We start from the raw sequence: 56152 nt of genomic DNA on the forward strand, positions 1-56152 counted from the left end.
CGCATCCAGGCGTTCCGTCCGGCAAAGGCGATCTCGTCGCCCGACCAGTCGGCGGCCGTCATCGCGCCGGCCGCACCGCGGTCGTGCTCGTCGTCCCACATCGAGAGGTGCACCCGGCGCGGGTCCTCGCCCGGCCAGGGGCACGCCTCCAGCAGGTCGGCGAGTTCGGCGGCGGTGCGCACGACGACCGGGATGTCCAGCCCGGTGTCGTCGTCGATCAGTTCTCGGATCACTGACGCGAGCTCCGGCGTGGGCGCGGCGACCACGAGGTTGCCGGATTGCAGGTGGTGACGGACCGGCGCGCCGGTGGCCTCCGCGAGTCGTTCGGCGAGCGCACGCTGCGGGACCTTGTTGCGTGGTCCGAGGTTGACGCCGCGCAGGAACGCCACCGCCGCCTGGGTCACCGCACCACCCTAGGTGAGCGAGGCCTGGTAGATCGCCTCGACGGCGGAGTCCAGGGCGTGGTTGAACTGGTCGTCGGTCTGGTCGTGGCGCAGGTCCTGGACCAGGGCTCGGGAGAAGCTCGCGATCAGCCCACGGTTGCGGGTCAGCAGGTCGTCCGCCTCCGACCGGCCGTAGCCGCCGGAGAGGGCCACCACGCGCAGCACCCGGGGGTGCCCGATCAGGTCGGCGTAGAAGTCGTCGACCGACGGGAGGGAGAGCTTCAGCATCACCTGGCGGCCGGCCGGCAGGTTCGCGAGCCGGTCCAGGATGCCCTGTTTGAGGAGTATGTCGGACTCGAGCTTCGTGGAGCTGTGGATGTCCACCTCCGGTTCGAGGATCGGCACCAGGCCGGCGTCGAGGATCCGGTCGGCGTACGTGAACTGCTGGTCGACGACGGCGTTGATGCCGGCGCGCGACGCCGAGGCGACGAACGAGCGCATCTTCGTCCCGAAGACCCGCCGGGAGACGGCCCGCTCGAGCAGACCGTCGAGCCTGGTGAACGGCTTCATCAGGCGTACACCGTCCGCCTCATCGGCCAGGCCCTCGTCGACCTTAACGAAGGGCACGACGTTCTTTCGCTCCCACAGGTACCGCGGCGACGGGACGCCGGAGATGGCGCGGTCCATCGTCTGCTCGAACAGGATCGCGCCGAGGACGCGCGTGCCGTCGAACGAGGGCGAGGTGATGATCCGGGCACGGAACTCATGCATCAGATCGAACATCTCGCCCTCGTCGGCGAACGAGTCCACGCCGTACCGGGCGAGGGCCTGGGGTGTGCTTCCGCCGCTCTGGTCCAGGGCGGCGAAGAAGCCGGTGCCGTGCGCGATCCTCGACCGCTGCTGCTGATCCATGCCCGCACCCCGCAGGAGAAGGAACCGGTCAGTGCCAGGACAGCCGCGCCACCCGGCCTTGTTCGCCGGAGGCCCAGCAGGAACCGTCCCCGGCGCACAGCACGGCGTCGAAACTGCCCGTGTCGAAGCTCTTCCAGGTCCGGCCGCCGTCGACGCTCAGGTCGCTCCCGGTCGGCCCGACGGCCAGCGCCACCGGCCCGCGGCCGACCCAGGCCGCACCCGAGCGGTACTCCCCAGGAACCGTCCGGGCCACCGTCCAGGTGTGCCCGTGCAGATAGGCCGCCCCGGACGGCGCCGAGCCGGGCATCGTGTAGTCACCGCCCACGGCCAGGCCGTGCGCCGGGTCCCGGTACGCCAGGCTGTAGATCCCCGCGCTGGCACCGGACGGGATCGGTGTGGACGTCACCGACCAGCGATAGCCGCCGTCGGACGAGGAGAACACCCGGGACGACGACCCGCCGCCGGATCCGAAGAACGCCTTCCCGCCCGCGGACACCAGGCACGTACCGCTGGCCGCGAACGCGAATTCGCCGTCGAGTGCGGCCGGCATTCCCGCGGTCGGCCGGACCGCCCAGGAGCGGCCGCCGTCGCCGGTGGCGAGGATGCGGAACGTGCCGTCGACCGGGTCGGAGAGCGCCAGCCCGTGCCGCCGGTCGAGGAAGGTCATGCAGTCGTAGAACGCGTTCGCGTCCTGGTTGACGAACGCCGTCGTCCAGCTGCGACCGCCGTCCGACGTCGCGTAGATCCGGGAGTCGGTGCCGTTGCCGATGGTGAGGGCCACCGCGGTGCGGGCGTCGAACGCCTCGATGTCGCGAAACTGCAACGCCGCGGCGTCGGCCGGCCCGACCGAGTCCCAGTTCCGGCCGCCGTCGACGGTCCGCAGGATCGTCCCCTCGGCGCCGGCGACCCAGGCGACCTGGCCGCTGACCGGGGCGAGCCCGCGGAACCGGACGGTCACGCCGGTGTCGGTGAGCTGCCAGTGCGGCCCGTGTCCGGTGAAGCCGGCGGTGGCGGCGAGCACGGCCACCCCGGCGATCGCGATCGACAACTTTCGGTGCGACGTCATTCCCGGAAACTACGCCTGTCGATCGAGCAGGGCACGCAGTCGTACGGTGTCGGCGGCGGTCCAGCCCGGCGGCGAGGCGATCGCGGCCCAGCCGTCGACCGTCCCGGACTTGTAGGTGTGCCCGTGCCCGACCGGCGCCTTGTTCGCGAAGATCAGGTCGACCGTGGTCTGCCAGAACGTGATCCCGGGGTACCAGTGCATCGCCGGGGTGACATCCGGCCCGCGCCGGCCGCGCAGCCAGTCCGGCCGGTGCCAGAGCAGGCTCACGCCGGCCCAGACCACCGGGTCGGACGAGTTCTGCATGTAGACCACCTTGGGTGGCGGGCCGGTCAGCTCGCGCAGCTCCGATGCCCGGCTCGCGAACTCGATCGGCAGCGCCGGGTAGGACGGGTCCCAGACCGGGCTGCCGGGCGCGCGGTCCTCGGTGAGCTGCTCGTGGATCGGGTTCGCGAAGGTCGGGCCCTCCAGCAGGATGCCGTCGGCGCCGGCCACCATCTTCTCGGCCGAGCCGAAGGTCTTCTCCGTCCCGTACGTGCCGAGGCTCTCTCCGAAGATCAGCAGCTTGGGCCGCCGGTCCGGCGGCATCGCCGCCCAGCGGTCGTGCACCGCGGTGATCAGCGCCGACGCGGCCTCGACGACCTGGGAGCGGCCGAACAGGAAGGAGAGCGCGCTGGGCAGGTACGAGTACTGCATCGACACCAGCGCGGTGTTCCCGCCGTACATGTACTCCAGCGAGGTGGTCACGTCGTTGTCCACCCAGCCGGTGCCGGTGGGGGTGAAGACCGCGACCACCGCCCGGCCGAACGCGCCGGTCCGGTCCATCTCGCGGACCAGCAGCTCGGCCCGCTGCCGCACGTCGCCGTTCGACTCGAGCCCGGCGTACAACCGGATCGGCTCGGTCGACGGCTCGCCGGTGAACGCGGTGATCTGCTGCGGGCTCGGCGCCTTGGTGACGAAGTTGCGGCCCTGCCGGCCGAGCGACTCCCAGCTCACCAGCGAGCCCGGCCCGCCGGAGCGCAACGCGGACATCGGCCGCACCACCCCGCGCCCGGTCCCGCTGTCGGTGATGGCGGCGGACCGGTCGGCGGTGGTGTACAGGTTGTCGACCAGGATGCCGTCGAACGCGCCGTAGCTGAGCAGGGTGATCACCAGGAAGCCCGCGCAGTACGCGGCCGACTCGGGGACCACCCGGGTCAGCAGGCGGGCGATGCCGTGCGCGCCGAGCCGCAGCAGCCGGGCGGTGAGCAGCAGCAGGCCGAAGGTGAGCAGGCTGACCCCGACGGTGCGCAGCGCGTCGTACTCCTGCTGCGGTTCCATTCCCAGGCGTACGCGCAGATCCCGCTGCCATCGGGTGCCCAGCCAGAGGAACACCACGATCAGGATCGGGACCAGCAGGAACAGCAGGCCCCAGGCGATCCGCTCGATGCGCCGGCGGGTCCAGCCACCCTCGGCCCGGCCGGCGGCGGCGGGCCGCCACCACACCCGCACCGTCGCACCGATCGCGGTGCCGGCCGCGTACCCCATCGCGGCGGTCAGCCCGGCGACCACGCCCTGCAGGAGCCAGGGCCGGGGGAGCAGCGAGGGGGTGAAGGAGAGGCAGTAGAAGACGGCCGACAGACCGAAGCCGGTCACGCTGAGGCCGCGGCGCATCACCCGGGGGCGTGGCGGCGGGGCGCTGGTGACCGGGTCGTCGTTCTCGCGACTGCGCCGCGGTGCAGGAAGCCAACTGCGCCGCGGCGCGTGCGTCTCCGGTAGCGCCGTCACCACCAGCCTGCGCATAGGCGCTCCCCCAAGCCGCTCGTCGGTGCCGCCCGGCCCATCCGGATCGAAGAATCGTCCGATCCCGGTGACGCCGCAACCGCGTTCCGGCGTCACTCCTCCATCTTGTGCCACATGCGCTCGCGCCGCACGGCCATAAATCGCCCATAGCGGGACATCTGCGGGCTTGACCGGGGAAGACGGGGGATCTCCCCTAGGGACGGCATTTTCATTCAGTCGCCCGCCGCGGTGCCGATGTCAACCGGAGGAAGGGGGAGCCATGCGGCTGCGCAACTGGATTGCCGTGGTGGTCAGCGTGCTATTGCTGGCCGCCGCAGGCACCATCGGCATTCTCGTGAACCGTTCGGCGCTTCGCACCGCCGACGCGGTTCACCGAGCCGACACGCAGACGCTCGCCGTCAACAACGGCAGCCTCATCGGCAAGCTCCAGCTGATGTCCGCGGCCGAGCTGCTGGACTTCACCAAGAGCCATGTGCTGCAGCTCAGCAAGAACAGCGCACCGGACCGCCTGGTGCTCAACACGCTCGTGGCCAAGAGCACGACCTTCGGGTACGGGGCCCTGCTCACCGACCTCGCCGGCAACGTGCTCACCAGCAGCCGCTCCACCGGGCTCCCGTCGAGCACCGACGCCGGCTGGGCGCCGATGCGCGCCGCGCTCAAGGCCAAGCAGGCCGGCTTCTCCGGGGTGATGCGGGTGGACGGCGTCGACCGCTCGACCGGCAAACGTCGCGACGTCTTCCTGCAGGCGGTGGCCGTGCCGGTCGTCGTGGGCGGCGCCCCGGCCGGCGTGCTGATCGGCCTGGACGAGGTGGCCAGCACCACGCTGCAGAAATACCTGGCGACGCTGAAGGACAAGACCCACACGGCCAGCGTGGTGGACGCGAACGGCGTGATCGGTGCCGCCGACGACGCCAAGAACGTCGGCCGGAAGATCGACCCGGAGATTCGCGCGGACATCGCTGCGACCTCTCGCACGGGCAACTTCGTCGAGTACAGCAACGGCAGTACCCAGATGATCGCGGTGGTGGTCGGCCAGCTGCCCGGCGGTTGGGCGTACGTGCGGGCGCAGAGCAAGTCGTCGTTCGACGGCGCGGTGCACTCGAAGAGCCAGACGCTGAACATGACGCTGCTGGCGATCATCCTGATCGGCATCACCGCGATCTCGGCCCTCGGCTACCGTACGGCGCTCCAGCGCCGCCGCGGCGACGCCCGCTTCCAGGCCCTCTTCCAGCACGCCCCCGACCTGGTGACCGTGCTCGACGGGCGCGGGAAGATCGCCTACTCGAGCCCGAGCTCGACCTCGGTCCTCGGTTTCGAGGCCGGCCGCCTGACCGGCACCACCGTCTTCGACATCGTCCACCCCGACGACCGGCCGTACATGATGCACCATTTCTCGGCGCTGGTGACCCAGCGGGACGCCGTGGTGCGCCTGCAGTGCCGGGTCCGGCCGGCGCACGGGGAGTGGCGCTGGTTCGAGTTCACCGCGTCCAACCAGATGCACAACCCGGCGCTGAACGGCGTGGTGATCAACGCTCGGGACGTCTCCGAGACCCGCGCCTTCCAGGAGCGGCTGGCTCACGAGGCGTCGCACGACGCGCTGACCGGCCTGCCCAACCGGCGCCGCATGCAGGACGCGCTGGACGCGTCGCTGCGCGAGGACGCGGTGGCCGTGCTCTTCGTCGACCTGGACGGCTTCAAGCCGGTCAACGACGCGCACGGCCACGAGGCCGGCGACGAGCTCCTGCGCCAGGTGGCCCAGCGGCTGTCCGAGTGTGTACGCGAGAACGACGTGCTGGCCCGGGTCGGCGGCGACGAGTTCGTGGTGCTCATGCCCGGCATCCACGACCCGTCCGACACCGACGCCATGGGCGACCGGATCCGGGCCGCGGTCGAGGCCGCGTTCCTGATCGACGGTCACGAGGTGACCATCGGCGCCAGCGTCGGCGTGCACCTGGCCCCGCTCTCCTGCGACCCGGACGAGGCCCTGCGCGCGGCCGACCACGCCATGTACTCGATCAAGAAGGGCCGGGAGCCGCTCGCGCTGGCCGGTGCCCCGAAGCCCGGCAGGCACCGCGCCGAGCCCTGAGACGGCACACTGGAGGTCACCAGTACCGACTCGCGAACGGCGGTGACCGCGTGTCCCGGCTCCTCTCCCGGCGTGACCTCGACTTTCTTCTCTACGAGTGGCTCGACGTCGAGGCGCTGACCGCGCGCGAGCGGTTCGCCGAGCACTCGCGGGAGACGTTCGACGCGTTTCTCGATCTCTCCGCGCGGATCGCCGAGCGGGACTTCGCCCCGCACAACCGCCGCAACGACCTCGAGGAGCCGAGCTTCGACGGCGAGCGGGTGCACATCATCCCCGAGGTGGCCGCGGCGCTGAAGGCGTTCAACGAGTCCGGGCTGCTCTCCGCCACGATGGACGAGGAGCTCGGCGGCATGCAGCTGCCGATCGTGGTGGCGCGGGCCTGCTTCCTGTGGTTCCAGGCGGCGAACGTGGGCACCTCGTCGTACCCGATGCTGACCATGGCGAACGCCCACCTGCTCAGCACCCACGGGACGCCCGAACAGGTCGAGACGTACGTGAAGCCGATGCTCGCCGGCCGGTTCACCGGCACGATGTGCCTGTCCGAGCCGCAGGCCGGCTCGTCACTGAGCGACGTGCTCACCCGGGCGACCCCGGCCGGCGACGGAACGTACCGGGTGACCGGCAGCAAGATGTGGATCTCCGGCGGCGACCACGAGCTGAGCGAGACCATCGTGCACCTGGTGCTGGCCCGGGTGGCCGGCGCACCGCCCGGGGTGAAGGGCCTGTCGCTGTTCATCGTGCCGAAGCATCTGGTCGGTCCGGACGGCACGGTCGGCGTGCGCAACGGCGTGGCCCTGGCCGGGCTCAACCACAAGATGGGCTACCGCGGTACCACCAACGCCGTGCTCTCCTTCGAGGACGCGACCGGCTACCTGGTCGGCGAGGAGGGCAAGGGCCTCGCCTACATGTTCCTGATGATGAACGAGGCACGGATCGGGGTGGGCGCCGGCGCGGTGGCGCTGGGCTACACCGGCTACCTGCACGCCCTCGACTACGCCCGCGAGCGCGTGCAGGGCCGGCCGGTGGCGGCCAAGGACCCGGCGGCGCCACCGGTGCCGATCGTCGACCACCCGGACGTGCGTCGCATGTTGCTGGCTTCCAAGGCGTACGTGGAAGGCGGTCTTGCTCTGGTGCTCTTCGCGGCGAAGCTGCTGGACCAGCCGTCGGCGGAGAACGACCTGCTGCTCGACGTGCTCACGCCGATCGTGAAGGCCTGGCCGTCGCAGTGGTGCCGGCTCGCCGACGATCACGCCATCCAGATCCACGGCGGGTACGGCTACACCCGCGAGTACCCGGTCGAGCAGTTCTACCGGGACAACCGGCTCAACTCGATCCATGAGGGTACCGACGGCATCCAGGCGCTCGACCTGCTCGGCCGTAAGGTCGTCATGCGCGACGGCGCGGGTCTCGCGCTCCTGCTGTCTCGCATCCGGGAAACGGCGGCCGCTGCACCGGTGGATCTCGGCGAGCCGGTGCTGGCCGCGGCCGACCGGCTGGCCCGCACCACCGCCAAGCTGTGGGCGGACGGCGACCCGACGGTCGCGCTGGCCAATGCCACGGCCTATCTCGACGCCGCCGGACACCTGGTGATCGCCTGGATGTGGCTGTCGCAGCTGGCCGCCGTGGGGGACGAGTCGGGCGACTTCTACGAGGGCAAGCGGGTCGCCGCGCGGTACTTCATCACCCACGAGCTGCCTCGGACCGGGCCGCTCTTCGATCTGCTGGACTCCCGGGACACCCTGTTGGTCGATCTCCAGGACGCCTGGCTGGGCTAAGGTTCCGAGCCTGACGGCTCGGATCCGCTTTATGGTTGGGCTTTCACCCGGCGATGCACGGCCTAGGGTTGGCCCATGGCGGCATCGAGCGAGGCGGTCTTAACCCAAGTCGGTGACTATCAAGTCCGCGTCTCCAACCCGGGGCGGATCTACTTCCCCGACCTCGGCCTGACCAAGCTCGACCTGGTCAACTACTACCTCGCGGTCGGCGACGGGATCGTCCGGGCGCTGCGCGAGCGCCCGTGCATGCTGCACCGTTTCCCGGACGGGCTGGCCGGCGAGAAGGTGCACCAGAAACGGGTGCCGCACGGCGCGCCGCCGTGGCTGGAGACGGTCCGGGTGAAGTTCCCGCGGTACAACCGGCACGCCGACGAGCTGTGTGTCACCAAGCTCGCGGACGTGATCTGGGCGGTGCAGATGTCGACCGTCGAGTTCCACCCGTGGAACTCACGGCGGGCGAATACCGAGCAGCCCGACGAGTGGCGGATCGACCTCGATCCGATGCCGGACTGCCCGTTCGATCGGGTGCGCCGGGTCGCCGCGGTGGCCCGCGAGGTGCTCGACGAGCTGGGCATCACCGGCTACCCGAAGACGTCTGGCGGCCGTGGCCTGCACATCTACGTGCGCATCCGGCCGGACTGGCCGTTCGGCGAGGTGCGCCGGGCGGCGCTGGCCTTCGCCCGGGAGGTCGAGCGGCGCGCGCCGGACGACGTGACCACGACCTGGTGGCGCAAGGACCGCGACCCGGTGAAGCTGTTCGTCGACTACAACCAGAACGCCCGCGACCACACCATCGCCAGCGCGTACTCGGTGCGCGGCGTGCCGGCCGCGACCGTCTCCACCCCGATCGACTGGTCCGAGGTCGCCGACGTCGACCCGCGCGACTTCACGATCAAGACGGTTCCGGACCGCTTCGCCCGGCTGGGGGACCTGCACGCCACCATCGACGACCGGGCGTTCTCGCTCGAGACTCTGCTGGAGTGGGCCGACCGGGACGGTCTCGACCTCGCCGAGGAGGACGCCTGAGGGGCCGCGCTGGAGTGGGCCGACCGGGACGGCCTCGACCTCGCCGAGGAGGACGCCTGAGGGGCCGCTATTTCCGGCGGAACGCGATCTCCGGGTTCAGCAGGCGCACCCAGTCGGGCCGCCAGTCCCGGCCGCGGGCGTCCATCTCCTCCTGGAGGTTGGTGCGCCACGGCCCGGAAACGCCGTCGTCGGCCCACCAGTCCGGCCACGAGTCGTACCGGCGCTCGATCATGATGCCGGACGCCGTGGTCTCCACCCGCAGGAACAGCCAGCGCCCGTAGCGCGGGTCGGCCTCGGCCCGGCGCAGCCGCCGGACCAGCTCGGTGAGCTCGTGCGACGGCCGGTACCGATCCCCGCCGTCCCGGCCGGTCGGCGGGTGCTCGCCCGGCTGCACGCTCGTGCTCGACGCGTCCGCGTACGCCAGGACGGTGCAGCGCGCGTCCCGGCCCGGCGCCCGCTCCCGCATCCAGCCGGCCAGCGCGTCCAGTTCGCCGGTGGCCGGCGGCGCGGGCCGGCGCAGCTCCTCGGCCTCGCGCATGGCGCCCCACACCAGCCGGTCGTGCTCGCCCTGGCTGAGCCGGCGCACCCGGCGCATCGGCGGGCGCTCGCCCGGCGCTATCCGCGGCGGCCGGGTGCCGGCGGTGATGCCGCCCCGCCCGGCCGCGAACAGCGCGGTCCGCAGGTCGAGCTCCGGCTCGATCAACCGGCCCAGCAGCCGCTCGAACGCGCCGGCGTCGACCTCGCCGCGCACCGCCGCCGCGAGCAGCCGCTCGGATGCGTTCCGCACGTCGTCGCGCTCGGCCGGGGTGGGCAGCTCGTGCTGCCCCCACTCCTCGACGATCTCGGCGAGCTCGCGCAACGTGTTCTCGTGGCTGAGCACCGCGCCGACGTTGTCGGCCAGCCCGTCGCCGACACCGGCCCGGTAGCGGACCCGGGACCAGCGCCCCTCGGCGTGCCAGACCACGAAGCCGAGCCGGTCGGCCTCGGCGAGCGGGACCAGATCGTCCCAGGGCAGCCAGTCCGGCGCGCCGGTGAGCAGATCGAGCGGCGGATCGGCCTCCGCGGTGGAGCTGTGATCCCGGTCATACCCGTACAGGACGGCCCGGGCGCCGTCGACCAGAGCCAGCCGCGCCCATGAGCCGCCGTGGTCGTCGTGGTGCGCGCCCCGCTCGTCGACGTACCAGACGTCGGCGTAGCCGATACCGGTCAGCGTGGCGGCGAGCGTCGCCCACCTGGTCCACAGCAACCCGGGCGCGGGGAGGTCCACGTCGGTCAGCATCCGTCCACTGTGCCAAAGGTTTCGCCCCCGATGTCACCCCCTCGGTGGGTTGCTTACCCGTTGCGAACGGTTGCACCCCGGTAGCTTCCGGCCCGAATCGGTAAGCCCGAGGGCGGTCCCGGCGATGGGACATCCGGCCCTGCAGTCGACCGGAATCGGATCATGCTTACCCACACCCTCGGCTGCCTCGGCGCCGCGCTGTCCATGACCCTGCCCTGGCCCCAGGTCCTCAAGGCCTGCGTACAGCGGCGCACGAGCGGCCTTTCGGCCACCGGGAGCGCCCTCGGAGCGGCATTGCCGATCGGCTGGATCACCTACGGCTGGCTGAGCGGCGTGCACCTGCAGATCGTGACGAACGTGGTGACCGGCACGGCGGGTCTGGCGATCATGGTGGCGTTGCTGGCGACTCAGCCGTCGATGCGCTCCGGCCGCACGTTGCGCCTGACTGCCGCCGCCGCGGCGCTGGTGGTCGCGCCGGTCCTGCTGAGCGGTCTGGCGACAGCCGTTCCGGGGGTACGCCCGAGCCATGTCGCGTCGCTGCTGGGGCTGGTGCTGGCCGGAGTGTCGGTGATCGCCGCGGTCCCGCAGCCGCTCTCCCTGCTGCGCAACCCACGCCAGGAGTTGTCCGGCCTGTCGCCGGCGCGCTGGTGGATGACGGTCGGCGCGACCGTCTCCTGGTTGCTCTACGGCCTGGGCACCGGGCAGCCCGCGGTCTGGGCCTCGGCGACCGTCGGCCTGGTCAGCGCCCTGATCGTCTGCACCGTCCTGCACCTGCGCCGCGAGCGGTCGTCGGTGGCCATCGCGGCCGGCGCCCCCCGCTGGCGCGACTCGGTCACCACCCGCCCGATCGCCATGGCCGGCCTCTGAGGCGGTCCGCCCGGCGGAACTCGTTTGGGCGAAGGTGAACTTTTCCCGAGACCTCTCGACCCGCCGCGCGTCAGACCCTAGCCTTTACGCCCGGGAAACCTGCGGGTAACGGAAGGTGAATCGATGGCGACCAGGCAGGTCGAGGTCACCGTCAATACGGATGGCGCCGTCGTCATCCGGCCGCACGGCCGCGTCGACGCCGGCGTCACCGTGGAGTTGCGCCATGCGCTGGTGGAGGTCATCCGGCACACCCGCCCGCCGCGCCTGATCCTCGACCTCGCCGACGTCGAGGAGCTCGATCCGCTGAACCTCGGCGTGCTGGCCGCGGCCTGCCTGCTCGGGGACGATCAGCGGGTGGCGGTGTTCGTCGATCACTGCTCGACCGCGCTCGCCGACGAGCTGATCGCGGCCGGGGTGTCCCGGCTCCGGCTGCGGCACGTGCACGGTCCGTCGCTCGTGCGGGATGCGCGACGCCTGGCCCAGCTGCTGCTCGCCGGGCTGCCGGAGCGATGGCGGCACACGGTCGGCGTGGCCACGCGGGCCGAGGGGATCGTCGACACGCTGCCGGCCGAGGCGGATGCGGGCGCGCTGGTCGCGGCGGCCTGGCTGCACGACATCGGCTACGCCCCGCAGGTGCGCGACACCGGCTTCCATCCGCTGGACGGCGGGCTGCACCTGCGCGGCATCGGCTGGCCGGATCGCGTCGCGTGCCTGGTCGCCCATCACTCCGAGGCGATGTGCATCGCGGAGGTCTGGGGGCTGGCCGACCGGCTCGCCGAGTTTCCGCGCGAGGACACCGCGGTCGCCGACGCGCTGACCTACGCCGATCAGACGGTCGGCCCGAACGGGCGCGTGATGGAGCTGGACGAGCGGCTGGCCGACATGCTGCGGCGGCACGGCCCGGAGTCGCCCAACGCCAAGGCGCATCCGGGCCGCGCGCCGCGGCTGCGGGAGGCCGTGCGCCGCGTCGAGTCACGTCAGTGCACGGCCGCCTGACCTGTCAGCGCGGGCAGTCACGGCAACGCACGGCCGCCTGACCGGTCAACGCGGGCAGTCACGGCAACGCACGGCCGCCTGACCGGTCAACGCGGGCAGTCACGGCAACGCACGGCCGCCTGACCCGTCAGCAGGAGCCGTTGCAGGCCAGCACCTTGAGGCGGTCGAGGGCGCCGTGCCACTGGTTGGAGTCGCCGGCGAACGGGCCGGAGGACGAGTACTGCCAGAACGACCAGGTCGGGGCCCCGGCCGGCAGCGTCCCCGGCGCGCTCGCGTAGCGGGCCAGCCACAGCGGCGAGTTCGCCCAGAAGCCGGTGTAGTTGCCGGTGCAGGAGATCCACCAGTCGGTGGTGGTGTAGATGACCGCCCAGCGACCGGTGCGGTCGTGGTAGCGGGTCAGGAACGCCGAGATCCATGAGCGCATGCTCGCCTGGGACAGGCCGTAGCAGGTGGCGCCGTACGGGTTGTATTCGATGTCCAGCGCGCCGGGCAGCGTCTTGCCGTCGGCCGACCAGCCGCCGCCGTGCGCGATGAAGTAGTCGGCCTGGGCCGAGGCGCTCGCGCCGTTCGGGATCGCGAAGTGGTACGCCCCGCGGATCATCCCGACGTTGTACGAGCCGTTGTACTGCTGGGCGAAGTACGAGTTGGTGTAGTAATTGCCCTCGGTCGCCTTGATGTAGGCGAACCGTGAGCCGGCGCTCCACTGTGCCGCCCAGTTGACGTTGCCCTGGTAGCTGGAGACGTCCTGCCCGTATGTGACGGTGGCGGCCTCGGCGGGGGAGGCGATCGCCAGTCCCGCAATCAGGGCCGCCACGACGACAAGAACGCGTTTTGCACGGTATGTCACGACCAAACCTCCGTTAAGGAAAGAGTCCGGTCGATTTATTCATAGAGATGTGTAGATATCAAGTGTTGTGGCGGAACCCGCCGTCGGTGGGTTTCCAGTCGGCGCTGTCGCGCGAGTCCACGACCTTGCCGGCCATCGATGCGAGGGTGATGAGCAGGAAGAAGACCAAAATTCCGAATGCCATGACGGCAAGTCTTCGCTCTCTGCTCCACGGGCGACAGTGGCAGAGATGCCATACACCTTCAAAATCCTGCCAACCGGCGGTAGGCTGCGTCACATGCTCCGCAACGTGGCCGTGATCGCCCTCCCCGAGGTGGCGGTCTTCGAGCTGGGCGTGCTCTGCGAGCTGTTCGGCTACGACCGCAGCGACGAGGGCCTGCCCGGCTACGACTTCGCCGTCTGCTCGCGCGACGGGCGCCCGGTGCCCACCCATGCCGGCTTCGATCTCAGCGTCAAGCACGACCTGTCCCGGGTGGAGGCGGCCGACCTGGTCGCCGTCGCGCCGTATCACTACCACCACGGCTACGCGGTGGACCCCGAGGTCAGCGACGCGCTGCGCCGGGCGCACGAGCGGGGCGCCTGGGTGATGAGCGTGTGTACCGGCGCGTTCGCGCTGGGCGAGGCCGGCCTGCTCGACGGCCGCCGCTGCACCACGCACTGGCTGCATACCGACGAGCTCGCGCTGCGGCACCCGGCCGCCAAGGTCGACCCGGATGTGCTCTACGTCCAGGACGGCAAGATCCTGACCAGCGCGGGCACGGCCGCGAGCGTGGATGCCGGGCTCCATCTCGTACGCCAGGAGCACGGCACCGCAATCGCCACCGCCCTCGCCCGGCGGATGGTCGTGCCGCCGCACCGCGACGGCGGTCAGGCGCAGTTCATCGAGACCCCGCTGCAGTCGCTGCAGTGCGAGACCCTGCAGCCGGTGCTCACCCAGGTGCTCGGCACGCTGGACCGGCCGCACAGCGTCGACACGATGGCCGAGCTGGCGCACATGGCGCCGCGCACCTTCGCCCGCAAGTTCCGCAACGAGACCGGTGCGACCCCGCACGACTGGCTCACCCACCAGCGGCTGCTGCTGGCCCGCCGGCTGCTCGAGGACTCCGACCTCGGCGTGGACACGATCGCCGAGCGGGCCGGCTTCGGCAGCGCGGCCACCCTGCGGCACCACTTCGCCCAGCGGCTGAGTACCACCCCACAGGCGTACCGCGGAACGTTCCGGTCACACTCGGTGTGAGCTGCCCCGGCCGGGGGGAAACTGGCGGGCATGACCGTGTTCGTGCTCTTCGGCGCCACCGGCGATCTGGCTGCCAGGTTGGTGCTGCCGGCGTTCTGGACCCTCGCGAACGAGGGACTGCTCCCCTCCGACTGGATCCTGGTCGGCAACGGCCGGGGCGACGTCTCTCATGAAAACTTCCGAGCGCACGTACGGGACGTCGTCGGGCCGCCGAAGAACGGGTCCTGGGACGACTTCGCGAAGCGGCTGCGGTTCGCCGGCGGCGGCTTCGACTCCGAGTCGCCCGGCAGCCTGCTCGACGTGATCGAGGAGGCCCGCCAGGAGGTCGGCCGGGACGCGCAGCTGGTGCACTACCTGGCGATCCCGCCGGTGGCGTTCCCCGAGATCACCAAGGCGCTCGGCGTGCACGGGCTGGCCAAGGGGGCCCGGGTGGTCTACGAGAAACCGTTCGGCACGTCGCCGTCGAGCTTTCGCACCCTCAGCCGGCAGGTGCACGCGGTGCTGGACGAGTCGCAGGTGTACCGGATCGATCACTTCCTGGGCAAGGAGGCGACCCAGCAGCTGCACGCGATGCGCTTCGCGAACCAGGCGTTCGCCGCGATCTGGAGCCGCGAGCACGTGGAGAGCGTGCAGATCGACGTGCCGGAGAAGCTCGACGTGGCGAACCGGGCGGTGTTCTACGACGCCACCGGCGCGGTGCTCGACATGCTGGTCACCCACCTGTTCCAGGTGGCCGCCGAGGTGGCGATGGAGCCGCCGCCCTCGCTCGGCGCGGCCGACCTGCAGGCCGCGCGGGAGACGGTGATCCGCCGGTTCCGCCCGATCGACCCGGCCGAGGCCGTGCTCGGCCAGTTCGCCGGCTACCGGGAGATCAAGGGTGTGGCCAAGGGGTCGCGCACCGACACCTACGTGGCGGCCAAGCTCTGGATCGACACGCCGCGCTGGCGCGGCGTGCCCTTCCTGCTGCGCACGGGCAAGCGTCTGGCCGCCGCCGAGCAGCGGGTCAGCCTCGTCCTGCGTACGCCCGAGCGTCCGTTCCGCAAGCTTCCCCCGCAGGCGAACGTGCTCTCGTTCTCGCTGGCCGGGGACGGTGAGGTCGATCTGGCGCTGCTCGCGAAGAAGCCCGGCATCGCGGAGAACCTGGAGCCGGCCTCGGTGGCACTGCCGCTGGCGCAACTCCCCGATGCGGACCCACTCCCGGCGTACTCCCGGTTGATCCACGACGTGCTGGCGGGTGACCGCGCGCTCTTCACCCGCCCGGACGGCTTGTCGGCCGCGTGGAAGGCGGTCACCCCGCTGCTGGAGAGGCCGCCGCGGCCGATCACCTACGAGCCGGGCTCATGGGGGCCGGCCAAGGCCCGCAAGCTCGCCGCGCCGCACCGGTGGCTGCTCGGGCAGTGATTCGTCAGGCAAAACTCGCCACCAAGACCTTCGATCGGCGCCTGATCGTCCCGCTGGTCCTCGGCGCCGTCCTCAACCCGGTCAACTCGTCGATGCTGGCCGTCGCGCTGGTGCCGATCGGGCTCACCTTCCACGCGGTCCCGGCCCGGACCGCCTGGCTGGTGTCGGCGCTCTACCTGGCCACCGCCACCGGCCAGCCGGTCGTCGGCCGGTTGATCGACCGGTACGGTGCCCGCCGGCTCTACCTGGCCGGCGCCGCCCTGGTCGGCGTCGCCGGGGTGATCGGCGCGCTCGCCCCCTCGCTCGGCTTCCTGGTCCTGTCCCGGGTGCTGCTCGGCTTCGGCACCTGCGCCGGCTACCCGGCCGCGATGTACCTGATCCGCCGCTCCGGCGTGGCGAAGCCGGGCGGCCTGCTCACCGCGCTCGCGGTCTCGGCGCAGACCATCGTGGTGATCGGCCCGACCGTCGGCGGCCTGCTGATCGGCGCGGCCGGCTGGCGGTCGCTGTTCGCGGTGAACGTCCCGCTCGCGCTGGTCTGCCTGGTGCTCGGCGCGATCCTGCTGCCCAGGGCGGAGGGCATCGAGGAGTTCGAGCACCGGCTCGACCATCTGGGCATCGGCCTGTTCGCCGGCACCCTGACCAGCCTGATGCTGTTCCTGATGAGCCCCTCGCCCGGCCACCTCTGGCTGCCGGCGCTCACCGTGGTCCTCGGGGCCGGCTTCGTCCGCCGCGAGCTGCGCTACCCCGACCCCTTCCTGGACGTACGAGTGTTCGGCGGGAACGCACCGCTGATCGCCACGTACGCCCGGACCCTGCTCGCGCAGACCGTCGCGTACGCGTACCTCTACGGCTTCACCCAGTGGCTGGAGGCGGGCCGCGGGCTCAGCGCCTCGCACGCCGGCCTGATCCTGCTGCCGATGTCGCTGGTCTCGATCGGCGTCTCCACCGTCACCGGCCGGCGCGCCGAGTTCCGCGGCAAGCTCCTGGTCGGCGCGGTCAGCCAGGTGGTCGCGTGCGCGCTGATGCTCCTGCTCGACTCGGCGAGCCCGCTCTGGCTCCCGGTCCTCATCTCGGTCATCTGCGGCCTGCCGCAGGGCCTGAACAGCCTGGCCAACCAGAATGCCGTCTACTTCCAGGCCGACCCGGACCGGATGGGCGCCTCGGCCGGCCTGCTGCGCACCTTCGCCTACCTGGGCGCGATGGTCTCCGCCGCGGCGACCGGCGCGTTCTTCGGGCACGGCGCCGACACGGCCGGCCTGCACGAGCTGGCCGTCTTCCTGATCGTGGTCGCGGTGCTGCTGCTCGCGCTGGTGCTGGCCGATCGCTCCCTGCGCCGCCTCGGCACACCGGCGCCGAGCTGATCTTCAGGTGTGCAGCCAGGCGACGGCTTCCTCGACCGAGGTGGCGGTCGCGGCGGCGGCCGGGAGAGCCGGCCGGTCGATCAGCACCACCGGGATTCCCCGCTCGCGGGCGGCGACCAGCTTGGCATCGGCGCCACCGCTGTCCTTGCTGACCAGCACGTCGATGCGGTGCTCGCGGAGCAGGCGGAGTTCGCCGTCGACGGTGAACGGGCCTCGATCCAGCAGGACTTCGAGGTGCAGGGGCACGGGCGGGGTCGGGGGCTCGACCGAGCGGGCCAGAAACCAGCACTCGGGGGTATCGGCGAAGGCGGCGATGCCCTGTCGGCCGGTGGTCAGGAAAACCCGTCGGCCGAGGCGGGGGAGCAGGGCGGCGGCGGCTTCGAGGGTCGGCACCCGGTGCCAGTCGTCGCCGGGTCGTTCGATCCAGCCGGGTCGTCGCAGCACCAGCAACGGCCGGCCGGTGACCGCGGCGGCCGCGGCCGCATTGGCGCTGATCTGCGCGGCGAACGGGTGTGTCGCGTCGACCAGGACATCGACCCGTTGCGCCCGGAGGTAGTCGGCCAGGCCGTCGACGCCGCCGAAGCCTCCGATCCGCACCTCGCCCGCGGGCAGCAGCGGCTCCCGGGTTCGTCCGGCCAGCGAACTGATCACTCGGAACCGCGGAAGCGCCGCCGCCAGCGCACGCCCCTCGCCGGTGCCGCCGAGGATCAGGACGGTCCGGGGCGGCATCGGGTGGTGGAGTAGAGGTGGCTGTCGGGGAACTGGGCCGCGGTCAGGGCCGGGCCGACCACGATGACCGCGGTGCGGCGGATGCCGGCCTCCTTCACCTGGACGGCGATGTCCGCGAGGGTGCCCCGGAGGATCACCTCGTCGGGGCGGGACGCGAACGCGACCACCGCCACCGGACAGTCCGGACCGTAGGACGGGATCAGGTCGGCGACCACCGCCTCGATCCGCTGGACCGCCAGGTGCAGCACCATCGTGGACCGGCTGGCCGAGAGCGTCGCCAGGTCCTCGCCCGGCGGCATCGCCGTGGCCCGCTCGGCCGTGCGGGTGAGAATCACCGTCTGGGCCACCCCGGGGACGGTCAGCTCGCGCGCCAGCGACGCCGCGGCCGCCGCGAAGGCCGGCACGCCCGGCACCACCTCGTACGGGATGGCCAGGGAATCCAGGCGGCGCATCTGCTCGGCCACCGCGCTGAAGACCGACGGGTCGCCGGAGTGCAGGCGGGCCACGTCCAGGCCCTCGGCGTGCGCCGCGGCCAGCAGCGCGATGATCTCGTCGAGGTCGAGCCGGGCGGTGTCGACCTTGCGGCAGCCGGGCGGGCACTCGTCGAGCAGCTCGACCGGGACCAGGCTGCCCGCGTACAGGCAGACGGGCGACGCGGCGATCAGGCGCTGGCCCCGCAGGGTGATGAGATCGGCGGCGCCCGGCCCGGCACCGATGAAGTGGACCGTCACGTGGTTACCGCCCAGATCGTCACCGGCATCATCGTTCGCCACCCCGTGAAGCCGCCGACCGGCGACCCGCGACTGACCGTGAGGCGGGTCAGGTCCCCGCCGAGCTTCGCGTACGCCGCCGCGACCACGGCCTCGGACTCGACGGTCACCGCGTTCGCCACCAGCCGGCCGCCCGGGCGCAGGGCCGCCAGGCAGGCGTCGAGCACGCCGTCCGCGGTCAGCCCGCCGCCGATGAAGACCGCGTCGGGGGTGGCCAGGCCGGTCAGGGCGCCGGGCGCCCGCCCCTCGACGACCGACAGGCCGGGAACGCCGAGCAGCGCGGCGTTGGCGCGGATCGTCGCGCATCGGGCCGGCGAGGCCTCGACCGTGACGGCGCGGCACGAGGGATGAGCGCGCATCCACTCGATGCCGATGCTGCCCGAGCCGCCGCCCACGTCCCACAGCAGGGCGCCGGGGGTCGGCGCGAGCGCGGCCAAGGTCACCGCGCGCACCTCCCGTTTGGTGAGTTGACCATCCGACTCGTACGCCGAGTCCGGCAGCCCGGGTACGACGGCCGTCGCGGGACCGTCCCCGCACTCGACCGCGATGACGTTGAGCGGATCGCCGGCCGGGTGCGACCACTCGGCCGCCCGGCCCCGCGTGATCCGCTCGTCCGGGCCGCCCAACTGTGCCAGGACGGTCAACCGGGCGGCGTCGTAGCCGGCCCCGACCAGCACGCCCGCCACCAGGGCGGGCGTCGCCGTGTCCCGGGACAGCACCAGGAACCGCCGCCCCGGATTGATCAGCCGCCGGACGGCGTCGACCGGCGCGGTGACCAGGCTGACGACCTCGGTGTCGGCCAGTGGCCACCCCATCCGGCAGGCGGCGAGCGAGGCCGAGGAGGGGTGCGGCTCCACCCGTACGCGATCGGCGCCCAGCAGCCGCACGAGCGTCGCGCCGATCCCGTGGAACATCGGATCGCCGCTGGCCAGCACGCAGATCCGGCGTCCGCGATGGGCGTCGAGCAGGCCGGCGAGCGCCGGGAGCAGCGGCGTCGGCCAGGGCAGCCGCTCGGCGGCCACCGACGCCGGGACCAGGTCCAACTGCCGGGCGCTGCCCATCAGGACGTCGGCGGCGGCGACCGTGCTCTGTCCCGTACGGGAAAGATCTGGCCACCCGCCGGCGCCGATGCCGACCACCGTGACCAGGTCGGGGTTGTCGGGACGCATGGCGCGACGGTATCGCGACGGCCGCGGCCGAGAATTTCCGGATCCCGTTGAGCGATGCTCGTGCCCGCTGCGTATCTCAACCAGACGGCCCCCCCGAGACCGGGTCGTCACGCCGGACACAGGGGGTGACCGGCGCCGCGGGACTACTGCTGGACGGGTGAAGGACGATGGCGCAAGGACCGCCGATGTTCCAGACCTCTCGTGATCAGCGCCATGCGCCGGACGAGGACGCGCAGTACTTCGCCGACCTGCGCGGGACGCCGGACGACGACCGGGACTTCTTCCAGGCGCTGCGCCCGGAGTCGCGCGACGCCGCACCGATCGAACAGCATTCCCGGTACGAGCAGGACCGGTACGAGCAGGACGCGCGTCATTCGCGGTTGTCGGAGCCGCGGATGCCCGAGCCCGTCGACCCGTGGACGGACGACTACGACGAGCGCGCCTCGGACGTGCGCGAGGTCCCCGAGGTCGACGATCGGCGCCCGCCGACCTGGGACTCATACATCGACGATCCGCAGCCCCGGCAGCAGCCGGACCGCGAGGACCCCTACCGGCGCAGCGACATCCTGATCGAGTCGCAGACCGACCCGACCGGCTGGAAGGCCACCGGCCCGGCGCAGCCGCCGATCCCGGACGACCGCCCGCCGGCCGAGGCGGTCAGCGGCAACCGCCTGCTCACCATCCTGCTGTTCTTCTCCGGGCTGGCCACCAGCCTCTCGCTCTGGCTGTTCGACACGCAGGCCGGCGCGATCAACGACACCGCCACCGCGATGCTCGCGGCCGGCCGGGTAACCGGGCTGGTCGGCGGCTACATCTTGTTCATCCAGCTGCTGATGATGAGCCGGGTCTCCTGGCTCGAGGAGTGGGTCGGGGCGCGGGACCTGCTGCGCTGGCACCGCTGGCTGGGCACCACGCTGGTGATCGCGGTGCTCGCGCACATCGTCCTCATCACGTACGGCTACGCGCTCACCGCCAAGGCGCCGGTGGTCGACCAGGCGTGGACGATCGTCAGCACGTTCCCGGACATGCTCAAGGCGGTAGCCGCGACGGTCATCCTCGTCGTGATCAGCCTCATCTCGATCCGGGCCGCGCGCAACAAGCTCCCGTACGAGCTTTGGCACCTGATCCACCTCACCGGTTACCTGGTCCTGCTGCTCGGCTACGGCCATCAGGTCGCCACCGGCGCCGACCTGAGCGGCAAGTTCGCCTCGGTGTTCTGGCCGGCGCTGACCGCCCTGGTGATCTCGGCGCTGGTCTGGGGCCGGCTGGTCGAGCCGCTCTGGCTGAACACCCGGCACCGCTTCGAGGTCGCCGAGGTCGTCGCCGAGGGCGCCACCAACACGTTCTCCATCTACATCGACGGGAAGAAACTGCAGAAGCTCCCGGCCCAGGCCGGCCAGTTCATGCGGTGGCGCTTCCTGACCCGCAACGGCTGGTGGCAGTCGCACCCGTTCTCGCTGTCCGCGGCACCGAACTCGGAGTGGCTGCGGCTGACCGTGACCGCGGTCGGCGGGCACACCTCGCGGCTGGGCCTGATGAAGCCGGGCACGCCGGTCTGGGCCGAGGGCCCGTTCGGGGTGTTCACGGCCCAGCGGCGTACTCGCCGGAGGGCCTTGCTGATCGCCGGCGGCAGCGGCATCGCGCCGATCCGCGCGCTGCTCGAGGACATGCCGCCGGACACGATCGTCATCTACCGGGCGTCGCGGCCGGACGAGCTGGTGTTCCGCGGCGAGCTGGAGGAGCTGGCCGAGCGCCGGGACGCGTGGGTCCGCTACATCGTCGGGTCGCGCAACGACCCCGGGCCGCGGCGGCTGTTCACCCCGAACGGCCTGCTCGGCCTGGTGCCGGACGTGTCCCGGCGGGACGTCTACCTCTGCGGCCCGCCCGGGCTCGTCGAGGCGGCCGTGGGCACCCTGCGCGAGCTCGACGTCCCCGACAGCCAGCTGCACCTCGACCCGTTCGAGTTCTGACCATTCCGATCTTCGGCCTTCGGAGGAGAGATGCGACGTAGTACCGCAGCGGCAGTCGGCACGCTGACCGGCGCCGCCCTGATCGTGGGCGTGCGCCTGAGCGTCCAGCCGCCGGCGGCACCCCCTGCCGCGTCATCCTCGGTCGACCTGGCGGCCAACCCGACGCCCGAGGCTACGTCCAAGAAGCCGGGTACCGCCGGCGCCGCCGGCAAGAAGACGACCGCGCCCGCGAAGAACAAGAGCGGCCTCAAGGACGGCACGTTCAAGGGCAAGGGCGCGACCAACCCGTACGGGACGGTCCAGGTCACCGTGAAGATCGCGGACGGCAAGATCACCGCGGTCGACGCGACGTACCCGACCACCGGCAACAGCGCGACGATCAACCCGGTCGCGGTCCCGAAGCTCAAGCAGGAGACCCTGCAGGCGCAGAGCGCGAAGGTCGCGGCGATCTCCGGCGCCACCTACACCAGCCAGTCTTACCAGGAGTCGTTGCAGGCGGCATTGGACTCCGCCAAGGCGTAGGGTCCTGTTCGTGCGCCACGTCGAGCAGGTCATGGGTACGGCCGTCAGCATCGAGTTGGCCGACGACCTCCCTTCGCCGAGACTGGGCGAGTTGATCGACGAGGTGTGCCGCTGGCTGCACGAGGTGGACCGGCGCTTCTCGACGTACAAGCCGGACAGCGAGGTCATGCGGCTGCGCCGGGGCGAGATCACCGCCGCCGACGCGTCGGACGACCTGCGCCACGTCCTGAACGCGTGCGCCGACCTGTGGCGAGACACCGACGGCTACTTCGACGCGTACGCCGGGGGCGCGCTGGACCCCTCCGGCTACGTGAAGGGCTGGTCGGTCGAGGTGGCCTCGGCCCGCCTGGCCGCCGCCGGTTCCGTCAACCACTACATCAACGCCGGCGGCGACATCCGCATGCGGGGCCACCACCCCGACGGCGGCCCGTGGCGGGTCGGCATCCGTCACCCGTGGGAGGCCGACAAGCTCAGCTGGGTGCTGGCCCTGACCGACGGGGCGATCGCCACCTCGGGCACCTACGAGCGGGGCGACCACATCGTCAACCCCCGCACCGGCAAACCGGCCCGGGGCCTGCGCTCGGTGACCGTGGTGGGCCCCGACCTGTCCCTGGCCGACGCGTACGCGACGGCGGCCCTGGCGATGGGCGAGCCCGGCCTGACCTGGCTGGCAAAAATGGCCACCGACGGCTACGAGTCGGCCTGCGTGACCGACGACGGCCGCGCCTTCAGCTCGGCCAACCTCCCCGCCGCGGTCTGACGTTCGCCATTGTCGCGCCGCCCGAGGTACTACATTTCGTACTACACTCTGGCCATGGACCGCATTCCCATCCGCAGCCTCAACCAAGACACGGCCGGCGTGCTTGCGCGGGTCGAGCGGGGCGAGACTGTGGAGATCACGAACCGTGGGCGTCCCATCGCCAGGATCGTTCCGATCGGCGTCGACCCCCTCGACGAACTGGTCAACACCGGCGTAATAACGCCGCCGACCGTCACGCTTCCCTTCCCGATGCCGACCGGAGTGCCCGCGACCGGCCAGGAAGCCGGCCAGTTGATCTCGGATCTGCGCGATGAGGAACGCTGGTGATCTATCTCGACACGGCGGCGCTCGTCAAGCTCGTCCGGCCCGAGGCCGAGTCGCGTGCCCTGGTCGACTGGCTGGGGTCTCGGCCCGCAGAGCGGGTCGTGGCCTCGGCGTTGGTCGAGGTTGAGCTGCCCCGTGCCCTGCACCGGAGCGCGCCCGGCGTTCTCGGCGGTGTCGCTGCGGTGCTCGCTCGTCTCTATCGCGTCGACGTCAATGCCGCGGTCCGCGCAACTGCCGGCGCATATCCCGGGCCTGGACTCCGTTCGTTGGACGCCATCCATCTGGCCACCGCGGAGTTCCTGGTCGCCAGTGGCCAACCGATCAGCGCGTTCATCACGTACGACAAGCGTTTGGCCGAGGTGGCGGAGCGGGCCGGCCTCGACGTCGTGGCGCCGAACTGACGACGATGCCCGGTCACCCGCCTGCGCGTCAGCCGTGTGCGCGCCAGGCCGCAAGTCGGTCGGCCGCCCGCTGCCCCAGCGTGATCGTGTCGCCGAGGTCGGCCGAGGCGGTCTCCCAGCCCATCACCGTCAGGAAGGCGATCGCGTTCGCCACCCGGATCGCCGCCCAGAACATGCTCTGCTCCGACCCGTCACCCAGGGGCTCGCCCATCTCGTCGGTGGCCGCCCGCCGCTGCTCGATCAGCGCCGACTCGTCGCCGGCCTCGACCGCACCGCGCAGCACGTTGACGACCCGGACCCCCACGTCGTCGGTCTGCGACGCGCACCCCGCCACGGCTGCCCGCAGCGCCGTCAAGAAGACCGTGGCCGCGTCCTCCCGGTAGACCAGGATGTCTTCGTAGACCTCGGCCTTGGGCGTCGACTCGGCGGCCGACCCCGGGCTGTTGTACAGAAGCCGGAAGGTGGCCCGCACCGCGATGCGGTCATGCTGGTCGTACGCGGCGCCGCAGAACGAGGGCAGCGGCTGCTCTCCCATCGCCAGGCGTAGCGGACTGCCCTTGATCGGTCCCGGCATGTCGCCGGGCTGGAGGAAGGCGGTGTCCGGCACGGACGTCAGGGAATTGGTCATCGATCGGCCTCCTTCGACGGTCCTCTGTCGACATCCTGCCGTCCCGCGTCCCGCAAGGGGGACCGTTCTGTCGTTTTGCCGCTTAGGCTCTGCTGGAGAACGGGGACGACGAGGGAGTCGGAGGCGTGATGGGCGTTCTGTCGGAACTGGTGTCCGGAATCAGCGCCGGGACGATCGAGGTCATCGATCTCACCGCCCCGCTGTCCAGCGAGACCCCGATCCTCAAGCTGCCGCCGCCGTTCGCCGACACGATCACGTTCGGGCTCGAGGAGATCAGCCGGTACGACGACCGTGGGCCGGCCTGGTACTGGAACAACATTCACACCGGCGAGCACACCGGCACCCACCTGGACGCGCCGATCCACTGGGTGACCGCGAAGGACGGTGACGACGTCTCGCAGATCCGCCCGCAGCGGCTGGTCGCGCCGGCCGTCGTCGTGGATCTGTCCGATCGGGTGGCGACCGATCCCGACTACCTGCTCACGGTCGACGACCTCCGCGACTGGGAGCGGTCGCACGGGCCGCTTCCGGCGGGCGGCTGGCTTTTGCTGCGTACGGGATGGGACGCGCGCTCGGCCGACCAGGAGGCCTTCCTCAACGCCGACGAGACCGGCCCGCACACCCCGGGCATCGCGGTCGAGGCCGCCAAGTGGCTGGCCGAGGAGGCCCCGGTGATCGGGGTCGGGGTCGAGACGGTCGGCACCGACGCCGGCGCCGCGCACTCGTTCGACCCGCCCTTCCCGTGCCACTCGTTCGTCCTGGGCGCCGGCAAGTACGGCCTGACCCAGCTGCAGAACCTGCGCCTGCTCCCGCCGACCGGCGCGGTCGTGATCGCCGCCCCGCTGCCGATCGTCGGCGGCTCGGGCAGCCCCACGAGAGTGCTGGCGCTGGTCGAGCGATGAACGTCGCCGAGGTCGTCGGCAGCACGCTGGCCGGTCTCGGCGCCGACCGGGTCTTCGGCGTGGTCGGCAGCGGCAACTTCCACGTGACCAACGCGCTGGTCGCGGCCGGCGCCCGCTTCATAGCCACCCGGCATGAGATGGGCGCCGCCGTCGCCGCTGATGCCTATTCACGGATCAGCGGCCGCCCCGGCATCGTCACGGTCCATCAGGGCTGCGGGCTGACCAACGCCATGACCGGGATCGCCGAGGCGGCCAAGAGCCGTACGCCGATGATTGTTCTGGCCGCCGAAGCGACCGCCCCGCGCTCGAACTTCCGGGTGGACCAGGACGCCCTGGCCGTCGCCGTGGGCGCGACCAGCCGCCGGGTCCGCAGCGCCGAGACCGCCGTCGAGGACACCGCCGGCGCCTGGCACGCGGCGGTGGCGGAACGGCGTACGGTCATCCTGAATTTGCCCTTGGAAGTGCAGGCCGCGCCCGCGTTGCCGAGCGAACCGCCGGCCCTCACCCGCCCCCGCCTGCCGGCGCCCGAGGTGGGCGCACTGGCCGCCCTGCTCGCCGAGGCCGACCGCCCGGTCTTCATCGCCGGCCGCGGCGCGCTGCACGCCGGCCCCGAGCTCACCGAGCTGGCCGCCGCCTGCGGCGCGCTCCTGGCCACGTCGGCGGTGGCCAAGGGCCTGTTCGCCGGCGATCCCTGGTCGCTCGACGTGTCCGGCGGGTTTGCCACCCCGGTCGCCGCCGAGCTGATCACCGCCGCCGACCTGGTGGTGGCCTGGGGCGCGTCGCTGAACATGTGGACCACGCGGCACGGCGCGCTGATCCGGTCGGCCGCGACGGTGGTGCAGGTGGATCTCGACGCCGACGCGCTGGGCGCCCACCACCGCATCGACCAGGGCATCGTCGCCGACACCGCCGCCTGCGCCCGGGCCGCGCTGGCCGTCCTCCCGCCGCGTGCCGGGCTCGGCTATCGGGTGCCGCCCGTGCGTTCGAGGATTGCTGCCGAGGGCCGCTGGCGCGACGTGCCGTACGCCGACGACGGCGACGACCAGCACATCGACCCGCGTACGTTCACGATCGCGCTGGACGGCCTGCTCCCGGCCGAGCGGGTGATCGCGGTGGACTCCGGCAACTTCATGGGCTACCCGTCGATGTTCCTGTCCGTCCCCGACCACCGCGGTTTCTGCTTCGCCCAGGCGTTCCAGTCGATCGGGCTGGGCCTGGCCGGCGCGCTGGGCGCCGCCCTCGCCTCGCCCGGCCGGCTCCCGGTCGCGGCCTGCGGCGACGGCGGTTTCCTGATGGCGATCGCCGAGCTGGAGACGATCCGCCGGCTCGGCCTGGGCATGCTGATCGTGGTCTACGACGACAACGCGTACGGCGCGGAGGTCCACCACTTCGGCCCCGGCGGCCACCCGCTCGACATCGTCGTCTTCCCGGAGACCGACCTGGCCGCGATCGCCCGCGGGTACGGCTGCGAGGCGGTGACGGTCCGCGACCCGGCCGACCTGGCCCCGGTCCGGAAGTGGCTGGCCGGCCCCCGATCGGTCCCGATGGTGGTGGACGCGAAGGTCGCCGCGACCCGCCCCTCGTGGTGGCTGGAGGAGGCGTTCCGCGGCCACTGAGGCGCGGTCTCAGGCGACGACGCGGTGGGCGACGATCGCGTCGGTGATGCCCTTCAACGTCACGCGGGCCGGCGTTGCCGCGCCGACCTGCTCGGCGACCCGGCCGAACGCCATCGGGCCGAGCTGCAGCTCGCCGGCCGCGGCCAGGTCGCAGAGCCGCTTGCCGATGTTGACGACCCGGCCCCACACCGCGAACCGGCCCGGCTCCCACGAGGGCGTCACCAGGACCTCGCCGCATTCGACGCCGGCGTGGACGGGCATCTCGGTCGGGATCTGGAGCGTGGCGAGCGCCGCCCGCACCGCGCTGCCCACCTCGTCGCCCGACGTGCGCAGGCCGAAGACGGCCATGAAACCGTCGCCGAGAACCTGCTGGATCTCGCCGCCGTGTCCCTGGACGACCCGGCTCAGCTCGTCCAGCACCGGCCGTACGGTCCGGTAGACCTCCTCCGGCGGAACGGATTCGACGAGCCGGGTGAAGCCGCTGATGTCGACGAACAGCACGGCGACATGCCGCCGAAAGGAACTGTCCTCGGACATTCGCTCCTCCAACGAGCGAGCCGGCCTGCGCGGGGCAGACCGGCGCCTCGACTCCGGTGGTTACGCCGACACCACGACGGTGCCGCTGCGGGCGGATGAGTAGTCGGTGTAGACGCCGGCGGTGACCTTGTACGTCGCGACCGCCTCGATCACGTCGCCCTCGTTCGCGGTCCAGCCGCCGCTTACCTTGATCCGCAGTTCCTGGTTCAGCGGGTCGGGGTTGGCAACCGGGGTGAGCACGTTCTCCAGCGACTGCTGCTGCAGCACGGTGGACTGGCTGAGGTTGACGACCGAGACGAAGAGGTTCTCCTTGGAGACGACCTCCATCAGGTCCTTGCCGATCTCGACGTTGGCGATGACGTCGAACGCGGCACCGTTGTCCACCGTGTCGGCCGTGAAGAACGAGTTCTCGTCGACGACGTACAGCAGCTTGATGTTGGCGTCCTGGTTGCCCGGCATGGCAACTCCCTTCGAGTGGGGTAGGTGCCTCTCACTCTCCGGTCGAACCGGCCGCGGGGGCTTCTGGGCTTTCCCTAACGCCGCTTCCGGGGAAACCCTTGCGGAATGCCGACAGTCGTGTTGTCCGGATCCAGCCGGGTTGGGACAGTCGGAGGCGGTATGACGATCCGGCTGGCGCTGACCCTTCCCGGTGGCGTGGCGTTGGGCGCCTTCGAGGCGGGCGCCCTGGCCGCGCTGGTCGTGGCGGTCGGTGACCTGTGCGAGGGCGACGAGCCGCAGGCCTGCGTCGACCTGATCGGCGCCTCCTCGGCCGGCTCGCTGACCAGTGTCCTCGTCGCGCGTGCGCTGCTCGACGGACTCGACCCGGTGGACCTGCTGCGGCGCGCCTGGGTCGAGGAGGCCTCGCTCCCGGCACTGTTGCACGCGGCGTCCGGTCGCGCGCCGCTCTCCGGGGAGTCGCTGGAGCGTCTCGCCGGCACCTTCCTGCACACGCCGGGCCGGCCGGCCGGTCATCGGCAGTCGGTGCCGATCGTGGTCTCGGTGGCGCTGACCAACCTGCGCGGGCTCGCCTATCGCATGCCGGCCGGCGGCGAGCCGATCGTCACGTACCTGGATTGGGGTGAGTTCAGCGCCGAGCCGGCGCCCGACGGGGTCCGCTTCCGCACGCCGCCGGGCGTGTCCCTGCTGCAGCTCGTGCTGGCCTCCGCCGCCAACCCGGTCGGGTTCCGGCCCCGGCTCGTCTCCCGCGCGGCCGAGGAGGGCAGCTATCGGGCGGCGGGCGTGCAGAACTTCCCGGCGACCGGGTCGTTCTGGTACGCGGACGGCAGCCTGCTCAAACGCAAGCCGCTCGGCCGGACGATGCGCCTGGCGCGGGCCCGGCCCGACACCGGCAGCGCGGCGGACCGGCGCGTCCACGTGGTGCTCGAGCCGCTCCCGATCGCCGTCTCCGGCGGGCGGTCCTGGGCCGACCCGGCCGCACCACCGACCTGGCTGGCGACGCTGCGCCGGAGCGCGCAGATCATGGACGCCCAGTCGATCCTCGACGACGTGCGGGAGTCCCACGAGGTCAACGAGCGGTGCCGCGCCGTCGAGGTGCTGGGCCGCCATCTGTCCGGCTGCCTGGACGACCGTGGCCGCGAGGCTTTCCGGCAGGCCCTGGCGGAACTCGACGGTGGCGTGGGCTATCCCGCCGACGACATGCTGATCTTCGAGACGCTGGCCCGGGTCGCCGGCGTCGCTTCCCGCCAGGAGGTGCCGATCGAGCTGATCTCGCCCGATCTGGTGCCCGGCGTCCGCGAGGTCGGGCCGGGGCGGGTGCTGGCCGGCGACTTCCTGTTCCGCTTCGGCGGCCTGCTCGATCCCGGCCTGCGGCAGAGCGACTTCGACCTGGGCTACGCGGCGGTGCTCGGCTGGCTCGACGGGCGCCCGCTGGAGCGGTACGGCCTGCCCGCCGACGCCGCCGACAAGGCGACTCGCGCCGCGTACGAGGCGTACCGGCCGGGCGACGGGTGGCGGCGCGCGGGCGGCTCGGGGGTGCGGTCGTTGCCGTGGCGCGGCCGGTTCGCGGTGGCGCGGCTGCTCGGCCGGATGGGCCTCGTCGCCGCCCGAGACGCCCTGGCCCGGCGATGACGACCGCCGGGCTCGTCGGGCGGGCCATCGAGTGCCGTGCCGTCCTGCACCTGCTGGAGAAGGTTCGGCAGGAGCGTCACAGCCAGGTCCTGGTCATCCGCGGCGAGCCGGGGATCGGCAAGACCTCGCTGACCCAGTTCGCCTGCCGGGAGGCGACCGGCATGCTGATCCTCTCGGTCACCGGCACGCCGACCGAGACCGACCTGCCGTTCGCCGGGCTGCACGCGCTGCTTCAACCGCTGCTGGAGTTCCTGCCGGGCATGCCCGAGGGACAGCGGGCGGCGCTCGAGGCCGCGTTGGCGCTCGCGCCGGGTGCGCCGGAGAACCGGTTCGCCACGTACGCGGCGACGTTCAGCCTGATCACCACGGCGTCGGCGCGGCAGCCGATGCTGATCTGCGTCGACGACCTGCACTGGCTCGACGTGCCGACGGTCGAGGCGCTGTCGTTCACCGCGCGGCGGTTGCAGGCCGACCCGGTCGGCCTGATCATGGCGGAGCGCTCCGCGGCACGTTCCTCTTTGGACGTACGCCCGTTCCAGGTGATCAATCTGGGCGGCCTGATCGTGGGCGACGCCGTCCGGCTGCTCGACGAGGCCGGCACGCCGGCGATCGCGCCCGTGGTCGAGCAGCTCGCCCGGCAGACCGGCGGCAACCCGCTCGCCCTGCGCGAGGTGGCGGCGCAGCTCAGCGCCGCCCAGCGGTCCGGCACCGTGCCGGTGCCCGAGCCGCTGCCGGCCGGTCTGGCGGCGGAGGAGCTGTTCGCCGAGCGGATCCGGGGGCTGGGCGACGCGGCCCGGATCGGCCTGCTGGTGGCCGCCGCCGAACCGGCCGCCGAGCTGCGGATCCTGCTGCGCGCGGCGGCCGAGCTCGGCGAGCGGGACGACCTGTTCGACCAGGCGGAGAAGGCCGGCCTGATCCGGGTCGACGGGGTTCGCGTCCAGTTCCGGCACCCGCTGATCCCGTCGACCGTGTTCGCGCTGACCACCGACGCCGAGCGCCGGGCGGCCCATCGCGCGGTGGCCGGCGCGCTGGACGGCCCCGAGGACGCCGACCGGCGGGCCTGGCATCTCGCGCACGCCGCGACCGGCCGGGACGAGCAGGCGGCGCACGCGCTGGAGACCGCGGCCGCGAACGCCCGGCGCCGCGGCGGGTACGCGGCCGCCGCTGCGGCGCTGGCCCGGGCGGCCGCGCTGACCGAGGGGGCCGAGCCGCGAGCCGCCCGGCTGCGCGGCGCCGCCGAGAACGCGCGGGTCGCCGGGCAGGTGGAGGCGGCGATGCAGTACCTCGAGGTCGCCCTCGACCTCGCCACCGAGACCCGGCTGCGGGCCGAACTGATCCACACGCTCGGCCGCATCCACCTGTTCCACGGCCGGGTACGCCAGGCGGTGACCATGCTGGCCCAGGGCTCGGAGTTGCTCGACCAGCACGCCCAGCAGGCTGCCGATGCGATCGAGGCGACCTCGCTGCTCGCCGAGTCCGCCTTCGCGGCGCTGCTGGCCGGCCGGGTGGTGGAGTCGCTGGACATGGCCCGCCGGGCCTGCGACCGGGTGCCCGAGCCGGGCAGCTCGGCCGACCTCATCTCGCAGCTGATCCTCGGCACCGCCCTCTTCCACCTGACGCCCACCTCGGAGAGCCGCCGGGTGCTGGTCAACGCGGCCGCCATCGCGGAGACCAACATCGCCACCGTCGACCCCGAGTACGCCGTCTTCGCCGCGCTGGCACTGCTGTGGACCGGCCAGGTCGAGCGGGCCGAAGCGCTGCTGCGGCACGTCGAGGAGTACGCCCGGCGCAGCGTCGCGCTCGGCCTGCTGCCCTGCGTGCTCTACGGCTGGTCGTACGTGCGCGCCCGCACCGGCCGGTTTAGCGTGGCGAGCGCGCAGGCCGCGGAGGCGGTGGCGATAGCCGACGAGACCGGCGAGCACCTGTGGCGGTACTTCAACGGCGGATGCCTGGCGTACATCGCGGCGATGCGTGGCCGGGAGGAGGAGTGCCTCGCACACCTGGCCACGGTGACCGAGACCGCCCGGCGACTGGAGATCGAATACCCGGCCACGATCCAGGACTCGCTCGGCCTGCTGGCCCTCAGCCTGGGCCGCTACCAGGAGGCGATCGACCAGCTGGAGCCGGTCAACCGGGCCGGGCTGCGCGAGACCGGGCAGATCATGCTGGGCCGGCCGACCGCGTTCGACCTGGTCGAGGCGTACCTGCGGGCCGGCCGGCCGCTCGAGCCGGACCTCGCCGAGCAGGTCGACACGCTGAGCCGGCAGGACGAGTTCCCGGCCGTGGCGGCGCTGGCGATGCGCTGCCGGGGGCTGGACGCCGCCGAGGACTACGACGAGCTGTTCGCGGCCGCGTACCGGATGCACGACGCGGCCCCGAACGCGCTGGCCCGCGCCCGCACGGCGCTCTGCCACGGTGAGCGGCTGCGCCGCTCCGGCCGCCGGATCGAGGCGCGCCGGCATCTGCGCGCCGCGTTCGACGCCTTCACCCGGATGGACGCCGGGGTCTGGATCAGCCGGGCCAAGCAGGAGCTGCGCGCCGCCGGCGAGCGGGTGGTCCCGGCGGCGGAGGGGCTGGTGGCCCAGCTGACCCCGCAGGAGCTGCAGATCGCGATGTCGGTGGCCGGCGGGCTGAGCAACCGGGAGACGGCCCGGAAGCTCTTCCTCAGCGAGAAGACCGTCGAGTTCCACCTGAGCCGGATCTACCGGAAGATCGGGGTCCGGTCGCGGACCGAGCTCGCCCGGCAGATCCTCACCCAGTGACGCGTCACCTCTCGGTGGCGCCCGAGATGATCGCCTCGGCCGACCAGTCGGCGAACGCGGCGATGGTCAGGCTCGGGTTCGGCCCGACCGCGCCCGGCATCGCGGCGCCGTCCACCACGAACAGCCCGTCCTGCCCGAAGGCCTGGCCGTGCCGGTCGACCACCCCGCGCGACGGGTCCCGGCCCATCGGCGCGCCGCCGAGCGGATGCACCGTGGTGATCCGCCGCAGGTACCGCCACTGCGGGGTGTCCCGGTAGGTCGCGCCCAGCCGATCGCTGATCTGCCGCAACGCGTCCCGCAGGCCCCGGTGGTAGGCGCGTGACGACCGCCGGTTCCAGTCGATGCCCAGGTAGTCGTTGTCGCGTCCGCGCAGGTACATCGTGCCGTCCGGCACGTCCCGGCCCATCCCGAGCAGCGGCAGCGAGCTGGAGGTCAGCGTCGCCGGGCCGATCAGGTCGGCGAAGTCGGACCCGATCGACGAGTCCGGATTGGCGAACGCCCACGCCAAGAACCTCTTGATACCGAACTTGACCGCACGCCCCGGCAGGCCGAACCCGACCCCTTCGGTGAGCCAGTCGACGAAGGCCGGGTAGCCGCCGTCCTCGATGTAGTACCCGCGTCCGCGCGGATCGCGGGGATCGAACGGCACCTCGGCGGCCCCCGTGACGACCGGGCCACGATCGGCGTCGAGCGGCAGCGACGAGCCGTCCGCTCGCTTGGCCCGCAGCGCGAGCGCCAGGAAGTCCCCGTTCCCGGAGAAGCGCGTGCCGAGCGGCCCGCCGGGCTGGGGCGGGGCGAGACCTGGCAGGTTCCCGGCACGCTGGTTGCGCAGCAGCAGGTAGGTGGAGCCGAGCGCGCCCGCGGCCAGCACCACCCGCGGCGCCCGGACCTCGTGCGGCGTCGGGGCGGCCGCGTTGTCGGGGTCGTGCCGCACGTACCGCACGACGTACCCGCCGTCCCGGTACTCGATCTCCCGGACCTCGGAGAGCACCCGGATGTCGGCCTTGTTCCGGGCCAGCGACAGGTACGTGTGATCCAGCGAGTTCTTGCTGCCGTAGTTGCAGCCGATGTCGCACTCCCCGCACAGCCGGCAGGTGAGCCGCACGGTCGGCGGCCGCCCCGGCTGGTCGTGGACGTTGCCGAAGCTGGGCGCCGCGAGCGGCTCGCCCGGGTGGGCCGTCGCGTACCCGTTGGCGAAGCTGACCGCCAGCCGCGCCGGCTCCCAGTGCAGATCCGAGGAGTTGACGGCCTGCCGGAACGCGGTCACCTTCGGAATCGCATAACCCGGATCGGCGTACGGGTAGGCCGCGACCCCCATGATCCGCTCGACGCTCAGGTAATGCGGCTGCAGCTCCCGGTAGCTGATCGGCCAGTCCTCGCCGCCGTTCGAGCTCTGCACGAACCAGTCGGGCGGCTTGCGGAGCAGAACGTTCGCATAGATCAGCGAGCCGCCGCCGAGCCCGCTGGAGACCACGGCGTCGATGCCGCGGAAGGTCCAGATGTCGAAGAGGCCGTGCCGCCCCTCGTCCGGGCTCCAGACGGCCCGGCGTAACCCGGCCGGACTGCGCTCGAACGATCCCGGCGGGTAGGCCTTGCCGCGTTCCAGCAGGCAGACCTCCTGCCCGGCCTGGCTGAGCCGGTAGGTCATCACCGAACCGCCGAACCCGGAGCCGATGACGATCGTGTCGAATGTGTCCTGGCTGTTCATGGCTGTGATACCCCCACGGTTCCCGTTTCGTCGCTGTCAAGGAACCTCGGCGCAAACCGGGGTGGCAAGGCGTGCTCCAGGGAACGAGGGATTCCCGATAAGCAGTGCGGCCGGCCCGGTCGCGCCCCGAGGGGTACGACGGAAGCGGCTCGCGCGACGATCGAAGTTTACTGAGGAGGCCGCCCCATGTAGCCGGTTCGTCCGGGAGGTGACAGGCGCGACGGCCTACGGCAGCTCTTCGCCCCAGCGCGCGAACTGGGCCCTGGCCTGCCGCTCCGCGCGCGCGAGCAGGAGCGACCGGCCACCGGGCAGCCGCCCGAGACCCTGGCTGAAGACAAGGTTCGCCGCCACCCGCGACAGCGCGTACCACGGCGGCCGGTACGGCAGCCCGAGATCGCTCATCGCCCGCGGGCCGAGCAGCCAGCCGCCCACCGACAGCGCCCGCTCCCGCTCCCAGCGCCCGCGCCGGCCGGGTAGATCGTCGTACATGTGGATCAGGGCGTGCGCGAGGCCCACGCTGTTCCGGTCGGGCGGCGGGTCATAGGCCAGGAAGTGGTACAGCAGCCGGCGCCCCCGGCGTTCGTCGTGCGGGAGCCAGGCGTCGTCCACGCCCAGCAGCCAGCCCACATAGGACCAGAGGTGCATCACGGCGTGGCCGTCGGCCCGCGTCACGCGTACCCCCAGAAGGCGCAGGTGAAGCAGGAAGCTGGTGCTGAACACGCCCAAGGTCGAGGCCTGGTCGTACTGGTTGACCGGCACGCCGCGCTCGGCCCACGCCCAGGACGGGTCGGCCTCCAACTGGGCGTTGACCAGCGCGTGCATGAACCGTACGTGCAGGGTCAGCCGGAAGCCCTCACCGCCCGGCGCCATGCCGCCCGGCGCGGTCACCGCCCGCCACCAGAGCGTCGTCTCCTTGATCCGGCGCAGCGTCTCGCTCCCGGTGAGCCGCCCGGTACGCACCAGCGGCTCAAGCGCCGCGGCCGTGCGATACCCGCCGAGGAGGGAGCCGTAGGCCAGCACGAGCCCGGCGTCCATGCCGAACGCACGGCAGGCCCGCGCCCCGCGTTCGAGCAGCCGATCATCCACCCACGAAGGCCGCTCGCCCATGCCGGCGACGAAGGCCCGCACCTCCGGCGACTCACCCCGGCGCAGCTCCTTGACCCCGACGGCCTTCAGCAGCGCGGCGACCGGCTCGTCCCGCCGGGTCAGGCCGGCCCGCAGCGCCGCCAGCTCCTGCTCGGTCGGCGCGGCATCCGGTCCCGCGACCAGCCGCAACTGCCGGGCGGCCCGCTCACTCCACACCCGGTCAGCCCCGAATCGGCTTGGCATGACCTCAACGATAGGTGAGCAGCATCGACCTCAACCCGCCTCGGCGAGGACCTCGCGAAGCATCTGGGCCAAGTCACCCAGGAACCGGGCGGCCGCCTCATCCGACGGATCGTCGAGCACCCAGTTGCCCTCCCACGCGACCATCCGCGCCAGCGCGCCCGGCGCCGGGGGTGGATCGGCCAACACGGCCTCGAAGGCCGCCAGCTCGCGCCGCAGCTTGCGGGTGCTCACCTGCGCCGTCTGCCGCAGATCCGCGCGGATCTCGTCCAGGCTCTCCGCGTCGGCGACCTTGAAGCCCAGAAAGTCCCGCACGACGTCGATCGCGGGCGCCGAGTTCTGCTCCCGCATGCGTGCGCGGAGCGGTTCGGGAAGCTCGGACACGGCTGCCACCTTCAGGATCCGGACGGAAAGGTCGTGAGAATGTCGAGCCCACGGCGTTGCCGGCGACGATCTTGCCCTCATGCTCGCCGTCGAGGGCCAGGTCGCTGCGGATGCTTTCCCAGTTGTCCCGGATGTAGCCGTTGACCGTCCGGTTCATGGTGCCCGGGTCGGTCCACCGGTACGACATGTTCTGCGCGTTGGGCCAGGGCGGATCCCCGTAGATGCGCCCCTCGACCGTCCGGTTGCCGCTCTGCGGATTTGCGTCCCGCTGCAGCGGGACGGTGTGCCCGTGCCGGTCCTCGGTGTGCGCGCCGAGAACTCCGTGGGCGGCGTCGTTCGCGGCGATGTCGAATTCGGGCGGCTGGTTGCCGAGCTTGTCATAGACGTCCATGACCCTGGCTTCCTCAGGGTCGACGGGCCGGGACGAGTGCGCCGGAGTGCCGCCGCCGGTGGAGTCGGATGATCCGCCGCCCGCACCCGGCCGCCCCGCATGAATGACCGTGGTGACCGTACCCTCGGCCTGCGCGACGCTCCCGGCGCCGCCGTGCGGCCGCGGTGCGCCACCGCTTTCGTCGTGACCACCCGGCGGCGTGCCGCCGTCATCGCCCCCGGTGCCGTGGCCATGCGCTCTCGGCCGCCCAGTCACGCCGGCAACTGCTCGTCAAGACCGTCCACAGGGGCAAACTAGCAACCGAACGCGAACCGGCCGGAAGGCTCAGAACCAGACCATGCCCTGGCCGTGCGGGCGGCACCAGGCGAGCGGGCGGCCATCCAAGGCCAGCACGTTGTACAGCGTCTCGTCCGGCGGGTTCGGGAGGTTGTCGTACTCGAAGACGGTGGGATTCTCGATCGCGATCCAATGACCGGGCAGATCGCGTACGAGATCGGCAAAGGTTTTGCGCCGCGCGTCCGGCACTTGATAGAGCACCGAGCTGTGGAAGACGACGAGCGTGGCGTCCTGGGGCGCCCGCTCGGCCAGCGCGGGGAGATCGTCGACCAGGTCGCCCTCCACGAGCAGCGGGGGATCGGCCGCGGCGATGCGGGCGGCCGCCCTCAGCCGCTCGCGCCGGTGGTCGTGCTCCGGCCAGATCAGCGACTCGAGCCAGCGCCGGTCGGCCGGGTCGGTGATGTCGCGCGGGTGCAGATCGAGGCCGGCTCGCCAGACCACCTCGGGATGTCGGGTGGGCGGCCGGCGACCGGTCAGCGCGCAGTCCAGCAACGGCTCGCCGTGGCCCAGCCGTACCTCTCCGTATTGATAGGCGTAACGATCGGGGAAGAGATTGAGGCCCGCCGAGGCGCCGACCTCGAGCAGCGCGAGCGGCTGCGGCAGCTCGGCGAGCACCGGCAGCAGCAGCGCGCAGCGGCCGACCTCGTTGGTCTGGGTGGCCCGGGCCAGCATCTCGGCCGCGACGTCCGGCCAGCGCTCGGCGGTGAAGTCGAGGAACGCGCGCGGGTCGGTGACCGGGCCGTCCAGGAACCGCACGGCCGCGAACAGCAGATTCGGCTGACGCTTGGCGGGCGGGAGGGCATCCAGGCGGGCGATCATCTCGCGGTCGCGGGACACGGCAACCGAGAGGCTTTCGTACGCGGGGGAGACGTCACGACACTCCCGGGCCGCGAACTCGGCGTAGATCATGGCGGTGGACATGCGCCCATGATGCCGTGCGCGAACTATCCGCTGGGGGTGACTCCGGCGCGGAATGCGCGTGCGACCGTGGCGAGATGGCCAAACACAAGTCGGCGGACGCCGCCCCGGAGACAGCGCAGCCACTGCCTCGGATGAAGACCAAGGAGTACGAGCACGAGCTGCGCCGGCTGCATGGCGAGCTCGTGGCCATGCAGGAGTGGGTCAAGGGGGCCGGCGCCAAGGTGTGCGTCCTGTTCGAGGGGCGGGACACGGCCGGCAAGGGCGGGACGATCAAGGCGATCACCGAGCGGGTCAGCCCGCGCACCTTCCGGGTGATCGCGTTGCCGGCGCCCACCGACCGGGAGAAGTCCCAGATGTACCTGCAGCGGTACGTGCCGCACCTGCCGGGTGCCGGCGACGTCGTGATCTTCGACCGGAGCTGGTACAACCGGGCCGGGGTCGAGCGGGTGCTGGGCTTCTGCACGCCCGAGCAGTCCGATCAGTTCCTGCGACTGGTGCCCGAGGTCGAGCGGGCGATCGTCGAGTCCGGAGTGATTCTGATCAAGTACTGGCTCGAGGTCAGCGCCGACGAGCAGACCCGGCGGCTGGAGGGCCGGATCAACGACCCGCGCAAGGTCTGGAAGCTCTCCGACATGGATCTCAAGTCCTACAGCCGCTGGTACGACTACTCGCGGGCGCGGGACGAGATGTTCCGGACCACCGATACGGCCTGGGCGCCCTGGTACGTCGCGAACACCGACGACAAGAAGCGCGGGCGGCTCAACGTGATCACCCATCTGCTGTCGCAGGTGCCGTACAAGCCGCTGCAGCGCCGAGAGGTGACGCTGCCGAAACGCCAGAAAGCGGACGGGTATCGGGAGCCGGCCCTCTCGGTTCGGCACATTCCCACGCCGTACTGACGTTCTTGCTCCTGGCCGTCCGTTCCGGACATTGTTGTCGACGCGGTACGAAGTGGACTGGATACCTTCCTCACTATTCAGCGACGCGTTAAACGTCTTGAGCCCGGCCGGTGGTTGCGGCGATCGTCGTTGGGTCGAGCCGGCCACCGGGCGTGCAGGCCGCCGTGGCGGTTGGTACTACGGGGGATCGTCCCAGCGAGGGCGCGTGCGGCGGCGGCTCGACGGGCGCGGCCGCAGCCCCCGCGGCCGCGCCCCATTTCTAGGGTTGAGCCCACTTTGTCGGAGTGGGTGACCGCGCCGTGCCCGGATAAGCTCGCACCCTTGAGCTGATCCGGAGGGGCCGACGTGCTGCGCGTCATCTTCACACCGGACGACATCGGCCGTGTCCGCATGGCCGCCGATCCGGACCCGATGTGGGAGACCGTCTACAGCGTCTTCCGGCTGATGCGGCCCGGCCAGACCCCGATCTTCGGGGCGTGGCGCGACCAGGTCGTGCGGCACACCCGCCGAGCCGACCTGGACATCCTGTTGCCGCTGGTCCGCGGGGCGTACTATCCCGACTTCCTGACGCCCGCAGAGGGCCGGCTGGGCCTGCCGTACGCGATCGAGGCGCTCCTCGCCACGCCGGCCGCCCGCCTGCGGCAGGACATGACCGAGCTCGCCCGGCTCGGCGAGCCCACGCCGTGGTGGATGCGGCGGCTGGCCGAGGGCGACCGGGCGGTGCTCGAGCGGGTGGCCGCGGCGATGCGCTCGCATCACGAGGTCGCGGTGGCCCCGTTCTGGCCGGACGCGCAGGCCCACGTCGAGGCGGACCGGGCCCGCCGCGCCCGAGCCCTGCTCGACCACGGCGTCGAGGGTTTGCTGGAGAGCTTCCGCCCGATGATGCGCTGGAGCTCGCCGGTGCTGGAGGTGGACACCCCGTTCGAGCAGACCATCGCCCTGGACGGCCGGGGCCTGGTCCTGATCCCGTCGTACTTCTCGTGGGGCGCCCCCGACGTGCTGCGCGACCCGGACCTCCCTCCCGTGCTGGTCTACCCGGTCGAGCGCGATCCGGCCCTGTTCCGAGCCGCGAGCCCGGCTACCAACGGCGGCTCGGTGGCCGCGCTGATCGGCCAGACCCGCACCTCGGTCCTGGAGTCGATCGGCGACGGCAGCACCACCTCCGAACTGGCCCGCCGCGTCGGCGTAAGCGCCGCCTCGGTCAGCCAGCACACGGCGGTCCTGCGCGAGGCCCGCCTGATCCAGACCAGCCGAGTCGGCAAGGCAGTCCTGCACACCATCACACCCCTGGGCGCCGCCTTGCTCGGCGACCGCCCGGCGGAGGACGCAGCAGCCCGCCGCCGGCCCGCCTGACCCGCACCGCCCGTATGGCCCACGCCCGCCGCGCCCAGGGCCGCCCGTCTGGCCCGCGCCCGCCTTCCCGAGGCCCGCCCGTCGGGCCCGCGCCCGCCTTGCCCAGGGCCGCCCGTCTCGCTCACGCCTGCCTTGCCCAGGCCCGCCCGTCTCGCTCACGCCTGCCTGCCCGGCCCTGCGCCTGCCTGCCCGGCCCTGCGCCTGCCTGCCCGGCCCTGCGCCTGCCTGCCCGGACCCGCGCCCGCCCGGTCTGGCCCGCCCCCGGCCGCGTTGCCCGAGCGCTGCCTTCGTCCTGTGGCCGTGCTGCCTGCGCACTCCGGTTCTCGTGCCCGTTTTGGGCGTGGCCGCCTTGCCGGGCGGGTTGGCGGCGGCCGGTTAGGCTCGCCGCATCATGAGGCTCGTTCGGCGGCGCCGCCGCCTACTCCTGGTCGCCGCCGTCGCGATCGCCGCCCTCGTCCTGGTCAGCGCGCCCTGGGCCTGGACCGTACTCGCCGCCCGCGGCCACCTCCACTCAGAAGCCGACGCGCCCACGGCCGAGGTAGCGATCGTCCTCGGCACCGAGGTGACCGTCGACGGCCGCCCCTCCCCGCGCCTGGCCGGCCGCCTGGAAACCGCGGCCGCCCTGGTCCGGGCCGGCAAGGCCCGCGTGGTCCTGGTCTCGGGCGACAGCAACGGCGGCTCCGGTGACGAGCCCGCCGCGATGGCCGCTTACCTGACCGCCCTCGGCGTGGACACCCGCCGCATCGTCACCGACCCACACGGTCTCGACACCTACGACACCTGCATCCGCGCCCGCGACGTCTACGGCGTCACCCGCGCCCTGGTCGTCACGCAGTCCTTCCATGTGGACCGCGCCGTGACCCTCTGCCGACATCTGGGCATCGACGCCGAGGGGGTCGTCGCCCGCTGCCATTGCCCGGCCACGCTGCTGGTCGAGAAGTCCGTCCGCGACTACTTCGCCAGCGGCAAGGCCGTCTGGGACACCCTGCGCAACCGGTCACCCGCGATCTCGTCGCCCCGGAACACGGCCATCCAACAAGCACTTCAGGACTGACTCATCACCTCCGCTCTCATCGCATCCGATCAGAAGTCGGCCACGAGATAGGGCATCTCGCGGGGAAACATCGTGGACAGCGTCGGGACCGCCGCCGGCGGGATCTCACCCAGACCGCGGGCGAGGACCTCCACCGGGTCGAGCACCCCGTACACAAGCCCGCTGAAGCCCGCCGCACTCAGGGTGACCGACGGTGCGTCGCCCTTGGCGACCGTCAGGGCGCCGCCGGCCGACTCCAGCCGCCAGACCCCGCCGATCAACTCGTCGTCGGGGATCTCGATCGTGATCGCGCCCGGCCCGACCGGCGTGCCGGCCAGCGCCTCCACGTCGAGCACCCGAACCATGGGGGCGTTCTTCGTCGGATTGGCGACTCGTCCCCGGGTCGACACCTGCATGTCGGTGCCCCACAGCTCGGGCACCTCGTCGGTGCTGAGCCTCACCACGACCTGGGCGACCTGATCGACGTGCCGGGCGAAGAACTGCAGGAGCAGCGCCCGCCCCAGCGACCCGGTGCAGAGCAGGTCGGATGCGATCAGGTCGCCGCCGTGCCGATCCACCCGGTAGCGCACCGCGCCCACCACCTCGCCGCCGGCCCGGGCCACCGCGACCCAGAACTTGTCCTCCCGGAACTCGGCCGACCGCACGTCGTCGAAGACGGCGAACCCGTGCCGCCGGGTGAGCAGCTGCTGCTGCAGCCCCTCCCACGCCGCGAAGCCCTCGCTCGTCGGCAGCCGCTCGACCTCGCCCGGCAGGTCGGCCCGCAGCAGGTGCGCCAACCCCTCGGGCGCGAATGCCGCCGTGCGATGCCGCGGAATCCCGACGAACCCGAACCGCGCGTAGAAACTCGGGCGGAAGGGGTACAGCGCGCTCACCGCACAGCCCTCGTCCCGCGTCTGACGCAGCAGTCGCTGCAACAGCTCACGCACCAGCCCGCGGCGCCGCGCCATCGGGTGCGACGAGACCGACGCCACACCCGCCATGTCGTGCACCAGGCCGCGAACGTTCTGCCGCATCGGGAGCGCGGCGACGCCGGCCAGGGTCTGGCCGTCCTCCTCGGCGATCAGCGTCGTGGTCGTCTCGAAATAACGCATCCGCCGGCGGTAGGCCTCCTCGTCCTCCGCCGACCACGGTGAGGGCATGAACGCGTACGCCTGCAGCGGGAACATCGTCGCGGGCCGCTCGGCCGCCGTGATCTGCCGGAAGTTCATGGAGCCATCCAACACCGCCCGGCCACCGGCGCGCTCGCAAGTTTCTCCGGCTGTGGATAACCCGGGAAGCCGCAGCTCCCCACCTGGCACGGCACGCCGACGGACACCCCGGTTTGGCAAGCCGCCCGGCGACAGGCTAAGGTTTCATCCGTCGCCGGGGAGTGCAACGCCCTCCGGGAGACACGCGGACGTAGCGCAGCTGGTAGCGCATCACCTTGCCAAGGTGAGGGTCGCGGGTTCGAATCCCGTCGTCCGCTCGGAGAGGCCTTCACAGGTTTGTGCAGGGCTGACTCGGTGGAGTGGCCGAGAGGCGAGGCAACGGCCTGCAAAGCCGTGTACACGGGTTCAAATCCCGTCTCCACCTCGGCGAAAGCCAAGGGCGATTGGCGCAGCGGGAGCGCGCTTCCTTGACACGGAAGAGGTCACTGGTTCGATCCCAGTATCGCCCACCATCTACACCTGCAGGTCAAGTGGCCCGTTACCGATCATCCGGTAACGGGCTTTCTGCTTTTCCGGTCCTTACGGTGGGAGCATCGGCCGCTCCCAGGGTGGCAACTTCCGTTTCCCGATCGGTGAGCACTTCCTGGTTCCCAACGTTGTCACGGCGAAACGGGGAGCGGTTCTGCTCCCAGCGGGTTTGCAAGCCGGCGACGAGTCGTTGCTCGACGGCGGCGCTGACGTGGCTGTAGATCTCGCGGGCCCCGGAGGCCTGTGGCCGAGCCGTTCGGCTTGGGCAACCTCGGGGGCGCCGTCCTCGATGAGCCAGGTTTGTGACTGTGGCGAAGGTCGTGGAAGTGCGGCCGCGGACGATCGCGGGGATGCCGCCCTCCGGGTTCCCCTCGACGGCGGATGCCAGTGCCGGCGGTGGAAGCTGACGCTGCAGGGCCGCGAGTTGATGCCGCAGGGCGAGGATCGCGGTCGCTACCAGGCAGCAGTCGCAGCAACACGAACGTGTTCGTGATCCCGACGTACGCCAGTCGCAGCAACACGACCCGGCGGTGGGCGGGCAGGGCACGGCGAGCCAACGCAAGATCATTACTTGCCGTCGGAGACGGCTCTGAACAGCACGGACCGCCGTGTCGCAGGCGATCGGCCGAGCCAATGCCCATCCGACACAAGCCGCACAGTGGATCTGCACCAGACCTGGAAGCGGAATGTGTCCGGTGTCACAATACTTTGGACAGTGAACCAGCAATGTGGTTCCGGTACCGAGAAGTAGTGCGAACGCCGAAAGCATCCCGTAGATTGTGCCTGCGGCACATTGGCGTCGTCGAATGGTAATACAGTGGCTCTACTTGAAGCTGAAAACTTGACGAAGGTGTTTCGGAGGGCCGACCGCCGGCCCGGCCTCCCGGCTGCAGTAAAGCACCTCGTACAGCGCCGGTTCACATATCACACCGCCGTCGACCACATCAATCTTTCCATCGAGGCCGGCGAAGCCGTCGCCTATGTCGGTCCGAACGGAGCGGGCAAGTCCACCACCGTAAAACTGTTGAGCGGTATTCTTGAGCCCACCGAGGGTAGCGTCCGGATCAATGGCCGGGTACCGCAGCGCAGCCGGCGCGCGGTGGCTCAGGAGATCGGTGTGCTGTTCGGGCAGCGTACGCAACTCTGGTGGGATCTGCCGGTCAGCGACTCCCTGTCCCTATTGCGCGACATCTATCGGGTCGACCAGCACACCTATCAGGCACGCCTGCGGAACTTGGACGACGTGCTCGGCATCGGCGAGTTCATGGGTACCGTCGCGCGCAAGCTCTCACTAGGTCAGCGGATGCGGGCGGACCTGGCCGCCGCACTGATCCACGGTCCCCGGATCATTTATCTCGATGAGCCGACGATCGGCCTCGATCTGACCGTCAAGGACCGGGTGCGAGAGTTCCTGCGCAGTCTCCGCGACGACGGCGTCATGGTCATGTTGACCAGTCATGACCTGGCCGACATCGAAGGCTTCTGTCGCCGCCTGGTGATCATCGACGATGGCCGGATCATCTTCGACGGCGCCCTGGATGCGGTGAAGGACGAGTTCGCCCGCGAGCGGGTCCTCCACATCCGAACCGCGTCCCCCGCCGACCTAGGGCCGTTGCGGGCGGCCCTTCCCAAGGCTGACGTCTCCGTCGGAGACACGGCGACGACCGTCTCCGTGCGCTTTGATCGATTCGTCTTGACTGCGGGGGAGGTCGTGGAGGCGACCGGCGCGATCGCCAATGTCGTCGACTTCAAGCTCGACGAGCCGACCATCGAGGACGTCATCCGCCGGGTCTACTCCGGCGAGCTGGTCCTGCGGACGGGAACGCCGGCGACCGCGGAAAGCAGGCCGGCGTGAAGGCTTACGCGGCCCTGGCGCGCACCTCGGCGAGAAGCGCGCTCACCTATCGTATGGCGTTCGTGCTCAGCCTTTTCGGCGTGCTGTTCCAGTTCATCTCGATGCTCGCGGTATGGCGTGTCCTGCTGACCGACTCCTCTGTGCGCGCTCTCAGCTGGGAGCAGATGCGAGGATATCTGCTGGTCGCTTTCGCATCCGGCGTCCTGATCGGCCTGTACGCCGATTTCCGGATGATGTTCCGGATCAAAGGTGGCGACGTGGCCTTGGACCTCGTCAAACCGGTCGGCTATCAGGAGGCGCGTTTCGCCGAGGTGCTCGGTGCGCTCTGGATCGAGATCCTCGTGGTTGCTCTCGTCGGCGGCGTCATGACACTGACGGCCGAGGACATGATATGGCCACGCAACGGTCAACTGGCGCTTTTCGCGATCAGCATGGTCCTGTCGGTACCGCTCAAGTTCATTATTTTGTACTCCTTCGCGCTCGGCTGTTTCTGGACACAGAACTACATGGGCATCCAATGGGCCAGGATCGCCATCGTCAATCTGTTCTCGGGCGCCTTGATTCCGCTCGCATACCTTCCGCACTCGCTCGCCGTCGTGGCCGCCTGGTCGCCCTTCGCGGGGCTCGTGTCCACTCCCGCGTTGATCCTGGTCGGCGGGGCCACCGGCCGACACGCGACCATGCTCGTCCTGGCCGAACTGTGCTGGCTGATCGTCCTCTGGTTCGGTGCCAAACTGGCCTGGCGGGTGGCTGTCCGCCAACTCACGGTGAACGGCGGATAGGCGTGACCAGGATCGTTCGCATATATTTTCGCCTGTTGACCGCCCACCTGCGGGCCATCCTCGAGTACGAGTCCGACTTCTGGGTCCTGGCCGGCGCCACTTTCCTGACGCAGGTGGTGAACCTCGTCTTCCTGTCCGCCATCTTTGCGCGCGTGCCCACGCTGCGCGGCTGGTCCTATTGGGCGGTAGTAACGATGTTCGGGCTCGTCGCCCTGACCGAGGGTGTCGGCTCCTTCTTCTTCGAAGGCACCTGGCGCGTCGCCGAAGCGATCAACAAAGGCACCCTCGACTACATGATGGTGCGGCCCTATCCGGTGGTGCTGCAGCTCACCAGCTCGGAGATCGGCATCAATGGGCTCACCAACATGCTGGCCGGGTCAATCATGATCGGTGTGGCGCTGGCCAAAGCCGATATCTCCTGGTCCGCCGAGCGGGTGCTACTCGGGCTCGTCCTCCTGATCAGCGCCATCATCATCAAGCTGGCGATCAACCTGGCCACCAACTCCGTGTCCTTCTGGTTGAACAGCCCGAGCGCGATGTTCGCGACGGCTATTCATCAAGTCGGTGAGCTGGCGAAGTTCCCGCTGACGATCTATCCGGCCGGTTTGAAGGTGGCGTTGGGCGTCATCATCCCGTTCGCCTTCATCACCACCTTCCCGGTCGGATTGCTGCTGCAAACCGGCCCCGTCTTTTGGTTGGGCCTCCTGACGCCGGTGGTCGCCGTGTACTGCCTCACCGTGGCGCTGGCGGCTTTCTTCAACGGCCTGCGTCGCTATGAGAGCGCCGGAAACTGAGAGCGCATGCGATGAAACCTCGAGAGCCGTCCTCCCTATCGGCGAGCGATCACGTAGGACACCAGCCGAGGAGTATCCGGATCATCGTGGCGGACCACCGTGATGGCGTCGGCCACCAACTCGTGCCGGCGAAGCACACTTGATATCTCGTCCAGCTCGATGCGGTGACCGTTCACCTTGACCTGGTTGTCGCGTCGGCCCAGCATGACGAACTCACCGCCGGCGTTGAGGCGGGCCACGTCGCCCGTGCGGTAGACACGCTCGCCACGCGGACCGGTGACGAAGCGCTCCTCGGTCATCGCCGGGAGTCCGTGATAGCCGAGTGCTACGCCCGCACCCCCGATGCAGAGCTCACCGGGCACGCCCAGCGGACACTCTCGCAGATTGTCGTCGAGCACCCAGACGGTGGTGTTGTCGATCGGGCGGCCGATCGGCACCACCGTGCTGTCGCTACGTGACAGCGGGGTGATCAGCGACCACACCGTCGTCTCGGTCGGTCCGTACATGTTCCACGCCTGCTCCGCCACGGTGAGCAGTTGATTGGCCAGACCTCGAGTCAGCTGTTCCCCGCCGCACAGGGCCAGGCGCAACCGCACCGGCTCACCGCTCGCCACCAACTGTTTCCAGGTGACCGGGGTGGCCTGCATGACCGTGACGCCCGCCGAGGCGATGAGCGCGGCAAGCCGGTGCGGATCGACCGCGTCCTCCGCGGACGCGATGACCACCGTGCCGCCGACCGTCAGCGGGAGAAACAGTTCCAGTACGGCGATGTCGAACGACGGGCTGGTCAAAGCCAGAACCACGTCGTCCGCGGCGCAACCGGGAGCCCGCGCCATCGACGCCAGGAAGTTGACCACGGCGCGGTGAGGCACCACGACACCCTTCGGATTCCCCGTCGAGCCGGAGGTGTAGATGAGATAGGCGGGATCCTCCGGCGCTGTCGCGGCGCGTTCGGCCGGCGGCGGCGAGGGCGGTTGCGGGGCGGACGCGGACGGACACCACCCATCCGACTCGGACGCGGACGGACACCACCCATCCGACTCGGACGCGGACGGACACCACCCGCCCGGCTCGGATGCGGCCATGATGTCGCCGATCCGCAGCACGGGCAGGGCGGGCACATTCAGCTCGTCGGCCAGATCGGCGACGTCCGTCACGATCAGACAGGCCTCGGCGTCGATCAAGACGTACTCGGTGCGCTGCCTTGGGTACAACGGGTCGATCGGCAGGTATGCGCCACCTGCCTTCCACACACCCAGCATGGCGGCGAGCATCTTCCACGAGCGGTCGAGGTGCAGCGCCACCACGGAGCCGGCCTTGGCCCCGCTCGCTCGGAACGCGCTTGCCAACCGATCGGAAAGGACATTCAGCTGCGCGTACGTCAGAGTGGTGGACCCCGCCCGTACGGCGATCGCGTCGGGCGAACGCAGGGTGGTCGCGGCGATGAGGTCGACGACACCGGCGGCGCTCGGCGGCGGCGTCGGCGGTGCGGCGGCGAGTCTCTCCAGCAGCTGTCGCTCCGCCCGGTCGAGGAGCGGCAGACGGCTCACCGGTTCGGACCGGTCGGTCACGGCCGCGCTCAGCAGCGTCCGGAAACGAGACAGCCAGCGCGGCGCCGTCGGCTCGTCGAAAAGGTCGGCATTGCACCGCACCTCGAAGCGCAGCGCTTGTTGATCTTCGCTCTCGGACACCGTGAGCGTCAGGTCCGTCTCGACGTACGGAATGTCGATCGGCACGGACGAGGTGTCCAGGCCGTCCAGCTCCAGCGTCCTCGCGGTCGCGTGATTGAGCATGGTCTGGAAGAACGGTGTCACGGCGAGACTCCGCTCCGGTTGTAGTTCCGCCACGAGCCGGGTGAGCGGAACCTGACGATTCTGCAAGGCGCCGAGCAGCGCCCGGCGAGCCTGTTTCAGCAATTGGTCGAACGAGTCCTCGCCGTCCACCTGGATGCGGACCGGCAGCACGTTCATCAACGGGCCGACGAGCCGCTGCGTCTCAGCCCGGTCGCGTCCCGAAAACGGCATGCCTATCACCAGGTCGGAACCGCCACCGTGGCGATACAGAGTCGCGGCCCACGCCGCGGCGAGCAGCATCGTCAACGACACGCGTGAGTCGCGGGCGGATGCGCGAACCGCGGTCAGGGCGGGCCCGGCCAGGGTGGCGGTGGCCACATGTGCGCGCCGGCCGGGCCGGGCGGGCCGGCTGTGGTCCGTCGGGATGCTGAGTTGCGGCGGTGCCCCGTCCAGGGCGGCCCGCCAGTAGGCGATGTTCTTGGCCCACTGGTTTCCCGCCGCCTGATCGCGCTCGCTCTCGACGTGGTCCGCGAACGTCATCGGAAGCGGAGCCGCTGTCCACGTCTCGTCGCACAACCCGGCGTACGCCGCCGTGAGGTCATCGTAGATCACGTTGATGCTGAAGCCGTCGGCGACGATGTGGTGGACCACCAGGACCAACAGGTAGTGGCCGTCGCCGATCCGGGCCACCCCGGCTCGCATGGTCTCGGCACGGCCGAGGTCAAAGGTGCGTTCGGCGAGGGTGCGTGCCCATTCCAGCGCCGCATCCAGCGAGTCCGCCTCCGTCGTCTCCCACAGCGGCGTAGCCACGTCCCGCACGGCCGCGGACAGCTCCCCGTCGATCTCGTGAAAGGCAGTTCGCAGGGGCTCGTGCCGGTCCGCGACCGCCTGCACTGCCCGTCGAAGACGCGGAACGTCAAGTGCACCGCTTATCTCGGTGGCGGCGGCGAGGTGCATCGCGGAACCACCGAGCTGTAGTTGCTCCAGCAGCCACATCCACTGCTGGGCGATGGCGATCAGCCCCTTACCCGGCATTTCGCGCCTCCCTGATGTAAGTGGCGATCGCCGAGACGGTGGGTTGCTCGAAGAGCACGCCGGCCGGAACCTTCACCTGATAGCTCTTGCGCACCTGCGCCGCCATGCGCATCAGCTGCAGCGAATGGCCGCCCAGCCGGAAGAAGTGGTCATGGATGCCGACGGAGTCGAGGCCGAGGAGATTCGCCCAGATCTCCGCCAGGCCGCGCTCCACCTCGTCGCCGGCCTCCGCGTCCCCCGCCCCGGCCGTGCCTGCGGTCGCCGGCGCGGGCAGCGCGGCTGTGTCGATCTTCTTGTTCGGCGTCAGCGGGAATTCGGTCAGCTCCACCACGGCCACCGGCACCATGTGCCGGGGCAGGTGCCGACGCAGGAATTCCAGAAGTTGCTCCTCCACGGCAGAGATCCCCTGTTCGTTCGCGGCTGACGGCGGACGGCACACACTCGGACCCGCTAAGCGGGCGTAGCCCGGTCCGGCGACGGTCTCGGAGGCGGGTCGGCCTGCTGCTCGAAGAGCTTGACCTGGTCCTCGAAAATCGGGGTCGCCAACACGTCGACCAGTTGTGGAATGGCGTGCCCGGACGACCGTAGCCCCGCGAGTAACCGCAGTGCGGATAGCGAGTCGCCGCCAAGATGAAAGAAATTCGAGTCGCCGCTGACGTCATCGACGCCGAGGATCTCGACCCAGGCGGACTTGAGGCCCTCGGTGATCGTCGGCCGCGTGGTCATCCCACCACCGCGGCCCGATGGCACCGCCCGTTTCGGTTCATGCTTTCTACCACGGCCGCGGATCGCCTCCCCCGTAATCGACGGTCGTCATCAGATCTTAGAGGAAACCGCATGTCACTGTCTGACGTAGGCGCGGGCGGTCGGCGGCCTTGCGATACATCTGGGTCGATGCGAATATAGGCGTTCGGATGCGGTCCGGTTAAATGGCATTGCACCGGCACGACCAACGGGGGATAGATGAAACTTCGCTTTGGTTGCTGTTGCCTGCGCGCCTACGCAATGCGCGCGCCGCACTACGACCAGGAATCTCACGGCGATACGGACGGATTTGCCGAGCGCGTCATCGCCCCGGGCCAGGGAAATTGCCGCAGGTCGAGCGGAGCGCGGCCGTGAGTGCCCTCAGTTGGCAGCCGCTCGGTGGAAGCGGAGACACCGTTCTGGCCATGGATTTCGCGGTTGGCCGCAAGGGCGCCGGCTTCGAGGCTGTCGCGGCGGGATTGAGCACGTCGTTCGCGGTGTTCCTGTCGACGTTTCAACCCGGCAGCCTGGAGTCGTTGAGCACGGGTCCGACGCCGGCCGCGGAGCGATTCACGCGCGACATCCGGACCTCGTGCGCAGGGCTTCCCCCGGTGCGTGCGGTCATCGGCTACTGCGCCGGCAGTGCGTTCGCCTGCCATGCCGCGGATACCCTGGCGGACGGCGGCCACCGCCCGCCGGTGGTGTTGCTCGACCCCGCGACCGCCACCCCGGCGACCATTTGGGAGCGCTACGTCGAGGCGATGAACGGGCTCAAGGAGCTGCTTCCCGCCGAGCGCATCGATCAGGAGCTCGCCCGGACGCCGCAGGACCCGGCGGCGGCACTGCCCGCTTACGCGGCCACGCTCGCCGGAACGTACCGCGCCCTCGTCACCGAAGCCTGTGACCTGCTGGGCGCCGCCGACCTTGCGGTGCAACTAGGCACACACGTCGCCGACGCGCTGCATTACCAGGCCGTCGCCGGCGCCATCGGCGGGAACCGCCGCGGCGCGGTCGTGTTCACCTCGAAGGGGTTCGTCCCAGAGCCACCGTACGCGCCCGCAGACGTCGCGTTCGACGTGGCTTATGCCGACCTGCTGCGAGACGACGCCGTGGTCCGCGCCGTGGTGGACGCCGTCAGCGCTGAGCGTGGCCCGCGATCACCCATCGGGCCGGTCGCGTGACAGCGCCGGCCACGCCCCGCGATTTCGACGTCTACACCACCTGTCCGGCCTCGGCCGACAACATGCCCGGCAAGGAATATCTGAACGCCGTCGTGGACGTCGCGCGCTGGACCGAGGAACACGGCTGCCGCGGCGCGCTGGTGTACACCGACAACACGTTGATGGATTCGTGGGCGGTGGCGCAGGCGGCTATCGCGGGAACATCCACGTTCGTGCCGCTGGTCGCCGTGCAACCGGTCTACCAGCACCCGTTCGTGGTGGCGAACACCATCGCGTCGTTGGCGAAGATGTACGAGCGTCAGGTCGACGTCAACTTCGTCGCCGGAGGTTTCCAGGGCCACCTCACCAGCCTCGGCGACACGCTCGATCACGATCAGCGGTACGAACGGTTGCGCGAGTACGCCGATATCGTGCAAAGCCTCATCAGCCAGCCGGCGACCACGCACAGCGGCCGGCACTACCAGGTGACGAGGTCCCGGACGAATCTGCGTATCGCCAAGCATCTGCGGCCGCGGTACTACGTCTCCGGGTCGTCGCCGGCCAGCGCCCGCACGGCAGACGACCTCCAGGTCGTGCAGCTCTCCTATCCCACACCGCCGGAGGAGTTCGTCGTGCGGCCGACGGCGCTGCGAGGGCGCCACGGCACCGGGGTGCGCCTGGGCATCATCGCGCGTGACACCGCCGAGGAGGCCTGGCGTGACGCGGAGCAGCGCTTCCCCGACGACGATCTGGGCCGGCAACTTCATGATCTGGCCCAGGCAACCGTCTCTTCCGTCTGGCATCACGAGCTTTCCGCCCGCGCCGACCAGCGGCTTACGCACGCCGACAACTACTGGCTTCGCCCGTTCCGCACGTACAAGACCTTCTGCCCCTATCTCGTCGGAAGCCACGAAGAAGTGTCCGCCATCCTGAGCTCCTACCTAGCGGACGGAGTGCGGACCATCATCTTGGACATCCCCGCGTCCTTCGACGACCTTGGCGAGGCGATGTCGGCGATCAGTAGGGCCGCGGCGATGGCGAATGGCTCCGACCGGGAGAAGTAAACGCGAGAGCGCCCGAGTCCCGGCCGGATAGGGTCGGCGCGTCGCTCAAGACCTCGCCGACTCCGCAATGGGGGCAGGAGGCGGATCAACTCGGGTCCCGCCACCGATGATCTGTTCCACCGCGTCGGCCACCCTGGGATCGGCAAGCAGATTCTCCCGGGCCACGGGAAAGACCGAGCTCGCGTGCCAGCCGGGGGGCAGTTGGTGCCCGGCGGAGGCGAGCACAACCGTATCCGCCGACGTGTCCGGCGGCGCGGCGACGACCTGCGCGGCCAGCACCAGATAGCTCAGGTACGAACGAAAATGAGCGGTCATCTGATCCGTCAGATCGTCCTCCACGCCGAGCAGCTCAGCAGCCCAGTGGACGACCCGTTCATACGCCGCGCCGACCGCCGACACCAGTGCGACCGGGTCACCGAGCGCCCGGTTCGCCGAGATGGCGGCGCGTGCGAGCGCGCGGGCCTCCGCCATCCGGGTAGGTTCGGTCACCTCGGCGAACGACTCGACGGCCGACTCGAAGTTCGCATACAACGCCGCACCGTCGATCAGTTGTGGATCGAACAGCACGACCGGCGGCCGGGTGCCCTGCCGCTCGGCGCAGATGTCGGCGAAGGCCGAAGCGAGCGAGCTGCCCGCACAGTATCCGAGCACACCGACCACGTGGAGATCTTGCTTTCGCAGGTCGTCCAGCCATGCGGCGACGTACTCCGCGGCCGCGTGCTCGAGCAGGTCACCGTTCCTTTGGTCGAAGACCGGCTCACGGACGGCGGGCCCGGGACCGAGCTCGCGGACGAGGTCGGCGAAGCTCGCCGCCCGTCGGCCCGGCCCGAAATCGACCGCGACGATCGTCCGATCATCGGTGCCCGTCCGCAGCTCACGCCACCGTACGCCAGTCATGATCCTCCCCCGCGAGTCGCCCGGAGTGCACGGCTTCCCAGCGAGCAGGAACTGCTCGAAAGACGCGAAGCCATTGGTTGATGCCTAGTTCGCAATGGTGAAAGCGGTCGTCCGGTTCTGGTAGCCGACGACTTTCCGCTGACGTGCATTTCTGCCCGAGCGATAAGGCGCGCGGCCGTTCCCGCCGATCTAATCGTCGATGGGCATGGGTTCCCAGCGGGTACCCTGCGGGGTGTCCACCAGCCGAACCCCGATCTCGGTGAGCTGGTTGCGAATCCGGTCGGCCTCGCCCCAGTCGCCACCCGCGCGGGCCGTGGCGCGCGCCGCGATCAGCCCTTCGATGTAATCGGGCGGCATGGCGATGTTCGTAGCGGTTGATACCTCGTCGGCCGACAGGACGCCGAGCTTGAGACCCAGCAGCCGCTCCGCGGCGGACGCCAGCAACGCCGCCTCGCCGTCCTCCAGCGAATCCAGGCGGAGGACGGCATTGAGCTCCGCGATCACCTTTGGCGTGTTGAGGTCCTCGGTGATGGCGTCGTCGATGGCGGCCAGTGCGGCCAGCGCTTCGGCGCTGCGCAGTCGTCCACGGACGACGTCGAGACCGGCCGCCTCCGGCAGGGGACCGAGCTGCGCGACCCGACCGAGCAGCCGGCGGTACCCGGCCGCGGCGGAGCGCAGACCCGCTTCGGTGAAATCGAGCTGACTGCGGTAGTGCGCGTTGAGGAGGAAGTATCGGTACACCATCGGGTGGTGGCCGGCGTTCATGAGGTCGCGCAGGATCGGCACCCGGCCGCTGGACTTCGCAATCTTGTTGCTGCCGAGCAGCACAAACTCGTTGTGCAGCCACATCGGCACCCAGTCACGGCCGTCGCCGAGGTAGGCCTCACTCTGGGCGATCTCGTTGACGTGGTGGATCTCCCGATGATCGACACCGCCGGTGTGGATGTCGAAGTGGTCGCCCAGCAGGCTCATGCTCATGACCGAGCACTCGAGATGCCACCCTGGCACACCCGGTCCCCACGGAGATTCCCAGTGCACCAGTCGTTTCTGTTCGCCGCGCTCGGCCCGCCAGACCGCGAAGTCGGCGGGCGACCGCTTACCGGCGACGGCCTCGAGGCGGTGCACATCGGTGTCCGCACTGCCCGGCCGACGAAGCGCCAGCCGGCCGTAATCCGGCATCCGGCTGGTGTCGAAATACAGGCCGGAGTCGAGCTGGTACGTGTAGCCCTTGCGTTCCAGAACCTGCGCGAACTCGATCATCTGCGGCACGTACTCACTGGCCCGCGGGTTGTGTGAGTGCGGTAGTACGTTCAGGTTGCTCAAATCGGTGAAGAACGCCTCGGTGTATTTCTTGGTCACATCCCACACCGATTGGTTCTGCGCGCGCGCGGTGACCTCCACCTTGTCTTCGCCGAGGTCGCCGTCGCCCACGGCGTGGCCGACATCGGTGATGTTGACGACCGAGGTTACGGTGACACCCTTGAACTCCAGCATGCGCCGGAGCGTGTCCGCGAAGACGTACGGGCGAAGATTCCCGAGGTGCGGGTCACCATAGACGGTCATGCCACAGGAATAGATGCCGACGTGGCCGGACGACGCCGGGGCCAGCTGCTGCATCTCGCGACCGAGGGAATTGAACAACCTCGGACGTGTTCCTTCGACCACTTCGCCGCTCCTCAGAATCATGCGCCATGCCGGCATCCAGGATGCCCCGACAGCGCCCACCAGCCTACACACTGAGTAGTGATCGACCGGCCCTCGGATCGGGCTCAGCCCACGGGCGGCGGCTGTACGTCGTACGCGCCCGAGGAGTCCCGATCCCGTCCCTCGCGCAGATAGTTCCACAGTTGAAAGCGCAGCAGCCGCTCCTTGATTTTATCGGACGGCGAGCAGCGCACGGCCATTCCCTCGTTGAGCCGGCGGGCCGCCAACTCGGCCGCCTTCGCCGGATCCGTTCGCCACGAGGGCGCCGTGGGCCGCGATACCCGGTCGAACAAAAGCTTCACCATGTATCGGGTCGTGGAACTGCGGTTGGCCGACCCGGCGTGCCAGATGTCGAAATGCGCCAGGACCACCGAGCCGGCCGGTACGGTCAAGGCGACCTGGCCACTGATGTTGCCATAGGTGGCCAGCGCGTCGGTCGGCGCATTGCGCAGGTAAGAGCCGGGAACGATGACCGTCGGGCCCATCTCGGCGGTCACGGTTTGCGGGTAGTACATGGCGAACAACCGCCAAAGCTGGTGGTGCCGCCGGTTACGGCTGTCCTGATGCCAATATTGGCTGACCGGACCGGACACGTGCAGATTGTGGTGCGCGTTCAACCGGGCGTTGACGCCGAGCAGACTGACCACCGCGCCCTGGACGGCCGGGTCGTCATAGACCGCGGCCACGGACGGAACCTTGTCCAGCACCGCGGTGCCGAAGTGCGGCTCGAGCCGGCGATAGACATCGTCATGGAACTCGTTCGGCAGGGTCGGCCGGACGACATGAAATCCGTTCACCACGAAGTCAAGCACCTGCTCGTCGCTCAGCAGATGATCGTCCGACATGGCGCTCGCGGTCGGCCCGGGCCACCTCCGGTAGGACATCGGTTCACACCAGCATCTGCAGAATGAACTGGTAACCGAGCACATCGAGCTCCTCATCGTCGAACGGCGCCCGCAATTGGGGGAACTGAACGACGTGCCAGCCGTCGACCACGGCGTCGTGCACCGTCTCGTATGGCAGATCCACGGTGGTCGGGTCGATCGCGGCGAGCCGGCCCGGCTCGGGCTCGTGCAACGCCGCGCTGATCACCCGGGAGCCGAGGAACGGACTGAGCGCGTGCAAGTAGAGCAGTCGCTGCTGGGCGGCCGGCCGCGCGAGCGCGGCGTCGAGCCGATCGAAATCGGCGAGCCGCAGGGTCCCCGACACAAACGCCTCACGCAGCGAGGCGACCTGACCCCGGACGTCAGCGGAGGCGGTCACGCACCCGCTCCGAACCGCCAATTGTGCCAGTTCCATTCCGCCACCCGCATCTTCTGTTCCTGGCTGAGTCCCTGGACCGCGTCCAGTTCGTCGGCGGTGGTAACGCGGCGCAGCTGCCGGTCGGTGAACGTGTGGTGCACCGCGGTCACGTAGGGATCGGCCGGCCACTCCGGCCACGTCCGGGCGCACTGCTCCTGCAGCTCGTCCAGCATTTCCAGGAGGCCGGCCATTCGTCGCTTCACGTCGTCCGCGTCGTGCGCCTTGACGAGGAGAAGATCGCTGTACCGGACGGCCGCGTCGGCGGGCGTCCAGGGCAGTGAGCGCAGCGAGACCACCCGCCACTTGTGCACCGGGGCGAAGCGGCCGTTGACCGCATACCAGCCCACCATGACGTTGTGCAGGACATCGTTCATCATGTCGTGGGCCGCGTGGTAGATGCCTCGATCGAGGCACTGGCGCACCATGATCTCGACCACCACCCGGCCGGAGGAGAGCAGCCGGTAGAGATGGTTCGTGAGGCCGGGCCGGGCGGCCTTGAGTTTCGCCTCCACCAGCGCGCCGATGCGCCCGGTCGGATCGTGCAGGATCTCGCCGGTGTTCTCGTACGCGTCGCACTTGCCGGCATCCCACGAGACGTGTGGCAGTTCCTCGTACTCCAACAACTGCTGGTGAATGTTGATTTCAACGGGCCAGTCGACTGGCAATGCGCCGTCCGGAACCATGAACTTGAAGTTCGGCAACCACGTCGGCAGCAGCGGCTGGGCCGCGGCGATCATCTCTGGGTAAGCCAAGCGCAGGACGTCATCGGGGAGGTCGACCG

At 70.7% G+C, this 56152-nt stretch carries 51 protein-coding genes and 3 tRNA genes (2 of these 54 only partly in view); 28 read left to right on the forward strand and 26 right to left on the reverse strand.

Annotated features, from left to right (window positions below; translation table 11 throughout):
- The 4 genes in view from ODJ79_RS19550 to ODJ79_RS19565 are tightly spaced (at most 28 nt apart) and all read right to left on the reverse strand, a layout consistent with a single transcriptional unit that may run on beyond the window.
- Positions 1-404, reverse strand: the 5' portion of a protein-coding gene (locus ODJ79_RS19550) for a DUF1697 domain-containing protein (protein ID WP_263024925.1). Its footprint begins 133 nt before the window's first position; only the first 404 of its 537 coding nucleotides appear in the window; the start codon lies at positions 402-404; its stop codon lies beyond the left edge, outside the window.
- A gap of 9 nt (positions 405-413) precedes the next feature.
- Entirely contained in the window at positions 414-1295 is an 882-nt protein-coding gene (locus ODJ79_RS19555; RefSeq protein WP_263024926.1) for a fructose bisphosphate aldolase, read from the reverse strand.
- A 28-nt stretch (positions 1296-1323) separates the two neighbouring features.
- Positions 1324-2361, reverse strand: coding sequence for a WD40/YVTN/BNR-like repeat-containing protein (locus tag ODJ79_RS19560; RefSeq protein WP_263024927.1), 1038 nt, complete (start codon positions 2359-2361; stop codon positions 1324-1326).
- A 9-nt stretch (positions 2362-2370) separates the two neighbouring features.
- Positions 2371-4140, reverse strand: a complete 1770-nt coding sequence (locus tag ODJ79_RS19565; RefSeq protein ID WP_263024928.1) for an alpha/beta hydrolase — start codon at positions 4138-4140, stop codon at positions 2371-2373.
- A 259-nt stretch (positions 4141-4399) separates the two neighbouring features.
- On the opposite strand from ODJ79_RS19565, the gene ODJ79_RS19570 reads away from it, so the two are divergent.
- The 3 genes from ODJ79_RS19570 to ligD all read left to right on the forward strand — a co-directional run bounded on the left by ODJ79_RS19570 (position 4400) and on the right by ligD (position 9027).
- A complete protein-coding gene (locus ODJ79_RS19570; protein ID WP_263024929.1) occupies positions 4400-6226 on the forward strand; it encodes a sensor domain-containing diguanylate cyclase in 1827 nt (608 codons plus the stop codon).
- Positions 6227-6276: 50 nt separating this feature from the next.
- Positions 6277-8001 carry an acyl-CoA dehydrogenase gene (locus tag ODJ79_RS19575; RefSeq protein WP_263024930.1) on the forward strand — a complete coding sequence of 575 codons (1725 nt, stop codon included), beginning with the start codon at positions 6277-6279 and terminating at the stop codon, positions 7999-8001.
- Positions 8002-8076: 75 nt separating this feature from the next.
- The gene (gene ligD, locus ODJ79_RS19580; protein ID WP_263024931.1) at positions 8077-9027 is read left to right on the forward strand and encodes a non-homologous end-joining DNA ligase; all 951 of its coding nucleotides are present in this window, start codon (positions 8077-8079) and stop codon (positions 9025-9027) included.
- Positions 9028-9094: 67 nt separating this feature from the next.
- On the opposite strand, the gene ODJ79_RS19585 is transcribed toward ligD, so the two are convergent.
- Positions 9095-10306, reverse strand: a complete 1212-nt coding sequence (locus ODJ79_RS19585) for a hypothetical protein (RefSeq protein WP_263024932.1) — start codon at positions 10304-10306, stop codon at positions 9095-9097.
- Positions 10307-10468: 162 nt separating this feature from the next.
- Here ODJ79_RS19585 and ODJ79_RS19590 point away from each other — a divergent pair, with 162 nt between their 5' ends.
- On the forward strand, positions 10469-11173 hold the full coding sequence (locus ODJ79_RS19590; RefSeq protein ID WP_263024933.1) for a SemiSWEET transporter: 705 nt from the start codon (positions 10469-10471) through the stop codon (positions 11171-11173).
- Between the two features lie 123 nt (positions 11174-11296).
- Positions 11297-12169 (forward strand): STAS domain-containing protein, encoded by an 873-nt coding sequence (locus ODJ79_RS19595; RefSeq protein ID WP_263024934.1) that lies wholly within the window; start codon positions 11297-11299, stop codon positions 12167-12169.
- A 127-nt stretch (positions 12170-12296) separates the two neighbouring features.
- On the opposite strand, the gene ODJ79_RS19600 is transcribed toward ODJ79_RS19595, so the two are convergent.
- Positions 12297-13016, reverse strand: coding sequence for a lysozyme (locus ODJ79_RS19600; RefSeq protein ID WP_263024935.1), 720 nt, complete (start codon positions 13014-13016; stop codon positions 12297-12299).
- Between the two features lie 58 nt (positions 13017-13074).
- A complete protein-coding gene (locus tag ODJ79_RS19605) occupies positions 13075-13200 on the reverse strand; it encodes a hypothetical protein (RefSeq protein WP_263024936.1) in 126 nt (41 codons plus the stop codon).
- A 93-nt stretch (positions 13201-13293) separates the two neighbouring features.
- Here ODJ79_RS19605 and ODJ79_RS19610 point away from each other — a divergent pair, with 93 nt between their 5' ends.
- From ODJ79_RS19610 to ODJ79_RS19620, 3 genes are read left to right on the forward strand one after another with little or no spacing between them, the layout of a single operon-like run.
- On the forward strand, positions 13294-14253 hold the full coding sequence (locus tag ODJ79_RS19610; protein WP_263024937.1) for a GlxA family transcriptional regulator: 960 nt from the start codon (positions 13294-13296) through the stop codon (positions 14251-14253).
- A gap of 30 nt (positions 14254-14283) precedes the next feature.
- Complete coding sequence (locus tag ODJ79_RS19615) at positions 14284-15654, forward strand: glucose-6-phosphate dehydrogenase (RefSeq protein WP_263024938.1); 1371 nt, start codon at positions 14284-14286, stop codon at positions 15652-15654.
- Positions 15651-17015 (forward strand): MFS transporter, encoded by a 1365-nt coding sequence (locus tag ODJ79_RS19620; RefSeq protein ID WP_263024939.1) that lies wholly within the window; start codon positions 15651-15653, stop codon positions 17013-17015. The genes ODJ79_RS19615 and ODJ79_RS19620 overlap by 4 nt, the downstream gene beginning before the upstream one ends.
- Positions 17016-17018: 3 nt before the next feature.
- On the opposite strand, the gene ODJ79_RS19625 is transcribed toward ODJ79_RS19620, so the two are convergent.
- The 3 genes from ODJ79_RS19625 to cbiE are packed head-to-tail and all read right to left on the reverse strand — an operon-like array spanning position 17019 to position 19683.
- Positions 17019-17744, reverse strand: a complete 726-nt coding sequence (locus ODJ79_RS19625) for a cobalt-precorrin-6A reductase (RefSeq protein WP_263024940.1) — start codon at positions 17742-17744, stop codon at positions 17019-17021.
- Entirely contained in the window at positions 17723-18475 is a 753-nt protein-coding gene (gene cobM, locus ODJ79_RS19630) for a precorrin-4 C(11)-methyltransferase (protein ID WP_263024941.1), read from the reverse strand. Before cobM ends, ODJ79_RS19625 begins: the two co-directional genes overlap by 22 nt.
- The gene (cbiE, locus tag ODJ79_RS19635; RefSeq protein WP_263024942.1) at positions 18472-19683 is read right to left on the reverse strand and encodes a precorrin-6y C5,15-methyltransferase (decarboxylating) subunit CbiE; all 1212 of its coding nucleotides are present in this window, start codon (positions 19681-19683) and stop codon (positions 18472-18474) included. The genes cobM and cbiE overlap by 4 nt, the downstream gene beginning before the upstream one ends.
- Before the next feature lie 185 nt (positions 19684-19868).
- Between cbiE and ODJ79_RS19640 the strand changes: the two genes are divergently transcribed.
- The 5 genes from ODJ79_RS19640 to ODJ79_RS19660 are packed head-to-tail and all read left to right on the forward strand — an operon-like array spanning position 19869 to position 23660.
- Positions 19869-21653, forward strand: a complete 1785-nt coding sequence (locus tag ODJ79_RS19640; protein ID WP_263024943.1) for a ferredoxin reductase family protein — start codon at positions 19869-19871, stop codon at positions 21651-21653.
- A gap of 30 nt (positions 21654-21683) precedes the next feature.
- Positions 21684-22175, forward strand: coding sequence for an FMN-binding protein (locus tag ODJ79_RS19645; protein WP_263024944.1), 492 nt, complete (start codon positions 21684-21686; stop codon positions 22173-22175).
- 31 nt (positions 22176-22206) lie between these two features.
- Positions 22207-22935 (forward strand): FAD:protein FMN transferase, encoded by a 729-nt coding sequence (locus tag ODJ79_RS19650; RefSeq protein WP_263025000.1) that lies wholly within the window; start codon positions 22207-22209, stop codon positions 22933-22935.
- 54 nt (positions 22936-22989) lie between these two features.
- On the forward strand, positions 22990-23262 hold the full coding sequence (locus tag ODJ79_RS19655) for a type II toxin-antitoxin system Phd/YefM family antitoxin (RefSeq protein ID WP_263024945.1): 273 nt from the start codon (positions 22990-22992) through the stop codon (positions 23260-23262).
- Positions 23259-23660, forward strand: coding sequence for a type II toxin-antitoxin system VapC family toxin (locus ODJ79_RS19660; protein WP_263024946.1), 402 nt, complete (start codon positions 23259-23261; stop codon positions 23658-23660). The genes ODJ79_RS19655 and ODJ79_RS19660 overlap by 4 nt, the downstream gene beginning before the upstream one ends.
- 28 nt (positions 23661-23688) lie before the next feature.
- Here ODJ79_RS19660 and ODJ79_RS19665 read toward each other — a convergent pair whose 3' ends face one another.
- Positions 23689-24288, reverse strand: coding sequence for a hypothetical protein (locus ODJ79_RS19665; RefSeq protein ID WP_263024947.1), 600 nt, complete (start codon positions 24286-24288; stop codon positions 23689-23691).
- Between the two features lie 128 nt (positions 24289-24416).
- Here ODJ79_RS19665 and ODJ79_RS19670 point away from each other — a divergent pair, with 128 nt between their 5' ends.
- Both ODJ79_RS19670 and ODJ79_RS19675 read left to right on the forward strand, forming a co-directional pair.
- Positions 24417-25190, forward strand: a complete 774-nt coding sequence (locus tag ODJ79_RS19670; RefSeq protein WP_263024948.1) for a cyclase family protein — start codon at positions 24417-24419, stop codon at positions 25188-25190.
- Positions 25187-26806, forward strand: coding sequence for a thiamine pyrophosphate-binding protein (locus tag ODJ79_RS19675; RefSeq protein WP_263024949.1), 1620 nt, complete (start codon positions 25187-25189; stop codon positions 26804-26806). Before ODJ79_RS19670 ends, ODJ79_RS19675 begins: the two co-directional genes overlap by 4 nt.
- 9 nt (positions 26807-26815) lie before the next feature.
- Here ODJ79_RS19675 and ODJ79_RS19680 read toward each other — a convergent pair whose 3' ends face one another.
- Positions 26816-27343, reverse strand: coding sequence for an adenylate/guanylate cyclase domain-containing protein (locus ODJ79_RS19680; protein WP_263024950.1), 528 nt, complete (start codon positions 27341-27343; stop codon positions 26816-26818).
- A gap of 60 nt (positions 27344-27403) precedes the next feature.
- Positions 27404-27802 carry a hypothetical protein gene (locus ODJ79_RS19685; protein WP_263024951.1) on the reverse strand — a complete coding sequence of 133 codons (399 nt, stop codon included), beginning with the start codon at positions 27800-27802 and terminating at the stop codon, positions 27404-27406.
- A gap of 159 nt (positions 27803-27961) precedes the next feature.
- Between ODJ79_RS19685 and ODJ79_RS19690 the strand changes: the two genes are divergently transcribed.
- Together ODJ79_RS19690 and ODJ79_RS19695 are read left to right on the forward strand one after the other, a co-directional pair.
- Positions 27962-29431: a patatin-like phospholipase family protein gene (locus tag ODJ79_RS19690; RefSeq protein WP_263024952.1), complete on the forward strand. Its 1470-nt coding sequence runs from the start codon at positions 27962-27964 to the stop codon at positions 29429-29431.
- The gene (locus ODJ79_RS19695) at positions 29428-32193 is read left to right on the forward strand and encodes a helix-turn-helix transcriptional regulator (RefSeq protein WP_263024953.1); all 2766 of its coding nucleotides are present in this window, start codon (positions 29428-29430) and stop codon (positions 32191-32193) included. Before ODJ79_RS19690 ends, ODJ79_RS19695 begins: the two co-directional genes overlap by 4 nt.
- 4 nt (positions 32194-32197) lie before the next feature.
- Here the strand turns inward: ODJ79_RS19695 and ODJ79_RS19700 are convergent, their stop codons facing one another.
- The 4 genes from ODJ79_RS19700 to ODJ79_RS19715 all read right to left on the reverse strand — a co-directional run bounded on the left by ODJ79_RS19700 (position 32198) and on the right by ODJ79_RS19715 (position 37259).
- Positions 32198-33901, reverse strand: a complete 1704-nt coding sequence (locus tag ODJ79_RS19700; protein WP_263024954.1) for a GMC oxidoreductase — start codon at positions 33899-33901, stop codon at positions 32198-32200.
- 225 nt (positions 33902-34126) lie between these two features.
- Positions 34127-35230: an oxygenase MpaB family protein gene (locus tag ODJ79_RS19705; RefSeq protein WP_263024955.1), complete on the reverse strand. Its 1104-nt coding sequence runs from the start codon at positions 35228-35230 to the stop codon at positions 34127-34129.
- 30 nt (positions 35231-35260) lie between these two features.
- Entirely contained in the window at positions 35261-35611 is a 351-nt protein-coding gene (locus ODJ79_RS19710) for a hypothetical protein (protein ID WP_263024956.1), read from the reverse strand.
- A gap of 715 nt (positions 35612-36326) precedes the next feature.
- A complete protein-coding gene (locus ODJ79_RS19715) occupies positions 36327-37259 on the reverse strand; it encodes a DUF2332 domain-containing protein (protein WP_263024957.1) in 933 nt (310 codons plus the stop codon).
- 74 nt (positions 37260-37333) lie between these two features.
- On the opposite strand from ODJ79_RS19715, the gene ppk2 reads away from it, so the two are divergent.
- From ppk2 to ODJ79_RS19730, 3 genes are all read left to right on the forward strand, one after another.
- Positions 37334-38158, forward strand: coding sequence for a polyphosphate kinase 2 (ppk2, locus tag ODJ79_RS19720; protein ID WP_263024958.1), 825 nt, complete (start codon positions 37334-37336; stop codon positions 38156-38158).
- 345 nt (positions 38159-38503) lie between these two features.
- Positions 38504-39511, forward strand: coding sequence for an ArsR/SmtB family transcription factor (locus tag ODJ79_RS19725; protein WP_263024959.1), 1008 nt, complete (start codon positions 38504-38506; stop codon positions 39509-39511).
- A 391-nt stretch (positions 39512-39902) separates the two neighbouring features.
- On the forward strand, positions 39903-40565 hold the full coding sequence (locus ODJ79_RS19730; RefSeq protein ID WP_263024960.1) for a vancomycin high temperature exclusion protein: 663 nt from the start codon (positions 39903-39905) through the stop codon (positions 40563-40565).
- 29 nt (positions 40566-40594) lie between these two features.
- Here ODJ79_RS19730 and eis read toward each other — a convergent pair whose 3' ends face one another.
- Positions 40595-41773: an enhanced intracellular survival protein Eis gene (gene eis, locus ODJ79_RS19735; protein ID WP_263024961.1), complete on the reverse strand. Its 1179-nt coding sequence runs from the start codon at positions 41771-41773 to the stop codon at positions 40595-40597.
- A 184-nt stretch (positions 41774-41957) separates the two neighbouring features.
- On the opposite strand from eis, the gene ODJ79_RS19740 reads away from it, so the two are divergent.
- The 6 genes from ODJ79_RS19740 (at position 41958) to ODJ79_RS19765 (ending at position 45672) form a co-directional block, all read left to right on the forward strand.
- Positions 41958-42030: transfer RNA gene (locus ODJ79_RS19740), tRNA-Gly, on the forward strand.
- 36 nt (positions 42031-42066) lie between these two features.
- A tRNA-Cys gene (locus ODJ79_RS19745) sits at positions 42067-42137 on the forward strand.
- A 13-nt stretch (positions 42138-42150) separates the two neighbouring features.
- Positions 42151-42225 (forward strand) — tRNA-Val (locus tag ODJ79_RS19750).
- A gap of 833 nt (positions 42226-43058) precedes the next feature.
- Positions 43059-44096: an ATP-binding cassette domain-containing protein gene (locus ODJ79_RS19755; protein WP_263024962.1), complete on the forward strand. Its 1038-nt coding sequence runs from the start codon at positions 43059-43061 to the stop codon at positions 44094-44096.
- Positions 44093-44878: an ABC transporter permease gene (locus ODJ79_RS19760; protein ID WP_263024963.1), complete on the forward strand. Its 786-nt coding sequence runs from the start codon at positions 44093-44095 to the stop codon at positions 44876-44878. The genes ODJ79_RS19755 and ODJ79_RS19760 overlap by 4 nt, the downstream gene beginning before the upstream one ends.
- Before the next feature lie 35 nt (positions 44879-44913).
- Complete coding sequence (locus ODJ79_RS19765) at positions 44914-45672, forward strand: ABC transporter permease (protein WP_263024964.1); 759 nt, start codon at positions 44914-44916, stop codon at positions 45670-45672.
- A gap of 35 nt (positions 45673-45707) precedes the next feature.
- Here the strand turns inward: ODJ79_RS19765 and ODJ79_RS19770 are convergent, their stop codons facing one another.
- Genes ODJ79_RS19770 through ODJ79_RS19780 form a run of 3 tightly spaced genes read right to left on the reverse strand, consistent with a single transcriptional unit; the run spans position 45708 to position 49226 of the window.
- Positions 45708-48500: a non-ribosomal peptide synthetase gene (locus ODJ79_RS19770; protein ID WP_263024965.1), complete on the reverse strand. Its 2793-nt coding sequence runs from the start codon at positions 48498-48500 to the stop codon at positions 45708-45710.
- Positions 48490-48894, reverse strand: coding sequence for a phosphopantetheine-binding protein (locus ODJ79_RS19775; protein ID WP_263024966.1), 405 nt, complete (start codon positions 48892-48894; stop codon positions 48490-48492). Before ODJ79_RS19775 ends, ODJ79_RS19770 begins: the two co-directional genes overlap by 11 nt.
- 56 nt (positions 48895-48950) lie before the next feature.
- Positions 48951-49226, reverse strand: a complete 276-nt coding sequence (locus ODJ79_RS19780) for an acyl carrier protein (RefSeq protein ID WP_263024967.1) — start codon at positions 49224-49226, stop codon at positions 48951-48953.
- 362 nt (positions 49227-49588) lie between these two features.
- On the opposite strand from ODJ79_RS19780, the gene ODJ79_RS19785 reads away from it, so the two are divergent.
- Together ODJ79_RS19785 and ODJ79_RS19790 are read left to right on the forward strand one after the other, a co-directional pair.
- Entirely contained in the window at positions 49589-50425 is an 837-nt protein-coding gene (locus ODJ79_RS19785) for a hypothetical protein (RefSeq protein ID WP_263024968.1), read from the forward strand.
- Entirely contained in the window at positions 50422-51468 is a 1047-nt protein-coding gene (locus tag ODJ79_RS19790) for an LLM class flavin-dependent oxidoreductase (protein WP_263024969.1), read from the forward strand. Before ODJ79_RS19785 ends, ODJ79_RS19790 begins: the two co-directional genes overlap by 4 nt.
- A 45-nt stretch (positions 51469-51513) precedes the next feature.
- Here ODJ79_RS19790 and ODJ79_RS19795 read toward each other — a convergent pair whose 3' ends face one another.
- The 5 genes from ODJ79_RS19795 to ODJ79_RS19815 form a co-directional block, all read right to left on the reverse strand.
- Positions 51514-52365 carry a hypothetical protein gene (locus ODJ79_RS19795; RefSeq protein WP_263024970.1) on the reverse strand — a complete coding sequence of 284 codons (852 nt, stop codon included), beginning with the start codon at positions 52363-52365 and terminating at the stop codon, positions 51514-51516.
- A gap of 189 nt (positions 52366-52554) precedes the next feature.
- A complete protein-coding gene (cysS, locus tag ODJ79_RS19800) occupies positions 52555-54090 on the reverse strand; it encodes a cysteine--tRNA ligase (RefSeq protein ID WP_263024971.1) in 1536 nt (511 codons plus the stop codon).
- Positions 54091-54134: 44 nt separating this feature from the next.
- Positions 54135-54914, reverse strand: coding sequence for a phytanoyl-CoA dioxygenase family protein (locus ODJ79_RS19805; RefSeq protein ID WP_263024972.1), 780 nt, complete (start codon positions 54912-54914; stop codon positions 54135-54137).
- Positions 54915-54957: 43 nt separating this feature from the next.
- Positions 54958-55332, reverse strand: coding sequence for a hypothetical protein (locus tag ODJ79_RS19810; protein WP_263024973.1), 375 nt, complete (start codon positions 55330-55332; stop codon positions 54958-54960).
- Positions 55329-56152, reverse strand: the 3' portion of a protein-coding gene (locus ODJ79_RS19815) for a hypothetical protein (protein WP_263024974.1). The gene runs 199 nt beyond the window's last position; 824 of the gene's 1023 nt are visible here — the last part of the coding sequence; its start codon lies off the right edge, out of view — the gene reads right to left on this strand; its stop codon occupies positions 55329-55331. The genes ODJ79_RS19810 and ODJ79_RS19815 overlap by 4 nt, the downstream gene beginning before the upstream one ends.

This window comes from Actinoplanes sp. KI2 (assembly GCF_025630775.1).
In the GTDB taxonomy this organism is placed as follows: domain Bacteria; phylum Actinomycetota; class Actinomycetes; order Mycobacteriales; family Micromonosporaceae; genus Actinoplanes.

Excerpts from the sequence above, each read along its gene's own strand:
- ODJ79_RS19555 (WP_263024926.1), bottom strand. The coding sequence starts at position 1,295 with ATGGATCAGCAGCAGCGGTCGAGGATCGCGCACGGCACCGGCTTCTTC.
- ODJ79_RS19560 (WP_263024927.1), bottom strand. The coding sequence starts at position 2,361 with ATGACGTCGCACCGAAAGTTGTCGATCGCGATCGCCGGGGTGGCCGTG.
- ODJ79_RS19565 (WP_263024928.1), bottom strand. The coding sequence starts at position 4,140 with ATGCGCAGGCTGGTGGTGACGGCGCTACCGGAGACGCACGCGCCGCGG.
- ODJ79_RS19570 (WP_263024929.1), top strand. The coding sequence starts at position 4,400 with ATGCGGCTGCGCAACTGGATTGCCGTGGTGGTCAGCGTGCTATTGCTG.
- ligD (WP_263024931.1), top strand. The coding sequence starts at position 8,077 with ATGGCGGCATCGAGCGAGGCGGTCTTAACCCAAGTCGGTGACTATCAA.
- ODJ79_RS19585 (WP_263024932.1), bottom strand. The coding sequence starts at position 10,306 with ATGCTGACCGACGTGGACCTCCCCGCGCCCGGGTTGCTGTGGACCAGG.
- ODJ79_RS19590 (WP_263024933.1), top strand. The coding sequence starts at position 10,469 with ATGCTTACCCACACCCTCGGCTGCCTCGGCGCCGCGCTGTCCATGACC.
- ODJ79_RS19595 (WP_263024934.1), top strand. The coding sequence starts at position 11,297 with ATGGCGACCAGGCAGGTCGAGGTCACCGTCAATACGGATGGCGCCGTC.
- ODJ79_RS19605 (WP_263024936.1), bottom strand. The coding sequence starts at position 13,200 with ATGGCATTCGGAATTTTGGTCTTCTTCCTGCTCATCACCCTCGCATCG.
- ODJ79_RS19610 (WP_263024937.1), top strand. The coding sequence starts at position 13,294 with ATGCTCCGCAACGTGGCCGTGATCGCCCTCCCCGAGGTGGCGGTCTTC.
- ODJ79_RS19615 (WP_263024938.1), top strand. The coding sequence starts at position 14,284 with ATGACCGTGTTCGTGCTCTTCGGCGCCACCGGCGATCTGGCTGCCAGG.
- ODJ79_RS19625 (WP_263024940.1), bottom strand. The coding sequence starts at position 17,744 with ATGCCGCCCCGGACCGTCCTGATCCTCGGCGGCACCGGCGAGGGGCGT.
- cbiE (WP_263024942.1), bottom strand. The coding sequence starts at position 19,683 with ATGCGTCCCGACAACCCCGACCTGGTCACGGTGGTCGGCATCGGCGCC.
- ODJ79_RS19640 (WP_263024943.1), top strand. The coding sequence starts at position 19,869 with ATGTTCCAGACCTCTCGTGATCAGCGCCATGCGCCGGACGAGGACGCG.
- ODJ79_RS19645 (WP_263024944.1), top strand. The coding sequence starts at position 21,684 with ATGCGACGTAGTACCGCAGCGGCAGTCGGCACGCTGACCGGCGCCGCC.
- ODJ79_RS19650 (WP_263025000.1), top strand. The coding sequence starts at position 22,207 with ATGGGTACGGCCGTCAGCATCGAGTTGGCCGACGACCTCCCTTCGCCG.
- ODJ79_RS19655 (WP_263024945.1), top strand. The coding sequence starts at position 22,990 with ATGGACCGCATTCCCATCCGCAGCCTCAACCAAGACACGGCCGGCGTG.
- ODJ79_RS19665 (WP_263024947.1), bottom strand. The coding sequence starts at position 24,288 with ATGACCAATTCCCTGACGTCCGTGCCGGACACCGCCTTCCTCCAGCCC.
- ODJ79_RS19670 (WP_263024948.1), top strand. The coding sequence starts at position 24,417 with ATGGGCGTTCTGTCGGAACTGGTGTCCGGAATCAGCGCCGGGACGATC.
- ODJ79_RS19675 (WP_263024949.1), top strand. The coding sequence starts at position 25,187 with ATGAACGTCGCCGAGGTCGTCGGCAGCACGCTGGCCGGTCTCGGCGCC.
- ODJ79_RS19680 (WP_263024950.1), bottom strand. The coding sequence starts at position 27,343 with ATGTCCGAGGACAGTTCCTTTCGGCGGCATGTCGCCGTGCTGTTCGTC.
- ODJ79_RS19685 (WP_263024951.1), bottom strand. The coding sequence starts at position 27,802 with ATGCCGGGCAACCAGGACGCCAACATCAAGCTGCTGTACGTCGTCGAC.
- ODJ79_RS19690 (WP_263024952.1), top strand. The coding sequence starts at position 27,962 with ATGACGATCCGGCTGGCGCTGACCCTTCCCGGTGGCGTGGCGTTGGGC.
- ODJ79_RS19695 (WP_263024953.1), top strand. The coding sequence starts at position 29,428 with ATGACGACCGCCGGGCTCGTCGGGCGGGCCATCGAGTGCCGTGCCGTC.
- ODJ79_RS19700 (WP_263024954.1), bottom strand. The coding sequence starts at position 33,901 with ATGAACAGCCAGGACACATTCGACACGATCGTCATCGGCTCCGGGTTC.
- ODJ79_RS19705 (WP_263024955.1), bottom strand. The coding sequence starts at position 35,230 with ATGCCAAGCCGATTCGGGGCTGACCGGGTGTGGAGTGAGCGGGCCGCC.
- ODJ79_RS19715 (WP_263024957.1), bottom strand. The coding sequence starts at position 37,259 with ATGTCCACCGCCATGATCTACGCCGAGTTCGCGGCCCGGGAGTGTCGT.
- ppk2 (WP_263024958.1), top strand. The coding sequence starts at position 37,334 with ATGGCCAAACACAAGTCGGCGGACGCCGCCCCGGAGACAGCGCAGCCA.
- ODJ79_RS19730 (WP_263024960.1), top strand. The coding sequence starts at position 39,903 with ATGAGGCTCGTTCGGCGGCGCCGCCGCCTACTCCTGGTCGCCGCCGTC.
- eis (WP_263024961.1), bottom strand. The coding sequence starts at position 41,773 with ATGAACTTCCGGCAGATCACGGCGGCCGAGCGGCCCGCGACGATGTTC.
- ODJ79_RS19770 (WP_263024965.1), bottom strand. The coding sequence starts at position 48,500 with ATGCCGGGTAAGGGGCTGATCGCCATCGCCCAGCAGTGGATGTGGCTG.
- ODJ79_RS19780 (WP_263024967.1), bottom strand. The coding sequence starts at position 49,226 with ATGACCACGCGGCCGACGATCACCGAGGGCCTCAAGTCCGCCTGGGTC.
- ODJ79_RS19795 (WP_263024970.1), bottom strand. The coding sequence starts at position 52,365 with ATGACTGGCGTACGGTGGCGTGAGCTGCGGACGGGCACCGATGATCGG.
- ODJ79_RS19805 (WP_263024972.1), bottom strand. The coding sequence starts at position 54,914 with ATGTCGGACGATCATCTGCTGAGCGACGAGCAGGTGCTTGACTTCGTG.